Source organism: Sneathiella sp. (assembly GCF_041689005.1).
In the GTDB taxonomy this organism is placed as follows: Bacteria; Pseudomonadota; Alphaproteobacteria; order Sneathiellales; family Sneathiellaceae; genus Sneathiella.
In genome coordinates this window covers 1-57,003 of sequence record NZ_JBDNHC010000002.1, presented here as the reverse complement: position 1 = coordinate 57,003, position 57,003 = coordinate 1, and the positions used below count along the sequence as shown (strand labels likewise).

58 protein-coding genes, 2 tRNA genes and 1 pseudogene (1 of these 61 only partly in view) are annotated in these 57,003 nt (G+C 53.0%); 45 read left to right on the top strand and 16 right to left on the bottom strand.

The features are described from left to right. The 4 genes and pseudogenes from ACESNI_RS00420 to ACESNI_RS00405 form a co-directional block, all read left to right on the top strand. A pseudogene (locus ACESNI_RS00420) lies at positions 1-412 on the top strand (NAD(P)H-dependent flavin oxidoreductase); it begins 676 nt to the left of the window's first position. Positions 413-676: 264 nt separating this feature from the next. Next, a complete protein-coding gene (locus ACESNI_RS00415; protein WP_373083841.1) occupies positions 677-2,017 on the top strand; it encodes a DEAD/DEAH box helicase in 1,341 nt (446 codons plus the stop codon). A gap of 227 nt (positions 2,018-2,244) precedes the next feature. Continuing rightward, positions 2,245-2,604, top strand: coding sequence for an antitoxin Xre/MbcA/ParS toxin-binding domain-containing protein (locus ACESNI_RS00410; RefSeq protein ID WP_373083839.1), 360 nt, complete (start codon positions 2,245-2,247; stop codon positions 2,602-2,604). After that, on the top strand, positions 2,591-3,340 hold the full coding sequence (locus ACESNI_RS00405; protein WP_373083836.1) for an RES family NAD+ phosphorylase: 750 nt from the start codon (positions 2,591-2,593) through the stop codon (positions 3,338-3,340). Before ACESNI_RS00410 ends, ACESNI_RS00405 begins: the two co-directional genes overlap by 14 nt. A gap of 219 nt (positions 3,341-3,559) precedes the next feature. Here ACESNI_RS00405 and ACESNI_RS00400 read toward each other — a convergent pair whose 3' ends face one another. From ACESNI_RS00400 to ACESNI_RS00390, 3 genes are all read right to left on the bottom strand, one after another. After that, positions 3,560-3,928, bottom strand: coding sequence for a hypothetical protein (locus ACESNI_RS00400; RefSeq protein WP_373083833.1), 369 nt, complete (start codon positions 3,926-3,928; stop codon positions 3,560-3,562). 656 nt (positions 3,929-4,584) lie between these two features. After that, positions 4,585-4,660: transfer RNA gene (locus ACESNI_RS00395), tRNA-Ala, on the bottom strand. A gap of 86 nt (positions 4,661-4,746) precedes the next feature. Next, a complete protein-coding gene (locus tag ACESNI_RS00390) occupies positions 4,747-5,091 on the bottom strand; it encodes a TIGR02300 family protein (protein ID WP_373083831.1) in 345 nt (114 codons plus the stop codon). Positions 5,092-5,312: 221 nt separating this feature from the next. Between ACESNI_RS00390 and aroA the strand changes: the two genes are divergently transcribed. The 13 genes from aroA (at position 5,313) to ACESNI_RS00325 (ending at position 17,670) form a co-directional block, all read left to right on the top strand. Continuing rightward, positions 5,313-6,665, top strand: coding sequence for a 3-phosphoshikimate 1-carboxyvinyltransferase (gene aroA, locus ACESNI_RS00385; protein ID WP_373083829.1), 1,353 nt, complete (start codon positions 5,313-5,315; stop codon positions 6,663-6,665). Beyond that, the gene (gene cmk / locus ACESNI_RS00380) at positions 6,662-7,282 is read left to right on the top strand and encodes a (d)CMP kinase (RefSeq protein ID WP_373083827.1); all 621 of its coding nucleotides are present in this window, start codon (positions 6,662-6,664) and stop codon (positions 7,280-7,282) included. Before aroA ends, cmk begins: the two co-directional genes overlap by 4 nt. A 142-nt stretch (positions 7,283-7,424) precedes the next feature. Beyond that, complete coding sequence (gene rpsA / locus ACESNI_RS00375) at positions 7,425-9,164, top strand: 30S ribosomal protein S1 (protein ID WP_373083825.1); 1,740 nt, start codon at positions 7,425-7,427, stop codon at positions 9,162-9,164. A 53-nt stretch (positions 9,165-9,217) separates the two neighbouring features. Then, positions 9,218-10,123 (top strand): signal peptide peptidase SppA, encoded by a 906-nt coding sequence (gene sppA / locus ACESNI_RS00370; RefSeq protein ID WP_373083823.1) that lies wholly within the window; start codon positions 9,218-9,220, stop codon positions 10,121-10,123. Positions 10,124-10,180: 57 nt separating this feature from the next. Beyond that, complete coding sequence (gene ihfB, locus ACESNI_RS00365) at positions 10,181-10,468, top strand: integration host factor subunit beta (RefSeq protein WP_373083821.1); 288 nt, start codon at positions 10,181-10,183, stop codon at positions 10,466-10,468. Between the two features lie 39 nt (positions 10,469-10,507). Further along, the gene (locus ACESNI_RS00360) at positions 10,508-10,870 is read left to right on the top strand and encodes a lipopolysaccharide assembly protein LapA domain-containing protein (RefSeq protein WP_373083819.1); all 363 of its coding nucleotides are present in this window, start codon (positions 10,508-10,510) and stop codon (positions 10,868-10,870) included. Positions 10,871-10,877: 7 nt separating this feature from the next. Beyond that, complete coding sequence (locus tag ACESNI_RS00355) at positions 10,878-11,816, top strand: ornithine cyclodeaminase family protein (protein WP_373083885.1); 939 nt, start codon at positions 10,878-10,880, stop codon at positions 11,814-11,816. 142 nt (positions 11,817-11,958) lie between these two features. Next, positions 11,959-12,669, top strand: coding sequence for an orotidine-5'-phosphate decarboxylase (pyrF, locus tag ACESNI_RS00350; RefSeq protein ID WP_373083817.1), 711 nt, complete (start codon positions 11,959-11,961; stop codon positions 12,667-12,669). A 1-nt stretch (position 12,670) separates the two neighbouring features. Beyond that, entirely contained in the window at positions 12,671-13,324 is a 654-nt protein-coding gene (locus ACESNI_RS00345) for a phosphoribosylanthranilate isomerase (protein WP_373083815.1), read from the top strand. A gap of 25 nt (positions 13,325-13,349) precedes the next feature. Next, positions 13,350-14,561 (top strand): tryptophan synthase subunit beta, encoded by a 1,212-nt coding sequence (trpB, locus tag ACESNI_RS00340; RefSeq protein WP_373083813.1) that lies wholly within the window; start codon positions 13,350-13,352, stop codon positions 14,559-14,561. Continuing rightward, positions 14,561-15,373, top strand: coding sequence for a tryptophan synthase subunit alpha (gene trpA, locus ACESNI_RS00335; RefSeq protein ID WP_373083883.1), 813 nt, complete (start codon positions 14,561-14,563; stop codon positions 15,371-15,373). Before trpB ends, trpA begins: the two co-directional genes overlap by 1 nt. A gap of 16 nt (positions 15,374-15,389) precedes the next feature. Further along, complete coding sequence (gene accD, locus ACESNI_RS00330) at positions 15,390-16,355, top strand: acetyl-CoA carboxylase, carboxyltransferase subunit beta (protein ID WP_373083811.1); 966 nt, start codon at positions 15,390-15,392, stop codon at positions 16,353-16,355. Further along, complete coding sequence (locus tag ACESNI_RS00325; RefSeq protein WP_373083809.1) at positions 16,327-17,670, top strand: folylpolyglutamate synthase/dihydrofolate synthase family protein; 1,344 nt, start codon at positions 16,327-16,329, stop codon at positions 17,668-17,670. The genes accD and ACESNI_RS00325 overlap by 29 nt, the downstream gene beginning before the upstream one ends. A gap of 9 nt (positions 17,671-17,679) precedes the next feature. On the opposite strand, the gene ACESNI_RS00320 is transcribed toward ACESNI_RS00325, so the two are convergent. Further along, positions 17,680-18,369: a response regulator transcription factor gene (locus tag ACESNI_RS00320; protein ID WP_373083807.1), complete on the bottom strand. Its 690-nt coding sequence runs from the start codon at positions 18,367-18,369 to the stop codon at positions 17,680-17,682. A gap of 281 nt (positions 18,370-18,650) precedes the next feature. On the opposite strand from ACESNI_RS00320, the gene ACESNI_RS00315 reads away from it, so the two are divergent. Beyond that, the gene (locus tag ACESNI_RS00315; RefSeq protein WP_373083804.1) at positions 18,651-19,868 is read left to right on the top strand and encodes an FAD-dependent monooxygenase; all 1,218 of its coding nucleotides are present in this window, start codon (positions 18,651-18,653) and stop codon (positions 19,866-19,868) included. A 6-nt stretch (positions 19,869-19,874) separates the two neighbouring features. On the opposite strand, the gene ACESNI_RS00310 is transcribed toward ACESNI_RS00315, so the two are convergent. From ACESNI_RS00310 to ACESNI_RS00290, 5 genes are all read right to left on the bottom strand, one after another. Continuing rightward, positions 19,875-20,258 carry a gamma-butyrobetaine hydroxylase-like domain-containing protein gene (locus ACESNI_RS00310; protein ID WP_373083802.1) on the bottom strand — a complete coding sequence of 128 codons (384 nt, stop codon included), beginning with the start codon at positions 20,256-20,258 and terminating at the stop codon, positions 19,875-19,877. Continuing rightward, on the bottom strand, positions 20,255-20,458 hold the full coding sequence (locus ACESNI_RS00305; RefSeq protein WP_373083800.1) for a Trm112 family protein: 204 nt from the start codon (positions 20,456-20,458) through the stop codon (positions 20,255-20,257). Before ACESNI_RS00305 ends, ACESNI_RS00310 begins: the two co-directional genes overlap by 4 nt. 28 nt (positions 20,459-20,486) lie before the next feature. Continuing rightward, positions 20,487-21,146, bottom strand: coding sequence for an LON peptidase substrate-binding domain-containing protein (locus ACESNI_RS00300; protein WP_373083798.1), 660 nt, complete (start codon positions 21,144-21,146; stop codon positions 20,487-20,489). After that, complete coding sequence (trxA, locus tag ACESNI_RS00295; RefSeq protein WP_373083796.1) at positions 21,143-22,048, bottom strand: thioredoxin; 906 nt, start codon at positions 22,046-22,048, stop codon at positions 21,143-21,145. Before trxA ends, ACESNI_RS00300 begins: the two co-directional genes overlap by 4 nt. 155 nt (positions 22,049-22,203) lie before the next feature. Continuing rightward, complete coding sequence (locus ACESNI_RS00290) at positions 22,204-22,704, bottom strand: prolyl-tRNA synthetase associated domain-containing protein (RefSeq protein WP_373083794.1); 501 nt, start codon at positions 22,702-22,704, stop codon at positions 22,204-22,206. 156 nt (positions 22,705-22,860) lie between these two features. Between ACESNI_RS00290 and ACESNI_RS00285 the strand changes: the two genes are divergently transcribed. From ACESNI_RS00285 to arfB, 3 genes are all read left to right on the top strand, one after another. After that, positions 22,861-22,935, top strand: a tRNA-Gly gene (locus ACESNI_RS00285). 533 nt (positions 22,936-23,468) lie between these two features. Beyond that, a complete protein-coding gene (locus tag ACESNI_RS00280; RefSeq protein WP_373083792.1) occupies positions 23,469-24,368 on the top strand; it encodes a TauD/TfdA dioxygenase family protein in 900 nt (299 codons plus the stop codon). Positions 24,369-24,730: 362 nt separating this feature from the next. Continuing rightward, complete coding sequence (gene arfB, locus ACESNI_RS00275) at positions 24,731-25,150, top strand: alternative ribosome rescue aminoacyl-tRNA hydrolase ArfB (RefSeq protein WP_373083790.1); 420 nt, start codon at positions 24,731-24,733, stop codon at positions 25,148-25,150. Here the strand turns inward: arfB and ACESNI_RS00270 are convergent. Then, the gene (locus tag ACESNI_RS00270; protein ID WP_373083788.1) at positions 25,147-25,596 is read right to left on the bottom strand and encodes a hypothetical protein; all 450 of its coding nucleotides are present in this window, start codon (positions 25,594-25,596) and stop codon (positions 25,147-25,149) included. The two genes, arfB and ACESNI_RS00270, sit on opposite strands and share 4 nt — an antisense overlap. A 467-nt stretch (positions 25,597-26,063) precedes the next feature. Here ACESNI_RS00270 and ACESNI_RS00265 point away from each other — a divergent pair, with 467 nt between their 5' ends. Next, positions 26,064-26,273: a cold-shock protein gene (locus ACESNI_RS00265; protein WP_373083786.1), complete on the top strand. Its 210-nt coding sequence runs from the start codon at positions 26,064-26,066 to the stop codon at positions 26,271-26,273. A gap of 50 nt (positions 26,274-26,323) precedes the next feature. Here the strand turns inward: ACESNI_RS00265 and ACESNI_RS00260 are convergent, their stop codons facing one another. After that, entirely contained in the window at positions 26,324-27,634 is a 1,311-nt protein-coding gene (locus tag ACESNI_RS00260) for an alpha/beta hydrolase family protein (protein WP_373083784.1), read from the bottom strand. A 369-nt stretch (positions 27,635-28,003) separates the two neighbouring features. On the opposite strand from ACESNI_RS00260, the gene urtA reads away from it, so the two are divergent. The 17 genes from urtA to ACESNI_RS00175 all read left to right on the top strand — a co-directional run bounded on the left by urtA (position 28,004) and on the right by ACESNI_RS00175 (position 43,025). Next, positions 28,004-29,290, top strand: coding sequence for an urea ABC transporter substrate-binding protein (gene urtA, locus ACESNI_RS00255; protein ID WP_373083782.1), 1,287 nt, complete (start codon positions 28,004-28,006; stop codon positions 29,288-29,290). Between the two features lie 78 nt (positions 29,291-29,368). After that, complete coding sequence (gene urtB / locus ACESNI_RS00250) at positions 29,369-31,006, top strand: urea ABC transporter permease subunit UrtB (RefSeq protein ID WP_373083779.1); 1,638 nt, start codon at positions 29,369-29,371, stop codon at positions 31,004-31,006. A gap of 46 nt (positions 31,007-31,052) precedes the next feature. Next, positions 31,053-32,186 carry an urea ABC transporter permease subunit UrtC gene (gene urtC / locus ACESNI_RS00245; RefSeq protein ID WP_373083881.1) on the top strand — a complete coding sequence of 378 codons (1,134 nt, stop codon included), beginning with the start codon at positions 31,053-31,055 and terminating at the stop codon, positions 32,184-32,186. After that, complete coding sequence (gene urtD, locus ACESNI_RS00240) at positions 32,186-32,959, top strand: urea ABC transporter ATP-binding protein UrtD (protein ID WP_373083777.1); 774 nt, start codon at positions 32,186-32,188, stop codon at positions 32,957-32,959. The genes urtC and urtD overlap by 1 nt, the downstream gene beginning before the upstream one ends. Before the next feature lie 2 nt (positions 32,960-32,961). After that, the gene (gene urtE, locus ACESNI_RS00235) at positions 32,962-33,657 is read left to right on the top strand and encodes an urea ABC transporter ATP-binding subunit UrtE (protein WP_373083775.1); all 696 of its coding nucleotides are present in this window, start codon (positions 32,962-32,964) and stop codon (positions 33,655-33,657) included. Beyond that, complete coding sequence (locus ACESNI_RS00230) at positions 33,629-34,528, top strand: urease accessory protein UreD (protein ID WP_373083773.1); 900 nt, start codon at positions 33,629-33,631, stop codon at positions 34,526-34,528. The genes urtE and ACESNI_RS00230 overlap by 29 nt, the downstream gene beginning before the upstream one ends. Before the next feature lie 14 nt (positions 34,529-34,542). Continuing rightward, on the top strand, positions 34,543-34,845 hold the full coding sequence (locus ACESNI_RS00225; protein WP_373083771.1) for an urease subunit gamma: 303 nt from the start codon (positions 34,543-34,545) through the stop codon (positions 34,843-34,845). Between the two features lie 10 nt (positions 34,846-34,855). Then, the gene (locus ACESNI_RS00220) at positions 34,856-35,173 is read left to right on the top strand and encodes an urease subunit beta (protein ID WP_373083769.1); all 318 of its coding nucleotides are present in this window, start codon (positions 34,856-34,858) and stop codon (positions 35,171-35,173) included. Positions 35,174-35,175: 2 nt separating this feature from the next. Next, positions 35,176-36,888, top strand: a complete 1,713-nt coding sequence (gene ureC, locus ACESNI_RS00215) for an urease subunit alpha (protein WP_373083879.1) — start codon at positions 35,176-35,178, stop codon at positions 36,886-36,888. A 3-nt stretch (positions 36,889-36,891) separates the two neighbouring features. Next, positions 36,892-37,383, top strand: a complete 492-nt coding sequence (gene ureE / locus ACESNI_RS00210; protein WP_373083767.1) for an urease accessory protein UreE — start codon at positions 36,892-36,894, stop codon at positions 37,381-37,383. After that, positions 37,322-38,056 (top strand): urease accessory protein UreF, encoded by a 735-nt coding sequence (locus tag ACESNI_RS00205; RefSeq protein WP_373083765.1) that lies wholly within the window; start codon positions 37,322-37,324, stop codon positions 38,054-38,056. Before ureE ends, ACESNI_RS00205 begins: the two co-directional genes overlap by 62 nt. Beyond that, the gene (ureG, locus tag ACESNI_RS00200) at positions 38,053-38,670 is read left to right on the top strand and encodes an urease accessory protein UreG (protein WP_373083763.1); all 618 of its coding nucleotides are present in this window, start codon (positions 38,053-38,055) and stop codon (positions 38,668-38,670) included. The genes ACESNI_RS00205 and ureG overlap by 4 nt, the downstream gene beginning before the upstream one ends. Positions 38,671-38,850: 180 nt before the next feature. Beyond that, the gene (locus ACESNI_RS00195; protein WP_373083761.1) at positions 38,851-39,246 is read left to right on the top strand and encodes a type II toxin-antitoxin system MqsA family antitoxin; all 396 of its coding nucleotides are present in this window, start codon (positions 38,851-38,853) and stop codon (positions 39,244-39,246) included. Between the two features lie 138 nt (positions 39,247-39,384). Continuing rightward, positions 39,385-40,347, top strand: coding sequence for a mechanosensitive ion channel family protein (locus ACESNI_RS00190; protein ID WP_373083759.1), 963 nt, complete (start codon positions 39,385-39,387; stop codon positions 40,345-40,347). Further along, complete coding sequence (locus ACESNI_RS00185; protein WP_373083757.1) at positions 40,344-41,315, top strand: zinc transporter ZntB; 972 nt, start codon at positions 40,344-40,346, stop codon at positions 41,313-41,315. The genes ACESNI_RS00190 and ACESNI_RS00185 overlap by 4 nt, the downstream gene beginning before the upstream one ends. Positions 41,316-41,403: 88 nt before the next feature. Beyond that, positions 41,404-42,552, top strand: a complete 1,149-nt coding sequence (locus tag ACESNI_RS00180) for a M14-type cytosolic carboxypeptidase (protein WP_373083755.1) — start codon at positions 41,404-41,406, stop codon at positions 42,550-42,552. Positions 42,553-42,662: 110 nt separating this feature from the next. Further along, positions 42,663-43,025, top strand: a complete 363-nt coding sequence (locus ACESNI_RS00175) for a hypothetical protein (protein WP_373083754.1) — start codon at positions 42,663-42,665, stop codon at positions 43,023-43,025. Between the two features lie 3 nt (positions 43,026-43,028). Here ACESNI_RS00175 and ACESNI_RS00170 read toward each other — a convergent pair whose 3' ends face one another. After that, positions 43,029-43,562 carry a glycine cleavage system protein R gene (locus ACESNI_RS00170; protein ID WP_373083752.1) on the bottom strand — a complete coding sequence of 178 codons (534 nt, stop codon included), beginning with the start codon at positions 43,560-43,562 and terminating at the stop codon, positions 43,029-43,031. A gap of 281 nt (positions 43,563-43,843) precedes the next feature. Here ACESNI_RS00170 and ACESNI_RS00165 point away from each other — a divergent pair, with 281 nt between their 5' ends. Further along, complete coding sequence (locus tag ACESNI_RS00165; RefSeq protein ID WP_373083750.1) at positions 43,844-45,346, top strand: hypothetical protein; 1,503 nt, start codon at positions 43,844-43,846, stop codon at positions 45,344-45,346. Between the two features lie 6 nt (positions 45,347-45,352). Here the strand turns inward: ACESNI_RS00165 and ACESNI_RS00160 are convergent, their stop codons facing one another. Further along, positions 45,353-46,081 (bottom strand): UTRA domain-containing protein, encoded by a 729-nt coding sequence (locus ACESNI_RS00160; RefSeq protein WP_373083748.1) that lies wholly within the window; start codon positions 46,079-46,081, stop codon positions 45,353-45,355. Between the two features lie 326 nt (positions 46,082-46,407). Between ACESNI_RS00160 and htpG the strand changes: the two genes are divergently transcribed. Both htpG and ACESNI_RS00150 read left to right on the top strand, forming a co-directional pair. Further along, positions 46,408-48,285: a molecular chaperone HtpG gene (gene htpG / locus ACESNI_RS00155; protein ID WP_373083746.1), complete on the top strand. Its 1,878-nt coding sequence runs from the start codon at positions 46,408-46,410 to the stop codon at positions 48,283-48,285. A 223-nt stretch (positions 48,286-48,508) separates the two neighbouring features. Beyond that, positions 48,509-49,549: a hypothetical protein gene (locus ACESNI_RS00150; RefSeq protein ID WP_373083744.1), complete on the top strand. Its 1,041-nt coding sequence runs from the start codon at positions 48,509-48,511 to the stop codon at positions 49,547-49,549. A gap of 111 nt (positions 49,550-49,660) precedes the next feature. Here ACESNI_RS00150 and ACESNI_RS00145 read toward each other — a convergent pair whose 3' ends face one another. The 3 genes from ACESNI_RS00145 to acnA form a co-directional block, all read right to left on the bottom strand. Further along, entirely contained in the window at positions 49,661-50,473 is an 813-nt protein-coding gene (locus ACESNI_RS00145) for an NUDIX hydrolase (RefSeq protein ID WP_373083742.1), read from the bottom strand. A gap of 73 nt (positions 50,474-50,546) precedes the next feature. Next, the gene (locus ACESNI_RS00140) at positions 50,547-51,278 is read right to left on the bottom strand and encodes a DUF1223 domain-containing protein (protein ID WP_373083739.1); all 732 of its coding nucleotides are present in this window, start codon (positions 51,276-51,278) and stop codon (positions 50,547-50,549) included. Positions 51,279-51,403: 125 nt separating this feature from the next. Continuing rightward, positions 51,404-54,097, bottom strand: coding sequence for an aconitate hydratase AcnA (gene acnA, locus ACESNI_RS00135; RefSeq protein WP_373083736.1), 2,694 nt, complete (start codon positions 54,095-54,097; stop codon positions 51,404-51,406). 298 nt (positions 54,098-54,395) lie between these two features. On the opposite strand from acnA, the gene ACESNI_RS00130 reads away from it, so the two are divergent. The 3 genes from ACESNI_RS00130 to ccmB form a co-directional block, all read left to right on the top strand. Next, the gene (locus tag ACESNI_RS00130) at positions 54,396-55,646 is read left to right on the top strand and encodes a phenylacetate--CoA ligase family protein (RefSeq protein ID WP_373083734.1); all 1,251 of its coding nucleotides are present in this window, start codon (positions 54,396-54,398) and stop codon (positions 55,644-55,646) included. Positions 55,647-55,731: 85 nt separating this feature from the next. Next, on the top strand, positions 55,732-56,355 hold the full coding sequence (gene ccmA / locus ACESNI_RS00125; protein WP_373083732.1) for a heme ABC exporter ATP-binding protein CcmA: 624 nt from the start codon (positions 55,732-55,734) through the stop codon (positions 56,353-56,355). Next, a partial coding sequence (ccmB, locus tag ACESNI_RS00120) for a heme exporter protein CcmB (RefSeq protein ID WP_373083730.1) occupies positions 56,352-57,003 on the top strand: 652 nt, incomplete at its 3' end. The genes ccmA and ccmB, both read left to right, overlap by 4 nt.

The following is a 57,003-nucleotide window of genomic DNA, read 5'->3' as shown; positions in this document are numbered from 1 at the left end:
GCGTGGCATCGCGGCCGCTTTTGCGCTCGGCGCGGCGGGCGTACAGATCGGAACTGCGTATCTTTTTACTCCGCAATCGCTCATTACTGATTTGCATCGGCAGGCGTTGAAGACTGCCCGTGACGACCAGAGCGTGATCACGAACCTGTTCTCGGGCAGGCCTGCGCGCGGTCTGATTAACCGGGTGATCCGCGATATCGGCCCGATATCGGCGGACACACCTCCCTTTCCGGCCGCGGGAGCGGCGCTTGCGCCCTTAAAGGCGAAGGCGGAGAAAGACGGCTCCGGTGATTTCACTTCGCTATGGTCGGGGCAAGCGGCGGCTTTGGCGCATGAGATCGATGCGTCCGCGCTTACCCGCAGCCTTGCCCAGGACGCTCTGCAACGGCTGAAACTGCTCGCGGGAAATTAGCATCAACGGGCTTCCGTTGATCACTAGAGTTGACATTCGCTGCAAATAGCGTACAAGTCTGCCCTGCCGAAGCGATGCCAGAAGAGCGTCGCGTTGCTATCACGCCCTAGCATCTTATTTTAACGCGAAACAAAGGCGTTTAAAAACCTGCCCCAATTGTACAAAAACTGTTGATCAGGAAACTGATCGGTCGTTTGTTCATGCGGTGTAGTGAGATGCTGTTGCGAGCAACAGGCCTCTTATTAACTGGAAAGATATTATTTAATGACAAAATTTACGGACCTCGGTCTGAACGCTTCCGTCCTACGCGCTGTCCAGGAGGGCGGCTATGAGGATTTGACTCCCATACAGGAACAGGCAATCCCTTTGGTGCTGGCAGACAAGGATCTGATTGGCGTTGCCCAGACGGGCACCGGCAAGACGGCGGCCTTTTCGCTTCCCCTCATTCAGAAACTGCTCACGGGCGAAGGTAAGCGCAATGCCAAATGTACCCGCGCCCTGATCCTGGCGCCAACGCGCGAACTGGCCGTGCAGATTGCAGAAAATATCCAGGCCTATGCCAAATACCTGCATTTGCGCGTCGCGCTCGTGTATGGTGGGGCCTCCGCCAAGCCACAAATCAAGGCGCTGGCGCCGGGTGTCGATATTCTGATTGCCACTCCTGGCCGCCTGCTGGACCTGAACAACCAGCGTTGTATCGACCTTGGAAAGGTTGAGTATCTTATCCTGGACGAAGCGGATCGGATGCTCGATATGGGCTTCATTCGCGATATCCAGAAGATCGTCGCTCAACTGCCGAAGGAACGCCAGACATTACTGTTCTCGGCGACCATGCCCGGCACTGTTGAAAAACTGGCCAACAGCCTACTGCGCAATCCCCAGCGGATCGAGGTGGCCCCGGCCGCGACGACAGCTGAGAAGGTTGATCAGCATGTCCTTCTCGTGCCCAAGGCGCGCAAACGCGAATTACTCGCCCATGTGCTGAAAGACGATAGTCTCAGCCGGGTGCTGATTTTCACGCGGACCAAACACGGTGCCAACCGGGTTGCCCGCCAGTTAGATCAGCTTGGCATCAGTTCCGGCGCCATTCATGGCAATAAATCACAGAACGCGCGGCAAAAGGCGTTGAATGCCTTTCGCAGCGGTGAGACCCGTGCTTTGGTGGCTACCGACGTGGCAGCGCGCGGAATTGACGTTGATGGCGTGACCCATGTCATTAACTTTGAGATCCCGAACGAGCCAGAAAGCTATGTGCATCGTATTGGCCGGACCGCCCGTGCCGGTGCCGTTGGTGCCTCACTTTCGTTCTGTGATCACGACGAGCGGGGATATTTGCGCGATATTGAAAAGATCATCCGTCAGCAGGTGCCGGTCCTCGAGGACCATCCGTTCCATCTGGAAGGGATCGCAAGAGCACCTGAAGGTTCCGTTGAGGAGTCCGGCAATGGCGGCGGACGTCGTGGCGCCTCCAATGGCCGCAACAATGCCGGCGGACAACGGCAGGGACGCCCCGGCGGACAGGCAAAATCGCAGCGGTCCGGACCGTCGGGCAACGGCCCGCGCCGAAATCGCTCCTCTAATCGGCGCCAAGGCGCTGCCGCCTGACACCTCTCAAGTTTTGACGCATAACATGACCCGGGTCTTGATGGCCCGGGTTTTTTGTTTTTTTGGCGTAATTCTGTGAACAGAGTGTAGGAAAACCATCATTCGACATCACTAAAATATTGACGTGGAGCTAATTGTGGCTTATCTCATATGATGATAATACATCATATAGTAGCGTATATGGCGATATTTCATCAAAATTTGCCAGAGTTAAAGGATGGGCTAATATGCCGGTCACGAGTAACATACAGCAATTGAACGAGAGCGCAGTTCTCGGAAAGGCGGCGAAGAATGCGGCGACTCAGTTGGGCCTCACACTGACGGAGCTGGGTGACGTGATCGGGCGCGACCGGACCTCTATCAACAAGGGAATAAGGCCGGCTTCAAAGTCCGGCCAGCTTGCCTTGCTCTTCGTCCGTTGCTACCGCGGCCTGCATGCTATTCTCGGCGGAAACAAGGAGAATATGGCACATTGGTTTGCGACGGAAAACAAGCATCTCCACGACAAGCCGAAGAATCTGGTAAAGACTGTGGAAGGCCTCGTCTCCGTTTTGAGATATCTGGACGGCATGCGTGGAAAAATCTGATTGGTCGACGATTATCGGCCATGCGCCGCGGCAATCTCTCCAGGGTATTTTATGGCGAGTAGTCGAAAGCCAGGAGGATATCGCGACACTTGATTTAGTCGATACTCTGGCTGAGCAATCCCTGCTTGAAGAGTTGCTGGATGACAGCAAGCCCACCATGCCGGAGTCTGCCCGCGAGCTTCATTACCTTCTTTCAACACCCTTTCGCTACCCGCCTTTGCAATGGGGGTCCCGCTTTGGTACGGCGACGGAAGCATCGCTTTTTTATGGAGCATTGAAACCGGAGACCGCTTTCGCGGAATTGGCTTTTTATCGGTTTGTCTTCCGGGCGGGAATGGAAACAGACTTTCCTCAGAAAACAATTGTAACGAACCATACTCTTTTTTCTGCGAAATATATATTAAATCCGGGCCTTGACCTGAGAGTGGCTCCTTTCGAAAACTATTCGGATATTCTCCGGCATAAATCAAACTATGGCTCAGCCCAGAAGCTAGGCACCGCAATGCGAACTGCCGGTTTTAATGGATTTCATTTCACCTCGGGACGGTGTCCCAACAAAGGAACGAACGTCGCCCTTTTCACGCCCGACGGGATATCCTCTAAAAGACCGGTCGAGCAGAACCAATGCTATTGCGAGACAGGCGCTGAATATGTTTCTGTCAAAGTTGCTTTTGACATTTACAACTTTCCCCTGGATATCTTTCTGGTCGGCGGTGCGTTACCCACCCCGGCGTGAGTATGAGAAATGGTCAAGGGCAGGCTTCTAAATGGCCATAAAAACGCATGTTGGCAAAGGCTTAAACCATTTCAAAAGGTAATTTAACAGGTTCCTTTAAAGAATAAGGGGCTAGCCGTTTCCAGCTAAGCCCTTAAAATAATTGATGGAGCCAGACAGGATCGAACCGTCGACCTCTTGAATGCTATCCAAGTTGTTTCTCTATGAGAGGTTTATCATTTATACGTATTTGCCGATCCGCTCGACGCAAGGTTCGACTTGTGGCACGATATGCATACTAGTTGCATCAGCTGTTTTCCGATTTGGAAATTCGTTGGATTGCCCGCCGTTATCGAATATTGCTAGGGAAAATTGCCTTCGCACATTGGCGTTAAGTATGGCGATACAATTCGCGTCTTCCTTAGAAAAGCCCGCCTTGATAACAGCATAACGTATTTCATTTTTCATATTACGCTCCCATTCTATATATTTGGAGCACCACTCCGCGCTCATATATCCTTCCAGGCTATCCGAACCCATACCATCAATGCATTCCATTGCTCGTTGATAAAGATTATACGATACCTTGCCGATTTCCTCATTAGGCATCGTGGGCAACTCCTTCGATTTAGGGTAATATCCATCGGCATACTGCGCCTGAGCGACTGTGCAAAATAATATTGAACTGGCGACGAGAACAGAGGATCCCATAATCCCCCCGAAGCGAAGAAAAGCCGATATTAGGAGAGTTTTCACTTTGTGATAATCCTTTTTTTGTGACATATTTTTATTGATCTGCTGCCAACATCTCAGGATGTCAAAGAACTGTCAACGGGCATTGAATCAGGGGCGAAATCGGTTTGAAGCGTTGCTTCCGCGATGTGAAAGGAATCCATACAGGCACCAACTTGGCAGGCTCCACCGTGCGCGCCGTTACATTTTTTGGCCTAAAGTGGCAGACCATATAGGCAGCAATATCTTCAACCGGCATGGCGCAAATATCGTTTTCCGGTTTCCTCAATCGCCGCTCTAGCACTTTAAAAATATTCACATGTGCCGGGGTAGCCCGCCGGGTGCAATCGTCGCACCGGATAGCAAGCCCATCTCCCTTGATAACTGCTTCTCGAATTGGTGTCATAGGCTGACTTCTTAACACAGAGGCGAACGCGCGAGTGAAGAGGTTCTAAATCGCGCGCAGCGGTCACTTATAGATCACTTGGAAAGACAAAGGGCCTAGCTGTTTCCAGCTAAGCCCTTAATAATTTTGGTGGAGCCAAACGGGATCGAACCGTCGACCTCTTGAATGCCATTCAAGCGCTCTCCCAACTGAGCTATGGCCCCATTGTGGCGGGATTTCCCCGCTCAAGGGTTCGGAAACTATGCCGAAGCCTTTTTATATTCAAGTCAAAAATGCAGTCGTTCTGAAATCAGCTTTCGCTATCGCTCTTCGGTTTAATGACCACGCCGGACAGATCATCATCGTCGTCGTCGTCGTCTCCAAGATCAACTGTATCGGGATCGACCAGATCATCATCAAGATCTTCGTCCTCTTCCTCCGCCGCTTTCTTTTTTGCGGCCAGGGCAAGGGCAGCGGCTTTTTTCTCCGCTGCAGCAACTGCCGCCGATCCGGCATGACGGCGTGGCTTAAGCAGTCTTTCCGCGACATTCTCCGCCCCGCAGGCAGGACAGATGATCGGCTTCTTTTTCATGTCATAGAAAGGCTTGCCACAGGAACTGCAACGGTGCTTTTCGCCCCATTCCGGTTTTGCCATTGTCACCTCATTTTTGTTGTTGGGTACCGGGCTGCCCCATGGCGCCCAATTTTCAATATGAAGGGGTGAATTGCCAGAATAACGGACCGCTGTCAAAAGTTTCTTTCATTATGGGCGTAGCTTTATGTGACATCGCTGTGAAAGCTTGCTAAAACCGGGAGAATTTTTAACCGTGTTTGGGCGTTTTCGAGCCCTCCTTCATATTTTCTGGCAAGACATAAATGACCTCTGCTCCAGCCTCCTCTGGTTCTGTAACCGCCCAACGTACCGGGCCGCTAAAGGGCGTGATTTCGGTGCCGGGGGACAAGTCAATTTCTCATCGCGCTCTGATTTTCGGGGCATTGGCGACGGGTAACACTCGCATCACCGGCCTGTTGGAGGGCGAGGACGTTCTTCGCACCGCCGACGCTATGCGCAATCTCGGTGCCCGGGTAACGCGGGATACGGATGGCTGCTGGCAAGTAACCGGAAATGGAGTTGGCGCGCTGGCTGAACCTGATCGGGTACTCGACATGGGAAATTCGGGGACGGCCGCCCGGCTGCTGATGGGGTTGGTGGCCTCCTGCCCTTTCACTACTTTTTTCAGTGGCGATGCGTCCCTGCATCGGCGCCCAATGGCGCGGGTGAGCCTGCCGCTTGAGGAAATGGGCGCTCGCATTACAAGCCGGTCGAACGGACGGTTCCCCCTCGCGATCACCGGTCGGCAGTTGATGCCGATTGACTATGAACTGCCGGTTGCCTCGGCCCAGGTAAAGTCCGCCTTGTTATTGGCGGCGCTTGATACGGCGGGATTAACCAGAATCACTGAGCCGCGCCCGACGCGCGATCATACAGAGAATATGCTTCGGCATTTCGGTGCTAAGGTGACCGTGACTGAACAGCGGGATGGCAGCCGGGTAATTGAACTTGCCGGTCAGCAGGAACTAAGGGCCGCGGACATTATCGTGCCTGGCGACCCCTCGTCGGCGGCGTTCGTGGTCGTTGCGGCAACAATCCTGCCGGGTTCCGACGTAACGCTTACCAATGTTGGTCTGAATCCGTTGCGCGACGGGCTGTTCGAAACGCTGATCGAAATGGGGGCAGACATTGAAGTTACAAATATCCGCGAGCAGGCAGGCGAAAAGGTCGGTGATCTTCGGGTGAAGAGCAGCGTCCTCAGCGGAATAGAGGTGCCGCCGGAACGGGCACCCTCAATGATAGATGAATATCCGGTGTTGTTTGTGGCCGCCGCTTTCGCCAAGGGCAAGACGGTGTTACGAGGTCTGCGGGAACTTCGGGTCAAGGAATCGGACCGGCTTGCGACAATGGCGACGGGCCTGCGCGCCTGCGGGGTTACCCTTGAAGAGCTGGAGGATGGCCTGATTATCGAAAGCGACGGGGCGGCGCCTGCCGGCGGTGCCTATGTCGAAACATTGCTTGATCACCGTATCGCCATGTCCTTTCTGGTGATGGGCCTCGCGGCGGAAAGTTCTGTAACAGTTGATGACGGTCGGGTGATGGAGACTAGCTTTCCCGGTTTTGTCTCCCTGCTGAGGGGACTCGGCGGCAAATTTTCAAACGGTTCTCCCGCATGATCATCGCCGTGGACGGGCCGGTTGCGGCAGGTAAAGGGACGTTGGCGCGGCGAATCGCGGCTCACTACGGGCTGCAGTATCTTGATACCGGCCTGCTGTATCGGGCCGTCGGCCTGAAATTACTGCAATCAGGCAAGGACCCGTCCTCGGCGACCGCCGCCGTGGAGGCCGCCGCCGGTATAAGCGATATTTCCCTCGACGATCCGGCGCTGCGAAATGAGGAAACCGGAAATGCAGCGTCGATTGTGGCGGCAAATCAGGAAGTCCGTAATGCATTGCTTCGGTTTCAGCGTGACGTTGCCAAACGCCCGCCCGGCGCTGTGTTGGATGGCCGGGACATCGGCACGGTGGTCTGTCCGGATGCTGATGTGAAACTGTTCGTCACCGCCGCCGCGGATATCCGCGCGCAACGGCGCTATGAGGAATTGGTGGCCAAGGGGGAGACTGTTGATTACGCGGCGGTTCTTGCCGATCTGCATCGCCGCGATGATCGCGACAGCAACCGCGGCGTTGCGCCTCTAAAAAAAGCAGACGATGCCTACTTGCTAGATACGTCAAAATTGGATATAGAAGCGGCACTCGACGCGGCTTGCCGGATTATTGACGGCCGCCGATAGAAACTGAAACCGTTCCGACCGCGCCGGAACACCGATTATAAAGCGTCTCCCGCGTGCGTACCTTTAACTGGGGAGGCAAGTGGCCAAAAATCCGCCGGAAGACCGGTTTGGCCTGATATCTGGGTTGTTAAGGAAATCAAATATGACAGAGACAGCTTTTGCCGATGAAGGTATGCCCGCAATGGAAGATTTTGCGGCACTTCTGGAAGAATCCTATGGCGCCAGTGATAGCCTTGAAGGCACTGTTATCAAAGGCACCGTTATCAATATTGAGAATGATCTTGCCATCATCGACGTTGGCCTGAAATCGGAAGGGCGCATTCCGCTCAAGGAATTTGCAGCCCCGGGTCAAGAATCCGATCTTAAAATTGGCGATACGGTGGAAGTGTTCCTCGAACGCATTGAAAATTCTGCCGGGGAAGCTGTTCTCTCCCGGGACAAGGCACGCCGTGAGGAAGCCTGGGAGAAACTCGAAGTCGCCTTTGCCGCCAATGAGCGCGTCGATGGCGTCATCTTTGGGCGCGTAAAGGGCGGGTTTACCGTTGATCTTTCCGGTGCCGTGGCCTTCCTGCCAGGCAGTCAGGTCGATGTGCGCCCGGTTCGCGATATCGCGCCGCTTCGCGGCATTCCGCAGCCATTCCAGATCCTGAAAATGGATCGTCGTCGGGGTAATATTGTTGTTTCCCGCCGCGCCGTTCTCGAAGAGAGCCGTGCCGAAGCGCGTTCTGAACTGATCAGTACCCTCGAAGAAGGCCAGACCCTTGAAGGTGTGGTCAAGAATATCACCGATTACGGTGCGTTCGTTGACCTTGGCGGCGTCGATGGTCTGCTTCACGTCACCGATATCGCCTGGCGCCGGGTCAATCACCCGTCAGAAGCCCTCACGATTGGTGAAACGGTGAAAGTTCAGGTTATTCGCCTGAACAAGGAAACCCAGCGTATTAGCCTTGGTATGAAACAGCTGGAAGAGGATCCTTGGGATTCTCTTGAAGCGAAATATCCGCTTAGCAGCAAATTCACAGGACGAGTCACCAATATTACTGATTATGGTGCCTTTGTTGAGCTTGAAGCCGGTGTCGAGGGTCTCGTCCATGTCTCTGAAATGAGCTGGACCAAGAAGAACGTGCACCCGGGCAAAATCGTTTCCACATCACAGGAAGTCGAAGTGATGGTGCTGGAAGTTGATCAGGCCCGCCGCCGGATCAGCCTCGGCCTGAAACAGTGTCTCGACAATCCCTGGGATACATTTGCCCAGACAACCCCGGTCGGTTCCACGATCGAGGGCGTGGTCAAGAACATCACCGAGTTTGGATTGTTCGTCGGCCTTGAAAATGATGTCGACGGTATGGTTCATATGTCCGATATCGACTGGAGCCAGCCCGGTGAACAGGCCATTCAGGCTTACACCAAGGGTGATGAGGTCAAGGCCAAGGTTCTCGACATTGATGTTGAAAAAGAACGGGTCAGCCTCGGTATCAAGCAGTTGGGTGAAGATCCCTTTGCCGGTGCCGCCGAAATGAAAAAAGGCGCGGTCGTTACCTGCACGGTGTCTGCCATTCAGGATGCCGGACTTGATGTCGAAATCAGCGAAGGTGTCGTTGGCTTCATCCGTAAGGGTGAGCTTAGCCGGGACCGTGCTGAACAGCGTCCAGACCGGTTTGCTGTTGGCGACAAGATCGACGCCAAAATTACGGCAATTGACAGCAAAACCCGGAAAATCACCCTCTCCATCAAGGCTAAGGAAGTGGCGGAAGAAAAACAGGCCGTTGCTCAATACGGGTCTTCCGATGCCGGTGCCTCACTCGGGGATATCCTCGGGGCGGCAATGCGTAAAGCCAACGAAGGTGAAGAGGATACCTCCGGCGACAAGGCGGATGACTGACCCTTACTTGAAAACGGGTGTCGGCCGGTCCTGGACCGATTTGGACAGGCAAGATGTCGGTCGATAACGGAAACACACATGACAGGCGCCGTCTGAAGCGGCGCCTGTTTTGGTGGCGCCTTCTGGCCATCGTGTTAATCGTGGTCGGCGGCGTCTGGATTTTTTTTGGTAGCGACGAGGCCGAGGATGTCGACCACGTCGCCCGGGTTGATATCAATGAAATAATTGTCGAAAATGATCGTCGCCAAGAGGTGATTGATCATCTCATTGATGACCCGTCTGTGAAGGCGGTTGTCGTCTATATCAACAGTCCCGGCGGCTCAACCTACGGCAGTGAGCGGCTGTTCAAGGTGCTGCGCCGCGTCGCCGAAAAGAAGCCCGTGGTTTCGGTTATTGGCACGCTCGGCGCCTCGGGCGGTTATATGACAGCACTTGCCGGGGATCGGATTTTTGCGGGTGAATCCTCCATTGTCGGATCGATCGGCGTTATCGTACAACTCACCGAATTTTCTGAACTGATGAAGAAAGTTGGTGTTACTGCAACGGCAATAACCTCGGGCACCCTCAAAGGTGAGCCGTCGCCGTTCAAGCCGATTTCAGAAGCGGGCCGCGAAAACCTTCAGGGAATGGTGAGTGAAACCTATGAATGGTTTGTTGGGCTTGTGGTCGCCCGCCGCCCGCTGGATGAGACCGCTGTCCGCAGCCTCGCGGATGGCCGGGTGATGATTGGCCTCACGGGCGTCCAGAACGGACTGATAGACGAGATCGGCGGCATAGAAGATGCTCGGGTCTGGCTGGAATCAGCGCGTCAGATTCCCGCCTCGTTGCCGCTCATGACGGTCGATTATAGCGAACCAAAACCATTGATTGCCCGTCTTTTAGCCGGAATGATAGGGAAAAGCGTTATATCAGAACGACTTACACTTGACGGACTGCTTTCCCTTTGGCACCCTGAGTAACGGAGCCGGAATACCGGTCGCCAAATACAAATTAAGAAATGTCTCGGGGAGCCTGGAATGATAAAATCTGAACTGATTACGCTTATTGCTGACAATAATCCCCATCTCTATCAGCGCGATGTCGAACGGATTGTCACCACGATTTTTGATGAGATTTCCGACGCCCTCGCCCGCGGCGACCGGGTTGAACTGCGCGGGTTTGGCGCTTTTTCGACTAAGGAACGCGCGGCGCGAGTGGGGCGTAACCCCCGAACCGGAGAAGCGGTTCAGGTCGATAAAAAATTTGTACCCTATTTCAAGTGTGGAAAGGAACTTCGTGACCGTCTGAATGCGGACGACGCATAAGAATCACGCGCTTCCGGACCCCTCTATTAAAGGCCGATCATGCTGAAACTCATTTCCTGGATAATTTTCCTGGTTGTCGTCCTGATCATCAGTGCACTCAGCATTGCTAATCGGCATGACGTTGTTTTCTCGCTCGATCCATTACCCTTCATTTTTGATCTGCCCCTTTATATCCTGTTGCTGGCAGCCGGATTTATCGGCCTGTTGCTGGGGTCGATCTCGACCTGGCTGCGGGGTGGGGCAACCCGTCGGGAAAACCGGCGGCAACGCCGTGAAATTGCTGAATTGAAGGGGCAGAATCTGACCCTTTCCCGGGATCTGGATGCATCTAAAGTCAAGGGTCCAATAAGTGGGGAGTCCAAGGACAGCCCCCGGCAACTTGAACATCATACAGCCTTATAAGGATATTATGCAGCTTCTCTCCCCTCAGGATGTCGCTGATGCGCTCCGGTATCCGGATTTGATCAACGCGCTTCGAAATATGTTTGTCGCCGGCTGCACCCAACCCCTCCGTCATCACCATAATCTTGATGAAAAGGATGCACAAAAGGGCACGTTGCTGCTGATGCCGGCCTGGCAGCAGGGCGGCTATCTCGGACTTAAAACTGTCACCGTGATGCCGGAGAACGGCGCCCGCGGCCTGCCGTCCGTTCAGGGGAACTATCTTCTGTTTGACGCGACGGATGGACGTGCGCTTGCCTTGATGGACGCAGGCGAGCTGACCACCCGTCGCACGGCCTCGGCCTCTGCCCTTGCTGCCTCCTATCTGGCACGTAAAGACGCAGCATCCATGTTAATGGTCGGCGCGGGGGCAATGGCACCCTGTCTTATCCGCGCCCATCTGGCGGTCCGCCCCCTTGAAGAAATAAAAATCTGGAACCATAAGAGGAAGAAAGCGCAAGCGCTGGCCGACACATTGGCAAGCGCAGGGCTGAAGGTGACAGTCGCCCCGGATCTGGAAGCGGCGGCACGAACCGCAGATATCATCAGCTGCGCCACCCTTTCGACCAAGCCACTGATCCGCGGCGCCTGGCTTAAGCCGGGCGCGCATCTCGATCTGGTCGGGGCTTTTACCCCAAAAATGCGTGAATCTGATGATACTGCCGTTAAAATAGCCAGCCTGTTCGTTGATACCTTCGAAGGCGGCCTGAACGAGGCAGGGGATATCGTTCTGCCGCTGAAAGCCGGCACCATTCAGGAAAAGGATATCCGCGCGGATCTGTATGATCTTTGTACGGGCCGGCACGCCGGCCGCCAGAATGACGACGAGATTACCTTGTTCAAATCAACAGGGGCCGCACTTGAAGATCTTGCCGCGGCAATTCTCGCTTTTGAGGCCAACCGGTAACGGTAATGGCTATATCTGGTCGCGTGCCAGATTATTGGCGGAAAATCTGCTGTAAGGGTGGTATATCGCTTTTCATTTTGATAAAAACTTCTATTATCGCGGCAGTTTTCAGCAATATGTGCCGAGGAGGAGACCTATTTGGATGAGACATCAGCCTAGAAATGCCGTGTTCACCGCGATTGACATGACGGATCTTACCAAGGCAATGGTCCTTGGCGCGGCCCTCGCCCCGATTTCCGGTGGGATAAAGCTTGGTAAGGAATTTTTTACTGCCCATGGCCCTACTGGCGTAATGAGTGTTGCTGGTGAGAAAACGCCACTTTTTCTCGACCTCAAGTTCCACGACATTCCCAATACAGTCGCCGGGGGGGTCCGGGCGGCGGCAAAAATTATGAGCCCGAATATGCTGACTATCCACGCAAGCGGCGGTCCGGCCATGATCCGGGCGGCGGCGGATGCCTCGGCTGAATTTGGCGACGCCCGGCCGCTTATTCTCGCCGTTACGGTCCTCACCAGTCTGGATGATGATGATCTGCGCGCTGTTGGGGTGAACAGCACGACGGAGGATCAGGTTTTGCGCCTTGCCGCCCTAGCGCAGGAAAATGGCGCTGATGGGGTGATTTGCAGTCCGCGGGAGATCAAGGCAATCCGGAAAATCGTTGGGCCGGATTTTAAATTGGTAGTACCGGGCATTCGCCCTGCCGGCAGCGATCATGGCGATCAGAAGCGTGTAAAAACACCTCTGGAGGCGATGACGGAGGGGGCAAGCTATCTCGTTATTGGACGCCCGATCACGAGCGCGGCGAACCCGGCGGCGGCGGCAGCAATGATCGTCGGGGAACTGGCCGCCTGATATGACAATCCGGGGAAAAATTTGCGGACTGACTGATGCGGCTGCCGTTACGGCGGCGGTCCGCCATGGCGCGAGCTTTGTCGGTCTGGTTTTCTATCCGCCAAGTCCCCGAAATATATCGCCCGAGGCGGCAGCGGCTCTCGTTACCGAGGTTCCGAAAGAAATTGAGAAGGTTGGCCTGTTTGTCGACCCCGATGATGCCTTGCTCGCGGAGGTGCTGGCCGTCGTGCCTCTCGATTGGATACAGTTGCATGGATCAGAATCCCCCGAACGGGTAGCCCGGATTAAGAGAAAATTCGGTATTCCGGTCCTCAAGGCAATCAAAATTGCAGAAAAAAGCGATATGGTGATGGCAAAGGCCTATGAAAATATCGCTGATATGTTGCTTTTCGATGCGAAAGCGCCTAAAACCATGGCGAATGCTCTTCCCGGCGGTAATGGCCTCGTGTTCGATTGGCGGATGATGCAGGGGCTGGAATTTACCATTCCGTGGATGCTGGCGGGCGGACTGAATGCCGAAAATGTAACGGCGGCGGTTACAATCAGCGGCGCGAGGATTGTTGATACTTCCTCCGGGGTCGAAATTGAACCGGGGCGCAAAGATCCGGTGGCAATTGCGGCCTTTCTGGCGGCGCTTAAGGCCATCGAAGCTTAATTGAGACGTTGAGGCGAAATTCACTATGACGAAACTGAATACCTACCGGTCCGGCCCTGATGAGACCGGTCATTTCGGAATATTTGGCGGCCGCTTTGTCGCAGAAACGCTGATGCCGCTCATCCTTGAACTTGATGCTGCCTATCAGGCGTCGAAACACGATCCTGAGTTTGCGTCTGAGCTTGCCGGATTACTCAAGCATTATGTCGGGCGGGAATCCCCCCTTTATTTTGCCGAACGGCTGACTGAGCATTATGGCGGCGCAAAGATTTACCTTAAACGGGAAGATCTCAATCACACCGGTGCCCATAAGATCAATAACTGCATGGGACAGATCCTGCTCGCGCGGCGCATGGGGAAGAAACGGATTATTGCCGAGACCGGGGCTGGACAGCATGGCGTGGCGACCGCCACCGTTGCCGCCCGGTTTGGCCTTGATTGCGTAATTTACATGGGTGAGACGGATATTGAGCGGCAAAAGCCCAATGTTTTTCGGATGAAGCTTCTGGGTGCTGAGGTCATTCCGGTCAAGTCCGGTGCGCGCACCTTAAAGGACGCCATGAATGAGGCGCTGCGCGACTGGGTGACCAATGTCGAAGATACTTTCTATATTATTGGAACGGTCGCAGGCCCGCATCCCTACCCCCAGCTCGTGCGTGATTTTCAGAAGATTATTGGCGAGGAAACCCGCCGTCAGATGCTGGCAGCGGAAGGACGGCTTCCCGATACCCTGCTCGCCTGCATCGGCGGAGGCTCCAACGCCCTGGGTCTGTTCCATCCCTTCCTGGATGATGAGACTGTTGACATTATCGGGGTCGAGGCGGCGGGCCACGGAATTGATACGAACAAGCATGCAGCGTCACTAAATGGCGGACGACCGGGCATCCTTCACGGCAATCGCACCTATTTACTCCAGAATGACGATGGCCAGATTACCGAAGCGCATTCCATTTCCGCCGGACTGGACTATCCGGGGATCGGGCCGGAACATGCCTGGCTCAATGATGTTGGCCGGGTCAAATATGTGAACGCAACCGATGACGAGGCCTTGGCGGCGTTCCAGCTCTGCTGCAAGTTGGAGGGAATTATTCCTGCGCTCGAATCTGCTCATGCACTCGCTTATCTGGAAAAGCTTGCGCCGGGCTTGCCGAAAGATCATCTGATCGTCGTCAATCTGTCCGGGCGCGGCGACAAGGACATTTTTACCGTTGCACAGGCCCTGGGAGTTGAGTTGTGATCGAAACCCGTATCGACCGGCGTTTTGCCGCGCTGAAGGCGGAGGGACGTGCTGCCTTTGTCACTTATGTCATGGCGGGGGATCCTGGGTACAAGGCTTCGCTCGATATCCTCAAGGGCCTGCCCGCCGCAGGGGCAGATATTATCGAGGTCGGACTGCCATTTACAGACCCGATGGCGGACGGTCCTGCAATCCAGCAGGCGGGCCTCAGGGCGCTTGCCGCCGGCGCTACGCTTAAATCTACATTAAGGCTGATCTCGGAATTTCGCGAGGGCGATGCAGAAACACCGGTTGTGCTGATGGGCTATTATAACCCCATCTATTCCTATGGCGTGGATCGTTTTCTGGTGGATGCGAATGCGGCCGGGGTAGATGGGTTGATCGTTGTTGATTTGCCATCCGAAGAGGATAGTGAGCTATGCCTGCCGGCGCTTGCCGCCGGGATTAACTTTATTCGTCTGGCAACTCCCACAACCGACGCAGCTCGCCTGCCCAAGGTTCTCGCCAATTCATCGGGTTTCCTCTATTATGTTTCGATTGCCGGAACAACGGGCGCCGCGGCGCCAAAACCGGAAGATGTGGCAAAGGCATTGATCCGCATTCGCAAAACTACTGATTTGCCGATTGCCGTCGGATTCGGACTGCGAAATGGGTCGCAAGCTGCTGAAATTGCCAAGATTGCCGAGGGGGCGGTCGTCGGTACCGCGCTCGTCGAGCAGGTGGCGCTTGGATGCGATGACAATGATGCGGTAAAACGAGTACTTACCCTCGTTGCGGAGATTTCGGATGGTATCCGGAGCGTGCGTAAGTAGTAACAGGACGTAGATTATGAACTGGTTAACAAACAAGGTGTTGCCGAAATTCCGGCAACTGACAGCAAAACAGGAACTGCCTGACAATCTTTGGGTTAAATGCCCAAGCTGCGGACAGATGCTGTTTCATAATGATCTGCAAGCCAACCAGAATGTCTGTACGCAGTGTGATCATCATTTACGCATCAGTCCGGCGGAACGGTTCGAGGCGCTGTTTGACGATGCCAAATATGACCTGATTGAACTCCCCGAAGTGCCCGTCGATCCACTTAAGTTCCGGGATTCAAAGCGCTATACGGAGCGGTTGAAGGAAGCGCGGCAGAAGACTGGCGATAAGGATGCGATGAAAGTCGCCCATGGCAAGCTTGGAGGAATTCCCGCCGTCATTGCTGTGCAGAATTTTGAATTTATGGGCGGGTCTCTCGGTCTTGCGGTGGGGGAGGCAATCATTGCCGCCTCTAAACTGGCCATCTTGCAAAAGGCACCATTAATTCTTTTTACCGCGGCAGGGGGCGCACGCATGCAGGAGGGGATATTGTCCCTGATGCAAATGCCGCGCACCACGGTCGCCATCCAGCGTTTGAAAGAAAACCGCTTGCCGTTTATTGTGGTTCTGACGGACCCGACCACCGGTGGCGTTACGGCGTCCTATGCGATGCTGGGCGATGTCCAGATTTCAGAGCCTGGAGCGCTGATCTGCTTCGCCGGACCCCGGGTGATTGAGGAAACCATCCGCGAAACCCTGCCTGAAGGGTTTCAGCGCGCCGAGTTCCTGCTGGAGCACGGCATGCTTGATATGGTGGTGCATCGTCGGGATATGCGCGATCAACTGTCCCGGCTTGTCAACCTGCTCAGTCAAAAGGTTAAACTCCCGGCATCCGCCGTCAAGAAAGTGACTGAGAAAAAGCCCGCGGTAAAAGCTCCCGAAACAAAGGCTGACAGCAAAGCCGACGGTGACGGCAAATCCCCGTCTGCTGAATAGCCGGTCCGGAAACATGACCGCCGATACCAGCGATCAGGTGCTCACGCGACTGATGACGCTGCATCCCAAAATCATCGATTTATCGCTCGCTCGCATGGAGCAGGTGCTAGCCAAGCTTGATCATCCCGAGAAGCGGCTGCCGCCGGTTCTACATGTTGCAGGAACGAATGGAAAGGGCTCCCTGATCGCGCATTTGCGGGCGATGCTGGAGGCGGCGGGATACCGGGTCCATGTCTATACCTCCCCACATCTGGTAAGGTTTGCCGAGCGAATTCGCGTTGCCGGGACAATCATTGACGAAAAGGATCTGGCGGAGTTGCTGGCCTTCTGTGAACAGGCCAACGGCCCGACCCCGATCACCTATTTCGAGATCACCACCGCAGCTGCCTTTAAGGCCTTTGCTGAGACGCCGGCGGATATCCTGCTGCTGGAAACAGGGCTTGGCGGGCGCCTTGACGCCACGAATATGGTCGAACGACCGATATTAACGGCAATCACCCCGATTTCCATGGACCATGCGGAATATCTCGGGAACGAACTTGCCGGAATTGCCGGTGAGAAAGCGGGAATAATGAAAGCGGGCGTGCCGGTGGTCATCGGTCGGCAAACAAGCGAGGCATTGGCGGTTCTGCGAGCGACTGCCGCGCGGCTGAAGGCAGCCACTTATATCTTTGATGAGGATTGGTCGTGCAGGGGGACGGGGGATGGCTGGCGTTTTCGCGGGCGAACGGGCGAGCAGGCCTTTCCAATGTCGTCGCTCGCGGGAATGCACCAAATAGACAACGCGGCCACCGCCGTCGCCTGCCTCGAACAGCTGCGCGCCTTTAATGTTACGCCGGATCATATAGCGGAGGGGTTGCGACGGGTTGAATGGCCCGCGCGCCTGCAGCGGCTGACAACAGGTAAGCTGGCCTCGCTATTGCCCGCCAATGTCGAAATCTGGCTGGATGGTGGCCATAACCCCGCTGCGGCCGAACAGATAGCGAAGAGTTTTAGGGATTGGAACCGGAGGGACCCGAAGCCGACCTACTTGATCACCGGGATGCTCAACACCAAGGACCGGGGCGCATTTTTTAGAGAGCTCGCAGAGACGATTACCAAGGGCTGCTGCATTGCTATCGCGGGGGAGGCGGCCACAACCCCGGCCGATGAACTTGCGAAATTTGCGATCGATGCCGGGCTTGACGTGTCAGGCCAGACGTCACTTGGGGCCGCGGTGATGGCCCTGATGCCGGATCTTGAACAGGGCGGGTGCCGATTGCTGATTGCGGGGAGCCTCTATCTTGCGGGACAGGTGCTGCGTGAAAATGGCTAGGACAAGCAGTCAGGGGGCCAGCCGGTAACCGCCGGTTTCCGTGACCAGAATGGTTGCTTCGGAAGGCTCTTTCTCAATTTTCTGGCGCAGCCGGTAAATATGGGTTTCAAGGGTATGGGTGGTGACTCCGGCGTTGTAACCCCATACCTCATTCAACAGGATGTCGCGGGAGACCACCTTCTTGCCCGCCCGGTACAGATATTTCAGGATAGACGTTTCCTTTTCGGTCAGCCTTACCTTCTGGCTGGTTTCCTTATGCACCATCAATTTGCCGGCCGGGCGAAAACTATAGGGGCCGATGTTCAATACGGCATCCTCGCTTTGCTCGTGCTGGCGAAGCTGGGCGCGGATACGGGCGAGCAGAACGCCAATGCGAAATGGTTTGGCAACATAATCATTAGCCCCGGATTCGAGGCCGAGGATCTGGTCGCTATCACTATCCTGTGCTGTCAGCATGATGATCGGTGCTTTGACTCCGGCCTTGCGAATAAGTTTGCATGTCTCGCGGCCATCCATATCCGGGAGTCCGACATCCAGAAGGATCAGGTCAAAATGGCAGGCCTTGATTTTCTGAAGTCCCTCTGATGCGGTCTGTGCCTGATGCGTCACAAATTCTTCATGCAGGTCAAGCTGCTCCGCCAGTGTTTCGCGAAGGCTGCTGTCATCGTCGATCAGAAGGATTTTTTTCCCGCCCATCATAATTCCCGTCCTCTATATTATTCTGTTATAAGAGACTTTTTAAATCCCTATAGCTTAAAAATTGGTCGCATAATGCCGTATTCAAGGGCTGGCGCCCGCATCCCTATCTAATTTTCACAGAGAAGTGAAGCCGTGTTTCTCTCTGATCACGAAGCTGTTATCGTGATTTTGACGCAATATGTTGAAATAATGAGGCGTTTAGGCGCTATAGCCATTGTCTTGCGGCTTTTACCCTGTAATCATGGCTGACTGCAAAACGGCAGGGACAGGTTCTGACGGAAATGACAAAAAATAACACCAATATCGATATTCTGGTCATTGGCGGCGGGCTTAACGGCTTGCCATTTGCCATTGCGGCAGCCTCGGCGGGACTTGAGGTTGTGGTGCTGGAGCGTGCGGCACCAGAGGATTTTCTTAGCGCCGATTTCGACGGTCGGGTTTCCGCCATTGCCCATGCTTCGCGCAATTTGCTTCGCAGCACTGGTATTTGGGACCATGTCGAGGCGACACAGCCCATGCTTGATATTCGGATCACCGACGGACCGTCAAAATGCTTTCTGCATTATGACCATCGGCAGCTTGGCGACGAGCCGTTCGGACATATGGTTGAGAATCGGCATTTGCGACAGGCCATGGCGAAAAGGGCCACGGAGATTCCAACGCTGCAAATGCGGGCGCCTGTGGAATATTCCACGATTGAGCGCACTCCGGACGGGGTTACTGCGACCTTGTCGACGGGCGACGAAATATCGGCGCGGCTGCTGGTGGCGGCGGATGGTCGAAATTCGCCCTTGCGAAAACAGGCCGGGATTAAAATTGTGGGCTGGTCCTATGATCAGGCCGGTATTGTGTGCACGGTGGCGCATGAAATTCCCCATCACGGGGTGGCGCAGGAACGATTTTTGAAACCTGGTCCTTTTGCCATTCTGCCGATGACGGGGAACCGCTCCTCCCTCGTCTGGACGGAGCAAACCGAAAGGGCAAAGGTTATTATGGCCCTGCCAGAGGCAGAATTCGCTGAGGAAATGGCAAAGCGTTTTGGGGATTACCTTGGTAAGCTCACTGTTGTCGGGCCGCGCTGGAGCTATCCGCTGTCCCTGCATCAATCAGAGCGATATGTGGACCAGCGTCTGGCCCTCATTGGGGACGCCGCCCATGGGATGCACCCGATTGCTGGACAGGGCCTCAATCTCGGTCTGCGCGATGTCGCGGCCCTTGCGGAGGTGGTGATCGATGCGGCCCGTCTCGGTCAGGACATTGGCGGCGATATGGTGTTGGAGGATTATCAGCGCTGGCGGCGCTTTGACAGTATTACTCTGTTGGTAATCACCGACGGCCTCAACCGCCTTTTCACCAACGAGATTCCGCCCGTTCGGTTGGCCCGGGATATCGGACTCGCGGCGGTTAATAAAATGCCGAAACTTAAAGGGTTTTTTATGGAACATGCGCGCGGTACCGTTGGCAAGCTGCCGCGGCTTCTGCAAGGCAAGGCGCTTTAGTGGAATTTAGGGGTCGCGGCTCAGGCCCTGCGTTGCCAGATTTTCAATATAGCTGGTCCAGATAGTCTCCTGTTTCAGGCCAAGCTCATAAAGATAGGCCCAGGAAAACAGTCCGGTATCATGCAAATCGTCGAAACTGATGCGGATGGCGTAGTTGCCCACGGGTTCGAGCTCCATAATCCCGACATGACGGCGCCCGGCAACAAGCTGCTTCTGGCTTGCGCCATGGCCCTGCACCTCGGCGGAAGGGCTTTCGACCCTGAGAAGCTCGGCCGGGAACTGGAATTCATGGCCGTCGTCATAGGAGACCAGCAGCTTCTTATCGTCCTTTTTCAGGCGAATTTCAACCGGTTTCGGCCGTCCTGCCTGATCATAGATCTCACCTGTCATCCGTTTTTGGCCTCGTCGAGCTCACGGGCTTCATCGACCAACATGATGGGGATTCCGTTGCGAATTGGATAGGCGAGGCCAGCTGCCTTGCTTACCAGCTCGTTTCTATCGCGATCATAGCTCAATGTCTCCTTGGTAAGTGGGCAGACAAGAATTTCCAGGAGTTTTGGGTCAACAGCAGGGAACTTGTTATCGGTCATGGCGGGTATCTTCCGGATGTAACAAAATTTATTGCACTGTTCGGTGGGTTTGTATCTGTTGTAGCATCATTTGAAGCAAACTGATCAGTAAACTCGATCTTGCAAATACATCTGGTGCCTCCAGCAGCGCCTGTTTCTCGGCCGGTGAAAATGGGCACAGCATGGCGAGGGAATTGACCAGGCTATCGTCTTCAAGCCGGTTGAGGGCTTGCCAGTCACTCGCGCCGTCTTCAAATTCAAGGAAGTGGTACAGCGCCTCATGCAGGGCATCCCGATCGATTCGTCGGTCTTGCACGGGTGTCAAGTCATGGCGGAAGATGGCATAATCAGCCTTAACCTGACGATACTGGGTGGCGACGTCAAGCTCTTCATGTATTTCAAAGCGGCAGACCCCTTCCAACGTGATTCTCAGCATGCCGTTCGGCAGGTCCCCGAGCTCACATATTTTACCTGCGCACCCAATGCGGTATATCTCCGGTTCAAGCGAATTGGACTGTGGATCTCTCGGTTGTACCATCCCGATCAAACGGTGTGTCGCCATAGCATCATGGACCATGGCAAGATAGCGCGGCTCGAAAATATTGAGCGGTAATTGCCCGGTCGCTAGCAACAAGGCGCCGGTCAGAGGAAAAATCGGCAAAACGGCGGGAAGTTCTTCTAGGCCCGTCATGGCGCCTGTATCGGTCATGCGAATAAAATCGAGGAGAGTTGTCGCCGGAAGCTTTTAGTCAATGGATCAGCAGGACCCATGACCTCAAAGAGTTTGAGAAGTTCGTGACGCCCGGCAGCTTCGTTCCAGTCGCGATCTCGGCGAATAATTTCGAGTAACTCGGCGCCCCCGGCTTCGTTATTTCCACGTCCAACCAAGGCCTGGGCCAGTTCCAGACGTGCGCCAAGGTCGTCCGGGTTTTCATCCACCTTCTGCTGCAGAGGCTCAATGTCACCGGCATTGGCCGCATTTTCAGCAAGGGATATGGCCGCCAGCGCCGCGGAAACGGCAGTCGACTTCACCGGGTTTTCGGGCATTGAACTCATCAGGCTTTTGGCGGCGTCGAGCTCGCCCAGCTTGACATAGACCCGCGCCAGTTGAGCCGTCGCATCGACGTGACCGGGTTCAAGCTCCAGAAGCTCGGCAAAGGCGGTGAGGGCCGCCTCAGTATCACCCTTATCCAGCGCCTCACTCCCGGTGGCATAGGCGGCTTCGATGGGAGAGGGGCCGATAGGTCCGGCGTGCTTTTCAACGAATTCCTTGATTTTGCTTTCTGGCAGCGCACCCATGAAGCCGTCGACCGGCCGACCATCCTTGAAGGCGAACACCGCGGGAATTGACTGAACCTGAAGGCTCTGCGCAATTTGAGGATTTTTATCAATGTCAATCTTGACCAGTTCAACCGCCCCCTTGGCATCGTTGACAACTTTTTCGATCATCGGCGTCAATTGTTTGCACGGACCGCACCACGGTGCCCAAAGGTCAACGAGAATGAGCTTTTCCTGACTTGCGTCGATCACGTCCTGCATGAAAGTTTCGCTGGTGCCGTCCTTGACCCAGTTTTTCTGTTTCGCTGCGCCGTCAGTGATTAATGTTTCCATAAGACTAATGTACCAAATTCTGTAATATATTCAAAGACGGCCCGATGCCATAAGTTTGGCCAAGGGCATAGCATCTAAAACCGAGTTTGTTAAGGGCCTTATGGATGATCTAGGCCTGTGCGGCGGACAGTCAAGCCCCCTGGAAGCGGGCGCTTCTATTCTGTCGTGTCCAGGTCGATTATCTTTGGTACATGACCGCAGTCCGCGATGAATTTTTCAAGGTCCGCTGAGGAAATTTGTGTCGTCATTCGGTTCGTGAGCGGATGGAAGTTAAGCAGTGCTTCGCTCATCATTCGCTTCTCCAGAATGACGCAAACCCTATGCTCCGTATCATTGATGAGAGAAAACGGGGTAACGGAACCGGGTTCGACGCCAAGAATCTCAATCAATAGCTCGGCCTTGCCGAAACTGAGGTTTTTTGCGCCAATCATCTTACGAAAGGCCTTCAAATCAACTTTGGTATCTTCGAGGCAGACAATAAGATAAAGCTCTCCCGTTTTGTCTTTCAGAAAGAGGTTCTTGCTATGACCTCCCTCAAGGTTTCGGGACAGGCTCTGCGCTTCTTCAACCGTGAAAACAGGGTCATGATGGTGGGTTTCATGGCTGATTCCCAAGGTATTCAGCCGGGCAAATAAATCTTCAGCAGTCTTTGGCATTCCGGTTCCCTATCTTATCTGATGGCACTCGAAAATAACCACCGGGCCGCTTGCGGCAAATAAAGAATTGGAAAATGCCTGTTTTTTTTAAAACACGCTTGCATTCAGGCCCTATTTACTTATTATCCCGCCTCGCAACGGAAGTTGCACGCTCGAGCGGGCGTAGCTCAGGGGTAGAGCATAACCTTGCCAAGGTTAGGGTCGTGAGTTCGAATCTCATCGCCCGCTCCATTTTCAAAAAAGACCCTGCCGGAAACGGCGGGGCTTTTTTGTGACTTCCTGCTTTTTTCTTAGAGAATCCAAGTAGTTTCTGTACACATTTTAAGGCTTCGTACACACTCTCTTGGCAAAGTGGACATAGCAAGTTGCCACAGAAAGTAGCTCTACCCCTGAGCTACGCCCTTCAGACATCGCCTTTGGCCTGATAAAACCCGGGTATAGTTATCCTAACTTTTTCTGTCTTCATTTATAGATGTGAATATGCTGATTACCCTGTGTTTCCCGTAAATATCTATGGGCCTAGATAACAGGTGTGCAAAGGAGAGGATTTTCGATTCATCGTCGCCGCTAAGGAGCGAAAATGAGACAAATACTTGAGACTCGACAGTCAGTGTTAAAATGCTTTGGTCGAATTTTGGAAAGGATATAACACCTCAAAATAATATAGCCAATTTAGTTCGTTCGATGTTAAATTGAATGCACAGGCGCCGTTGACGAGGGGCGGGAATAATCAAAAATAAAATTAAGCTTGGAAGGAAATAACAATGAGCGACCTTACTTTACGCAAGATTTCACCGGTGATTGGTTGTGAAGTAACAGGGATTGATCTTAGCGGTTCATTGAGCGAACAACAGGCATCAACCCTACGTCAGGCATTGGAAGAACACTGTGTTCTATTCTTTCCAGGGCAAGCGCTAGAACCAGATAAACAAGTCGAATTTGCGAAATTGTTTGGTTATGTTCCCGAAGTTCCAGAAGCAATGCTCAAAGTGCATAAGGCTCATGCATGTGTTTCGGTTCTTGAAAATGATGCAGATCATCCGCCGACCGTCAATAATTGGCATTCAGATCGTTCGTTTGCGGCTGAACCGGATTTCGCGTCTATGATACAAGCAGTTTCGACCCCGGAGATTGGCGGCGATACAATATGGTGTAATATGTACGCCTTGTATGAAGGTCTTTCCGATCGTATGCAAAACCATTTGGAGGGTTTGACGGCTGTACATGATTTTATGAAATTATATGAGCGGCCTGCTAAAAAAGCTCTCTGGGAAGGTAATAAAAGGGATGCAATGATTGCACAGCAACAACATTTCCCTCCTGTCTCCCATCCAATGGTATGGACCAACCCGAAAACCGGTCGTAAGGCGCTGTTTGTCAATGAATCGTTTACGCGTCACATAGACGGAATGTCGGAAAGTGAAAGTAGAAACATTCTGGGACATTTGTTTGAACAAGCCAAAACGCCAGAATATCAAATTCGATACAAGTTAAAAAATGGTGATGCGGCCATGTGGGACAATCGAAGTACCGTGCATTATGCGGTTGCTGACTACTATCCGAACCATCGTCTTATGCAGCGCGTAACTATGCAAATCAAACGTCAAGCCTTATTCGAAACAAACCTCGAACCTGAATCTGCTGCGGCTGGGAATAGAGAATGAAATCATCTTGAGGGTCGATGAAACGTCAATATCGCTTTGGCAGTGAGATGCGGCAGTGATACTTTCCAGATGGTTGTTTTCTGATTGAAGGCACGATTTCCTCAATGTTTAAAAGAGGAGAAAGAAATTTAAAGTCATCTTTCTAAGGACTGCTTGCCAAGGTTAGAGCCGTGAATTTGAATCTTATCGCCCGCTATATTTCTAAAAGCACCCTGCTGAAAACGGCGGGGCTTTTTTTTATTTTGTGTCATCAATTCGGACAGACATCACTTGATCCTTTGCTAAGAATATGGGGGTAAAATAGAAGATGTAGAGCCTGATTGCTTGCTAAAAGCCTGAATTTTATGTTTAACGGGAAGATCATGATCAGGATCACCGCAAATATTAGTCTGGATCGCGATGAAATAGAGGAGAGCTTTATTCGCGCGTCGGGGCCAGGCGGCCAGAATGTTAATAAGGTGGAAACAGCGGTTCAAATTCGCTTCGATGCCAGAAGTAGTCCCAATCTGCCGACCGCCGTCTTTGCACGGCTCGAGAAAATTGCCGGACAGAGAATGACAAAAGAGGGGGTGATTGTGCTCACCGCGAGCGAGCATCGGAGCCAGGACCGAAATCGCAAGGCGGCGGTTGAACGGCTCGCCGCCTTGATACGGGAGGCGGCAACGGTGCCTAAATACCGACGGCCAACAAAGCCCAGCTATTCATCAAAACTCCGTCGACTTGAAAAAAAGCAGCAACGCGGCAATATCAAAAAAACACGGGGGAAAGTTCAGCCTGACTAATATTCATTGCTATTGGCGAGCAGCGTATTTGTAAGCTTCGACATAACAAATTCTTCCGCCGTTCCGGCATTATCCGTCGAGATCAGGTCACATTTGAGATTATTCATTGCGGCGCTGCGTTGCGCAAGTTTGACAATGAAGGCGAAGGATTCGTCATAGGTGATCGTGGCGCCCGTAAACACCCTTATTCCTCCATCAAGCAATAATTTATCCAGATAGTCGAGATCGGAATAGGTCACTGTATTTTCGAAGTTATGGCTATTATCAAGAATGCAGAAATAGGAACTGGAGGGATTTAGGTCTAATGTGGTCTTATATACATCAATGCGTTCCTCAAGTCCGACCTTGCCAAGAATTCTCAGGCGGTGCAGAACCTCCGTACCGTACCTGAAGGTTTCAAATTCGAAATTTGAAACAGTGCCGGATTTTATTTTCTTGCCTTTCATTATCGCTCCATTTGGCACGTGACCTATCGTGCCTTACGATTCGATTAGATAACATTAGGGATCGAATCATTCTCGAATCTAGGGTTTTTTGACTCCACTGCAATACCGGCGGAGGAAAAAAATGACTAATTTCCACTTTCGCTCTGCCATACAAGGAGGGGGTTTGCAAGCATTCTGGGCAAGGAACAATGAGCCCGCGAACCGTTATAATCCGACATTTATTGTTGTTCTTCGCGATTAAAAGACCGTTCCGGGCGGTATCCTCGTTTTCAAACAACTTCCAATGGACCGTTGACTTCTTTGAAATACTGTCTAGATAGTGCCCTACGTGTTACATTCGTTTTGACTTGCCTAAATAGTCGCCTCGCCGATTAGCTTAGTTATCCCGGACAATGTGATCGTTAACTTGACCGTATTTTCACATGGTGTGGAGAACGGACTCACGTTGCTATAAGAGGAATAAAACTATGGCTACTGGTACTGTAAAATGGTTCAACCCTACAAAGGGTTTTGGATTTATTGAACCCGACGACGGGTCAAACGATGCTTTCGTTCATATTTCAGCTGTCGAACGCGCTGGCTTGAATACTTTGAACGAAGGCCAGAAGGTCTCCTTCGAGCTTGAAGCTGGCAAAAACGGCAAGTCTTCTGCGGAAAATCTTTCCGTAATCAAGTAATTGAATTGTAACGCCGCCTTTTGCATTCGTAAAAGGCGGCGTTCTTCTATCTAATTCGCGTTTGTCCGGTGTTCCAGCTTGAGTCCCTTCGCGGTCCGGTTCGCAAACCCCTTCCAATATGTGTTTTCCGGTTTGGCGGTTCCGTCCTTGTTAACCGCGTAAACCCCGTCATTGGAATTTTCTACCAGGTCAAGATAGCTTTGCATCGTGCCATCTGACTTTAAATATTTCCCGAAATAGGCCGTTATAAAATGCTGTGTAATGTTATTCATGCGCAGCGTATCCCAGACCGCATCCGCATAATGCTCGAACGGAATGAAATCCAGGTTGCTTACGGGCTTCCATGATTCATCCGGTGCCGGGATTGGGGCTGCGGCATTATGATTGGCATTCATGAAGGTAAGCAAATAGCGATCGGTATTGACCGCATTTTCAAAAATGGCGCGCGTGCCTTTTTCATATCCGGCGACATCATCGACACTTCCCGCCATAAACAACATCGGCACATGAACCCCGGCGAGGCCTTTAGCGTCCCAAAAGCCAGTATTCATACCCCAGGGGGCGATGGCGACAATGGCTCGAAAACGGTTGTCCATCAGCTCTTTGAGCTCCTCACTGCCGGCCATCATGCGCCTGAGCGTCCCTTCTGGCGCTCCCCAGCTAAATTTGGTGCTGGCTTCCGTCACTCCGCCACCGGCAGTAATGACTGAGCCATAAGCACCCATGGAATAGCCAATCAGGCCGGTGTTTGAGGCGTCAACGAGCCTGTTAAGGAAACTGTCCGGATCCTTGCTGAGCCGGTCCATTTCATTGAGGACGAAATTCTGATCCAGCGGCCGGTTGACGAGCGTGCTGCCGAAGGCAGCCTTGTCATGATACATGCTGTCGGTATGGTCAATGGCTACGGTGACATAGCCTTTGGTGGCGAGGTTTTCTCCAAGATGGCTAAGCAGGAAGCGGTTTCCCGGATATCCATGTGAAATAATCACCAGCGGATAGGGTTTGGCCACTGTTGCCGGTTTTGCATCGCGTACTGCCTGCCCATACAGTGTTACTTTTGTTTTGCCATCACGAAGGTAGACATTTTCATAGGAGCCACCCCGTTTTGCTCCATCGGACGGATACCAGATTTCTACAGTCAGCGGTCTGTCATATTTGGGCAGAGGCTTTCCCGCCTCAACATTTAAGATATCGACCTGATCTTTATTGATAAGGTTGAGCGTGCGCACGCCGATAGCATTATCGCCGGGCGCTGCGAGTTCCGGTGCATCGGGCCGCTGACCATCAACTCGATTTCCTGACGCAAAGGCATTTGAAATTGTCAACACTCCCACAACTATGATTGAAAATAACGTCTTCATATTTCCTCCCTTTCGGAACGATTTAGCGTTCCCTTCGCTGTTTAGGTGATCTTCCCACGCTATCGCGAGTATTTCCAGTATTTAAATCCACCCGAAACAGCGCTTCGAAAAGAGTTTTTGCACAAAAAATATACAATAAATGCCAAAATAGGATGAGGGGTGAGGCGAACGCTTAAAAAATAAGCAATTGCTCTAATTGTGGCGCGTATGCGGCATAACCGTTGTGAAAAGAAAACCGACCTTCAGATTAAATATAACAACAATACCAGTTAGTTATCCGATTTTAACTGCGGCTTCGGGAGTCTGGCACGGCCTTTGCTATCATTGCTGCATTGCAACAACAACAAAATGCTTATGGAGGCAACGGCAATGTTAGGACTACGCAGAGTAGCAGGAATTTTTACAGGCGCGGCCATGTTGGCGACAAGTGCCTTCGGTCTGGGAACGGCCCAGGCAGCGGATGATGTGATCAAGGTGGGTGTATTACATTCCCTGTCGGGCACGATGGCAATCTCTGAAACCACATTGAAGGACGCAGTCTTGATGATGGTGGACGATCTCAATAAAAGTGGCGGTTTGTTAGGCAAGAAGGTGGAGGCTGTCGTGGTCGATCCGGCCTCCAACTGGCCGTTGTTCGCCGAAAAAGCCCGTGAGTTGATAGAAGTTGATAAAGTGGATGTTGTTTTTGGGTGCTGGACGTCGGTTTCACGAAAGTCCGTTCTGCCGGTATTCGAAGAGCTGAATAGCATGCTTTTCTATCCGGTCCAGTATGAAGGTGAGGAAAGCTCTCGCAACGTCTTTTATACCGGTGCGGCGCCGAACCAGCAGGCAATCCCAGCCGTCGAATATCTGATGAGTGAAGAAGGCGGCAACGTCAAACGTTGGGTTCTTGCTGGTACGGACTATGTCTATCCGCGGACGACGAATAAAATTCTCGAGGCGTTCCTGAAATCAAAAGGCGTCGCAGAAGAAGACATCATGATCAATTATACGCCGTTTGGTCATTCCGATTGGCAAACGATTGTTTCGGATATCAAGAAATTTGGCTCTGAAGGCAAGAAGACCGCGGTTGTTTCCACTATCAATGGCGATGCCAATGTTCCGTTCTACAAGGAACTTGCCAATCAGGGTATTCAGGCATCCGACATCCCGGTTGTTGCCTTTTCTGTCGGTGAAGAAGAACTCACCGGTCTGGATACGGCTCCGCTGGTCGGCCATCTTGCCGCCTGGAACTATTTCATGAGCGTCGATACCGAAGAGAATGCGGCCTTCATTAAAAAATGGCATGCCTTTATCGGCGACGACAAGCGCGTGACCAACGATCCGATGGAAGCGACCTATATCGGCTTCAAAATGTGGACCCATGCGGTTGAGCAGGCCGGTACCACGGATGTCGATGCGGTGCGTCAGGCGATGTACGGCCAGAAAGTCAAGAACCTGACCGGCGGGGTGGCGGTTATGAACACCAATCACCATCTGTCAAAACCGGTTCTCATCGGTGAAATTCAGGACGATGGCCAGCTTGAAACCGTCTGGAAAACTGACGGTGTTGTCAAGGGCGATGCCTGGAGCGATTTCATTCCCGAGAGTGCCAAGCTTACCGCCGACTGGACATATCCTTATGTCTGTGGCGGCTGTGAAAAGCCGATGTACTAAATCCGGTTAAATAGCGGGGTCGGCCGGATTGCCGACCCCAGTTCCGTTTTCTTTTCACTGAATGTCCGGTAAACCCCCATGCGGATAACGATAAAAGCCATACTGGCAGCCCTGCTTTTCCTTGTTACGCTCTCGCCGGTTGCTCAGGCGGATATGGCGGATGAGGCCAAGGGATTGCTTGCTAAAAGCTACGGCGACAAAATCGCGGCTGTCGAGGCGCTTGCGGCTACGGGCGATGATCACGCCGCCACCCTGTTGCAGGCCCTGCTCGCTGGTGATCTCTATGTTCAGAAAAGCAGTGATACGCTGGTCGTCACTCAAAAAGCCGCCGGTGGATACCGGATTACGAACGTCCTGACAGACGAGGATCTCGGTGAGGTCGAAACAGATACACTGTCAAAAATCCGTATTAACAACAATATGCGGGGGCTGATCAAAGGCTTGCTTGGCAGTCTGACCTTGAAGAGTAAGGTCCCGGCACATCGGCTGAAAGCGGCCAACGCAATCTTCACGAGCCGGCCGGAGGGAATGGAGACAGCGGTCGCAACCGCCCTTTCCGATGAGGCCGACCCCGAAGTGAAAACCGCCTTGGCGCGCGCCCTTGCCGCCCTCAACCTGACCCATGGCGAGACCCCGGAGGTTCGCGCGGACGCGCTTCTGGTTTTACAGGAACTCCACGATCCGGAAGTAAAGGGACTGCTCAGTCGGGAAGCGCGAAAACTGGTGGCGCTTGAAAATCCGTCAGCGGAAAATCTGCAACTGGCCGCGGATATTCAAACCGCCCTCGCCAGGATCGATGAAAAACTCGCCTTTCTGGCGGTTATCGAGAATATTTTTCAGGGAATTTCCCTGGGCTCCGTGTTGCTGCTCGCGGCGATCGGCCTTGCTATCACTTTCGGTGTTATGGGCGTCATCAATATGGCGCACGGTGAAATGGTGATGATCGGCGCCTACACAACCTACGTCGTTCAGATGCTGTTTAAATCCATGGCGCCCGCCTATCTGGATTATTCAATTATTGCCGCCGTTCCCTCCGCCTTTGTCATTGCCGGGCTCTGCGGTATCGGGATCGAAAAGACAATAATCCGATTTCTCTATGGTCGCCCGCTTGAAACATTGCTTGCGACCTGGGGACTCAGCCTGGTTCTGCAGCAATTGGTACGGACGATTTTCGGTCCCACCAATAAAGAAGTCATTTCGCCCGGCTGGCTCAGCGGCGCATGGGAAGTCACAGGCGGACTGTCTTTGACCTATAACCGGATCGCCATCATCCTGTTTGCGATTGCCATTTTGATCATGTTGATGCTGGTGCTGCGCAAAACGGCCTTTGGGTTGGAAATGCGTGCCGTGACCCAGAACCGGCGGATGGCGGCATCCATGGGCATTCGCACCGGCTGGGTGGATGCCATGACATTCGGTCTCGGTTCCGGCGTTGCCGGAATGGCCGGAGTCGCCCTCAGCCAGATTGATAATGTCAGCCCCAATCTTGGCCAGGCCTATATTATCGACAGCTTCATGGTCGTCGTCTTTGGCGGTGTCGGCAATCTGTGGGGCACATTGGTCGGGGCGCTCAGCCTCGGCATTACCAACAAATTCCTGGAACCCTATACCGGCGCAGTGCTCGCGAAGATATTGGTTCTGATCGTTATCATCCTGTTTATTCAAAAGCGCCCTAGAGGCCTGTTCGCGCTCAAGGGCCGGGCGGTGGAGAATTAAAATGGAGATGATGAATTACAAGCGTAAAGGTCCGTTCGTTTCCCTCATGACGGGCCTTCCGGGCGGTGGCAAGACGTTTTTGGGGATTCTTCTTGTCGCCGCCCTTTTTGTTCCCTTGAGTAACCAGTTGTTGCCGGCGGACTCCTTCTTTTATGTTCCAACCTACATGGTCAGTTTGCTTGGAAAGTATCTTTGTTTTGCGCTTCTGGCACTCAGCGTCGATCTCATCTGGGGTTATTGCGGGATATTAAGCCTTGGTCACGGGGCCTTTTTTGCGCTCGGTGGCTATGCAATGGGCATGTACCTGATGCGTCAGATTGGTGATCGTAGCGTTTATGGCAATGCACAATTGCCGGATTTTATGGTTTTCCTCAACTGGACGGAACTCCCCTGGTATTGGTATGGCTTCGACATATTCGCCTTCGCCATGGTGATGGTGATGGTGGTGCCGGGACTGCTGGCCTTTGTCTTTGGCTGGTTCGCCTTCCGTTCCCGCGTGACCGGCGTCTATCTTTCAATCATTACCCAGGCCATGACATATGCGTTGTTACTGGCGTTTTTCCGCAACGACATGGGGTTTGGCGGAAATAACGGCCTGACTGATTTCAAGGATATTCTCGGGTTTGATTTACAGGCAGACGGCACGCGACTGGGATTATACGTAGCGTCCATTATTGCGCTTGCCCTTGGCTATCTGTTGTGCAGTTTCATTACCCGTTCGAAACTCGGCCGCGTCCTGATCGCCATTCGGGATGCAGAGAGCCGGACACGCTTCTCCGGATACCGGGTGGAATATTACAAGCTGTTCGTTTTCGTCTTCTCTGCCGTTCTTGCCGGGATCGCGGGCGCTCTTTACGTACCTCAGGTAGGGATTATAAATCCGTCGGAATTCTCCCCGGCCAATTCCATTGAAATTGTTATCTGGGTGGCCGTCGGCGGGCGGGGAACATTGTGGGGCGCGGTCTTGGGCGCGATGCTTGTCAACTGGGGGAAAAGCTATTTTACCGGGGCCTTTCCAGAAGGCTGGCTTTTCTTACTCGGCGGCCTGTTCATTGGAACCACGTTATTCCTACCAAAAGGAATTGTTGGCACATCCGGCATCTGGATTGAAAAATTTAACCGCTGGCGTCAAAATTCCGTATCGCTCCCCGTTATCCCGGCCCAAGTGAAGGAAGAATAATGGCCACAGAGAAAATTAAAACACTTGAAGATGACTTTTCAACCATTCTCTATCTGGATGGGGTGAGCGTCAGTTTCGATGGCTTCAAGGCGCTTAACAATCTCAGCTTTTTCATTGAGCCGGGCGAAATGCGGGCGATTATTGGCCCGAACGGCGCCGGTAAAACAACGATGATGGATGTGATCACGGGCAAGACACGCCCCGATGAAGGCGAGATATTCTTCAAGAGTGAGATTGACCTGACCAAGCATGACGAGGCGTATATCGCCAATCTCGGTATTGGCCGGAAGTTCCAGAAACCGACAGTTTTCGAAAGCCAGTCTGTCTTTCACAATCTGGAGCTGTCGCTTAAAGGCGACAAGCGCGCATTTGCGACATTGTTTTCGGCGCTTAACGACGAGCAAGTCGCGCGCATTATGGCGGTACTAAAGATCATCCGACTGACGGAAAAGGCGACATTGCTTGCCGGCGACCTGTCGCATGGACAAAAACAGTGGCTGGAAATCGGTATGCTGCTGATGCAGGATCCCGATTTGCTGCTAGTGGACGAACCGGTGGCAGGCATGACGGATGCGGAGACCATACAAACAGCCGATTTGCTCCGCGAAATTGCGCAAACCCGCTCCGTCGTCGTGGTCGAGCATGACATGGAATTTATCCGGGCTCTCAATACCAAAGTCACCGTCCTTCATGAAGGCTCGGTTCTGGCCGAGGGCACCCTTGATACTGTGCAGAATAATCAACGCGTCATCGACGTCTATTTAGGGCGATAATCATGCTATCGGTGGAAAATATCGATCTTTTCTATGGCGCCAGCCAGGCATTGCGCCGCGTCTCCCTTGAGGTTCGCAAGGGTGAAATCACCTCACTTCTGGGGCGCAACGGTGTTGGCAAGACCAGCACCCTGCGGGCCGTTGTCGGACAGCATCCAATCGCGAGCGGAAAAATAACCTGGAACGGCAAGGACATCACAAACCTTTCCTCTGCACAGAGGGCCCGGGACGGCATTGCAGTGATACCGCAGGGGCGTGAGATTTTCCCGCTGCTCACCGTGCATGAGAATCTTAAGACCGGTTTCGCGGCGCTGCCCCGGAAGGACAGGTATATTCCGTTGGAAATCTTTGATCTGTTCCCGGTGCTTAAAGATATGCTACGAAGGCGGGGTGGCGATTTATCCGGAGGTCAGCAGCAACAGTTGGCCATCGGCCGAGCGCTGGTGATGCGGCCACGGTTGCTGGTACTGGATGAACCCACGGAAGGCATACAGCCGTCGATCATTAAGGACATCGGTAACGTCATCGCGCTCCTTCGGGACCGCGGTGAAATGGCGATATTGCTGGTAGAGCAGTATTTTGAATTTGCCCGCGACCTCGCGGATCAGTTCGCGGTGATGGACCGGGGTGAGATTGTCTTGGCCGGGGCGAAAAAGGATATGCTGGAAAGTGACGTTCGAAAATTTCTCACCGTCTGATCCGGACTTGACTATCTTGCCCCCAGTTGCAGGTTCTGCTGCGGTGGCGCCCGCTCGCTCTGACGGACAGGTGGAGATCGGATACCGATTGCGGGATATGGTTTCACAGCTTACCCATTTGTACCAGCGCGGCTGTGGCCGTGCGCGGTTTCCATCGGTTGAGCGCGCCGATTTCCCTGAGGCAGTCCTGATCAATACGGCAGGCGGACTTACCGGCGGCGACAGGCTATCTTTTAATGTCAAGCTGGAAGCTGGAGCCCGCCTTACGGTATCCGGGCAGGCGGCAGAGAAAATCTATCGCTCCGTGGGGACAATGGCGACGATTGATACCGCGCTGGAGGTCAAGGAAGGGGCCAGTCTCGAATGGTTGCCCCAGGAAACAATCCTGTTCGAGAAAAGCCGGCTTAAGCGGATGAATACGGTCCATCTGGAGACGGGAAGCCGTCTGATCGCCGTTGAAGCAACCGTTTTTGGGCGTGCCGCTCACGGTGAAACGCTTCATGCAGCAACGATACAGGACGGCTGGAAGATTTGGCGCCAGGGCGTCTTGATATGGTATGATAAATTTGTGCTGGATGGGGATTTGGATGTGATGACGGCCCGCCCGGCGCTGTTAGCGGGCGCAGGGGCTATGGCGACGGTGTTGATTGCTGACGACGCGGCGTCGGATTATCTGGAATTTGCGAGATCAGTTGCCGCCGATGTCGATGCCCGTGCCGCCGTTACTTGCCGCGACGGGCTGCTGATCATGCGGGTTTTGGGACAAGACGGCTATATTTTGCGAAAGGCGCTTGCGCGCATTTTGACCGACATGCGATCTAGGCTGGCGGGGCATCCTGTGCCGCTGCCGAAAGTTTGGGAAAATCATTAGAAAAAAGGTGGAGAATGCAGTTTACGCCCAGGGAGAAGGACAAGATGCTGGTCTCGCTCGCCGCCATAGTGGCGCGCGGGAGACTTGAACGGGGAATCAAGCTCAATTATCCGGAATCCATAGCGTTGATCACGGACTATGTGGTGGAAGGCGCGCGGGAAGGGAAATCCGTCGCAGCCCTGATGAGCGAGGGCGGCACCATCGTTCGCCGTGACCAGGTGATGGACGGTATTGCCGAGATGATTCACGATGTTCAGGTTGAGGCGACCTTTCCCGACGGGACCAAACTGGTCACCGTTCATAACCCCATTCGATAAGGACCGTGACATGATACCAGGAGAGATCATCCCTGCCGCGGGAGATATCGAGCTCAACAGTGGCCGCCAATCCATGACGTTGAAGGTCTCGAATACCGGAGACCGGCCGGTACAGGTGGGCAGTCATTATCATTTCGCCGAGGTCAACGGCGCGCTTGAATTTGACAGGGACGCTGCAAGGGGATTTCGTCTTGATATCGCTTCCGGGACGGCGATCCGCTTCGAGCCTGGACAAACACGCGATGTGAAACTGGTCGCACTCTCTGGAAAGCGGAAGATTTTTGGATTTAACCAGGCCGTCATGGATGCCTTGGACAAGGGAGAATAATGATGGCGGTGACTTTTTCACGGCGTGCCTACGCCGGCATGTTTGGACCGACCACGGGCGACAAGGTCCGTCTTGCGGATACGGAGCTTTTTATCGAGGTCGAGAAGGATTTCACGACATATGGTGAAGAAGTCAAGTTTGGCGGTGGTAAGGTTATCCGCGACGGCATGGGGCAGTCGCAGGTCACACGGGCGGGCGGGGCCGTTGATACGGTTATCACCAACGTGCTGATTGTTGATCATTGGGGGATCGTGAAGGCGGATGTTGGCCTTCGCGACGGAAAAATAGCGGCTGTCGGCAAGGCTGGCAATCCAGATATTCAATCCGATGTGACTATCATCATTGGTCCGTCGACGGAAGTGATTGCCGGTGAGGGAAAGATCCTGACTGCAGGCGGGCTAGACGTGCATATCCATTTCATCTGCCCGCAGCAGATAGAGGAAGCCCTGTTCAGCGGCATAACGACGATGATGGGGGGCGGCACCGGCCCGGCGACTGGCACCAATGCCACCACCTGCACTCCCGGCGCCTTTCATCTTGCGCGGATGCTACAGGCAGCGGAGGCCTTTCCAATGAACCTCGGTTTCTTTGGCAAGGGCAATGCCAGCCTGCCGGATGCGTTATACGAACAGGTTCGGGCCGGGGCCTGTGGCCTGAAGCTGCACGAGGACTGGGGCACAACGCCTGCCGCCATAGATTGCTGCCTTGGCGTCGCCGACGAGATGGACGTGCAGGTTTTGATCCACACTGATACGCTCAATGAATCCGGCTTTGTCGAGAATACGGTTGCCGCGTTCAAGAAACGGACAATTCATGCGTTTCATACCGAAGGCGCAGGCGGCGGCCATGCCCCTGATATCATCAAGGTTGTCGGTGAGGAAAATGTCATCCCGTCGTCAACCAATCCGACACGGCCGTTCACGATCAATACGATTGATGAACATCTTGATATGCTGATGGTCTGTCATCATCTCGATTCCAATATCCCCGAAGATGTGGCATTTGCCGAGAGCCGGATCCGTAAGGAAACCATCGCGGCAGAAGACATCCTGCATGACATGGGGGCGTTTTCGATCATTGCCTCCGACAGTCAGGCCATGGGCCGGGTCGGGGAAGTGGCGATACGTACCTGGCAGACGGCAGACAAAATGAAGAAACAACGGGGACGGCTGGTCGAGGAAACCGGGGAAAATGATAATTTCCGCGTCAAACGCTATATCGCCAAATACACGATTAATCCGGCGATTGCGCAAGGGATAGATAGCTATGTCGGTTCCATCGAGATTGGCAAACTCGCGGATCTAGTTCTGTGGTCACCGGCTTTCTTCGGCGTCAAGCCGGAGCTGGTGCTGAAATCAGGGACGATTGTCGCGGCGCCGATGGGAGACCCCAATGCCTCCATCCCCACACCGCAACCGGTTCATTACCGGCCAATGTTCGGAGCCTTTGGCAAGAGCCTGACGGCGAGTTCGGTCAGTTTCGTCAGTGAAGCCGCTCTCGCGCACGATATAAAAGGCGAGCTTGGGCTGGAACGGCAGTTGCTGCCGGTTCGCAATACGCGGGGCGGAATTGGCAAATCATCGATGATCCACAATAGCGCGACACCGAAGATCGATGTCGATCCGGAAACCTACTTGGTCCATGCGGACGGCGAGCTGCTCACCTGCGAGCCCGCTACCGAACTACCCATGGCCCAGCGCTATTTCATGTATTAACCTATGGATCGCGCAATTGATATCATCGCTGCAGGCGCCGCGTTCGAGGGCAGGATCCGGGACGTGGTGACGCTTGATTTCGATAGCCGCCGCCGCCGCCGGATAAAACTGACGGCGGATCAGGGGATGGAATTCCTCCTTGATATGCGGGAGCTGCGAACCTTGCGGGACGGGGATATTGTGCTGTTGCAAGACGGCTCTGGCATTCAGGTCCGGGCAAAGGATGAACCGGTACTTGACGTAACTTGCCAGGATACGCGGCAACTGGTCCGCATTGCCTGGCATCTGGGCAACCGCCACTTGCCGACTGAACTTCGCGACGGCGTCTTGCGGATAAGGCAGGATCATGTGATCGAGGAAATGGTTGAACAGCTTGGCGCCACGACGTCGCGCCTGGATGCCCCCTTCAATCCCGAAGGCGGAGCTTATGGCCATGGCGAGACGCAAGGCCATGATCATGGCGATGGTAGCGCCCACGGTCATAGCCATGGATAACCGGGCGCTGTTTCACCTGATGTCTTGGATGTCGCCGTCGTACCCGGTTGGGGCTTACACTTACAGTCATGGCCTGGAATATGCGGTAGAGGTGGGTCTGATCACCGGGCTTGGTGATCTTGTTCCGTGGATAGCTGATATTCTGGAACATGGGGATGGCAAATCGGATAGTATCCTGCTTGCTGCCGCACATCGGGCCGCGAGGAACGAAGACCTTTCTGCATTACGGGAGGTCGCCGAACTAGGCTATGCCTTTTGTTCGACCGCCGAGCTTGCCCTTGAAACTACCGCGCAAGGCCGCGCATTCACGCGCGTGATCTCCGATGTCGCCACGGCGCCATCGCTTGAAGCCCTGCAGGGTCTCTGGAATGGTCCGCTAGTCCACCCCTTGGTGCTGGCGATCGTTGCGGCCGATCACGATATCGGGCTTCCCGAGACGCTGACCGCCTATCTTCACGGGTTTGTTTCCAATCTTGTCTCGGCTGCGGTGCGTATAATTCCGCTCGGACAAACGGACGGCCAGCGGGCGATTGCCGGACTGGCTGGCGACCTTGCCAGAACAGTACGAAAGGCCGAAAGTTCGACCTTGGAAAATTTGGGCACGGCGACGTTAATGGTCGATTGGTGCTCCTCTTTACATGAAACGCAATATACGAGGTTATTCAGATCATGAGCGCAGCGTTCAACGGACCCTTACGGGTCGGGATTGGCGGGCCAGTCGGCTCGGGGAAAACGGCATTAACTGACGGACTGTGCAAATATATGCGGGACGACTATAACATTGCCGTAATCACTAATGACATCTACACCCGCGAGGACGCCGAATTCCTCACACGCTCCGGCGCCCTTTCCGCAGATCGCATAGTCGGCGTCGAGACGGGGGGCTGTCCGCATACCGCAATCCGCGAGGACGCCTCGATTAATCTTGCGGCAATCGCCGATATTACTGAGAAATTCAGTGGGCTCGAATTGATCCTGATCGAATCCGGCGGGGACAACCTTGCGGCAACTTTCAGCCCGGAACTCGCAGATATCACGATCTATGTCATTGACGTATCGGCGGGGGATAAAATTCCGCGAAAAGGGGGGCCCGGCATCACTCGTTCGGATCTTCTGGTGATCAACAAAATTGATCTCGCGCCCTATGTCGGCGCGGACCTTTCTGTTATGGACAGGGATTCCAAAAAGATGCGGGGCGAGCGGCCGTTTGTCTTTACCAATATTAAAGTTGGAGACGGCGTCGCTGACGTCGCCCGCTTTATTATCGAGACCGGAGGGCTTTCCTGACAGGGCAAATTGCAGCATGCGCGATGTGATGCTGAAATTCTATTTTTTTGGCGCTGTGACGCCACAATGGTGCCATAGTCTGTTTGTATTCAGGTTCTTCCAATAACGATATGTGATGCAGGCCCCTGCGTTACTGTTTCTGGAAGCGTAATTTCAACAGTTGTTATCCGGAGAAGAAAAATGGCATGTCCACTTTGTGGTGGTGAGGTCGAGCGACAAACGCGCACTTATGCAATCACCTATAAGCATTTACAGGCTAACAGAGACCTTCCCGGGGTCTATTGTGGTAACCCGGATTGCGGAGAAGGAATGGTCGAAGAAAGCGCCTGGGATGAAGTGGCGCGGGTCAAGGCAGAGTTAAAGGCTGAGTTTCTGGGCGTCATGACGCCTGATCACATCCGTCAAATGCGAGTTCACCTCAATTTATCACAGCGGAAGGCAGGACAGATCTTTGGCGGCGGTCCCAACGCTTTTCAGAAATATGAAACCGGTAAGGTAACCATTTCCCAGCCGATGAACAACCTATTGAGGCTGGTGGCTAAATATCCTGAGTTGATGATGGAATTGCAGCGCTAAGTCGGCATATCAAGGTGCCCGGGATATGTCGATGTTGATGAGTTTTTGCTTCGCTGTTCGAGGGTCGTATAAAAATAATAGCCAAATAGATCACGTACAGTATTATTCTCCCAATTGATTGGGAGAGCTTTGGCAGGTATGAGCAGTTTCTGGACCTCGTTATTTAAACCTCGCGCCTGGATTGCCAAATTGCTGCTTGTGGTTTTGGTGATTGCTTTTTTCACCCTCGGTTATTTGGATTATCTCACGCCGATAAAGACATTTCTGGATTCAGATGAACTTGCGTTTCGCGTCGGGGATATGCGCTTTTCCGCCTATCTGCTGGGGAAGGCGGCTCTCATCATCTTTGTTCTGTTCTGGATGGTCGGCATCCTGTCGGAGATCGGCGAGAACAGGATCAGGGGAATCCACGGGATCAGGGCGAGCAACAAGTCCCTCATCATCAAGGCCATTCAGGTCATCATCTATTTTCTCGCTTTTCTGGTTGCGCTGGATGTGCTTGGAATTGACCTGACGGCACTGACGGTTTTCAGTGGGGCCGTTGGCATTGGCATTGGCTTTGGCCTTCAGAAGACAGCCTCAAATTTCTTCAGTGGCATTATCCTGTTGTTTGAAAAATCCATCGAGGAAGGGGATCTGGTTGAACTCAATGACGGCGTGACCGGATTTGTCCGGCATACCGGGGCGCGCTATACCCTGATTGAAACCTTTGAGGGTCGTGAAATCATGATACCCAATGAGGATTTTATTACCAACCGAGTCACGAACTGGACCTTCAGTGATAGTCGTGGACGCGTCGATATTCAAATTGGGGTTTCCTACGGAAGTGATCTTAACAAAGTCTTTGACCTTCTTCTGGAAGCAGCCAATGAGCACCCGCGCTGTAGTCAAGCGGTCAAGGCGAATTGCTTTTTGGATGACTTCGGCGAAAGCTCGGTCAATTTCACCCTGTATTTCTGGGTCGATGATGTTACAGAGGGAAGAAAACAGCCGCGAAGCGACGTTCTGTTCTCAATCTGGAAAAAATTCAAGGACAATAATATCGAAATCCCCTTTCCCCAGCGTGATTTATATATCAAGAACCCGGAGGCCTTTAAATGAGTGGGCCTATTCTTATTGCCTATGAGTTTGATGGACTGGGCGGCTGCCGTGCGGTTGAGGATAAGGGGATCAGTCAGGAGCTGAAAGATGATAAACTTGCCTGGGTCCATCTGGATTTGAACCATCCTGACACTAAACCCTGGCTGGACAGGGAGCTATCCTATCTTGATCCATTTGTGGTGGACGCCCTGGCAGCAGAGGATACCCGGCCCCGCGCCACTGAAATCGGGGAGGGCGTATTACTAATGCTTCGGGGAGTGAATCTCAATGAAAACGCGGACCCCGAAGACATGGTGTCGATCCGGCTCTGGGTTGATAGCCACCGGATTATCAGTGTTCAGAAACGGCAATTGAAAGCTGTCCTTGATATCGAAGAGAAAATCAAGGCAGGCAGGGGCCCGAAGGACGCCGGTCAGTTTGTCAATATGCTCATTTCCAGGATCTTTGACCGAATGGCCCCGGTGCTGTCCGAACTTGATGACCTGACTGATGAGGTCGAGGAGAATATCCTTGAAAAGCCCGACAACGCGTTTCGGGAAAGAATAATTGATATCCGCAAGAAGGCCATTATGATTCGGCGCTATATGGCACCGCAAAAGGACGCCATCGGGCAACTGCGGCTGTCGGAACTGCCATGGCTTGATGTAACGCACAAACGTCACCTTCAGGAAAATTACGATCACGTGTTACGCTATATCGAGGATCTGGACGCTATTCGTGAGCGGGCGCAAATCGTCAAGGATGAACTGGCGAACATCATCGCCGACAAATTGAATAAAAACATGTATGTCCTCTCGGTCATCGCGGCCGTTTTCCTACCGCTCGGGTTCCTGACCGGATTGCTCGGGATCAATGTTGGCGGTATTCCGGGCGCAGACAACACCCATGCCTTTATTATTTTTTGCCTGATGTTGATCGCCCTTGTTGTTTCGCAGGTTATTCTGTTCAGGAAACTCAAGTGGTTTTGATCCGTGTTGGCACCTCGGCGGCTATAAGACGATACCGATAATAACTTGCAGAAATTTGCTTTAAAAAATAGTCAGGAACTTTATTACCATGTTACGGATTAGCAGTAATTTTGATGGCGGCAATATCGTTTGCGAGGCATGCGAGACGGCAACGGATATTCGCCTGAAAATCAAACCTGACGGCAATGCGGATTTTTTCCAGTGGTTCTACTACCGCCTGACCGGGGCACAGGACACAGACTGCCGGATGGTTCTCACCAATGCTGGGGCGGCATCCTATGTGAAGGGATGGGAGGATTACCGGGCAGTCGCCTCCTACGATCGGGAAACATGGTTCCGGATAGATACCGACTATCAGGATGGTGAGTTGATCCTTCGGCACAGGCCGGGATTCAATTCTGCATATTATGCCTATTTTGCGCCTTATTCAATGGGACGGCATGCGGACCTGATCGCGGATGCCGGCCAATCCCCGCTGGTCACGCAAACCGTACTTGGCCAGACGCGGGACGGCCAGGATATGGATTTACTAACCATCGGGAGTGGGGACGGCGGGGATAAAAAAGCCTATTGGCTGGTGGCGCGTCAACATCCGGGAGAGACCATGGCAGAATGGTGGATGGAGGGGTTCCTCGGCCGCCTTCTCGACGAGGATGACGCCGTGTCGAAGGCGCTGATCGAAACAGCCGACTTTCACGTCGTCCCGAACATGAATCCCGACGGCAGTCGCCGCGGACATCTTCGGACAAATGCCGCCGGTGCCAATCTTAACCGGGAATGGCAGGAACCTGACATGGACCGTAGTCCCGAGGTTTATGTGGTGCGTGAAAAAATGCGGGAGACGGGCGTGGATTTTTGTCTCGATGTTCACGGAGACGAGGGACTGCCGCATAATTTTATCGCGGGAACTCAAGGGATTCCGAGCTGGACCGCAAAGAAAGATATGTTGCTGACGGATTTCAAGCGCTACTGGCAGCAGGTCAATCCGGATTTTCAAACTACCCACGGATATCCCGTCGCAGAAAAAGGTAAGGGTAACCTGACGATGTGCGCAAGCCATGTCGGCGAGACGTTTGGTTGTCTGTCCATGACGCTGGAGATGCCATTCAAGGATACGGCGGATCGTCCCGATATAGAACAGGGGTGGTCGCCGGAACGGGCACGCAAGCTTGGCGCCTCCCTCATCGATGTGCTGTATCACATTGGTCCGCGTATCGTGCGCGATCGGGGGGCATGATACCCGCACTGCCGTCTGGACAGGATTTTTTCGCGTCCCGCTGATTTCGATTGCAAATGGAAGAAGTTTATATTCACTATTCTGCTTCAAGAATCATGGGGGGGTGTCCAATGCTTGCTGAAAAATTCATTAAATCATCGGTTATTTATGCTGTTCTCGGAATGGCGCTTGGTATTTATATGGCGATATCGGAAGACCATATCCAGATGCCAGCCCATGCACATCTTAACCTTTTGGGCTGGGTATCCATGGCGCTGATGGGGCTCATTTACAAGCAATGGCCCGTTGTGGCGGCCGCGAAGTTAGCGCCGGTTACCTTCTGGCTTGCGCATATCGCGGTTATCGGGCTGACTATTGGTGTCGGGCTGATCTACGCCGGGCATGTGGAGTTTGCGCCGGTTGCCGCTATTGCGGCGGTTGTTGCGATCGCCAATATGATACTATTTGCGACCTTATTTTACCGGCGGGCGTGACGCCTAGATTTTGCGTAATTCATAACTTAGGGACTGGCCAAGGGCGCTGGCGGTATTATCGAGAGCGGCGAGGCACGAATTTGCGCGTTGCGGCGGGATATTGACGGAAAACAGTGTCACGTATTTCATGCCGCCCGGAGTGTTGACCTGGTCCGATTTTAGTCGGACGATATTTGCTTCAAAATCAATAAAAACCTCGGAGAGTCGCGCCAGCAATCCCGGCTGATCACTGCCTTCACATTTGATGTCATGGGTGATTTCTGTGGGCGGTGTCGTGACGTCGGCGAGACGGAAACGCCGGACGTCTATGTCGGCCTCGGACAGGCCGTCAAGGGAGCGCAACTCGGCCATTAATATACTTTCCGTCAGGTCGTCAGGTATCTCAATGATGCTGGTAAACTCGCCCCCCTTGCCAAGAACCGCAAAGGACGTGTCCCCAAGATTGATCCCTTTATCGAACAAATGGCCGGTAACCAGGGAAATCAGGCCGACGCGGTCGTTTGAAAAGACGGACAATAGGGCTTTGTACTGTGTCATGGCAGACCTCTTTTGCTTTTCCGTAACCTGTGAGCTGCAAGGTGATATTACGTACCCGCAGTTTCACCATGCCGTCATCGCTGGATTTGAGCAATAAAATCCGAGAAATCCAGAGTAAAATATGAGAATAGAAAAATATATATCTAATTTTTATGATTTATGCCGGCAGGATAACGTTGCGTTAACTAAAAGCGGGTAAAGCTAGATCGGTTGAATAGCAAATTATTTATCGAATCTTCCATCGCGGCATGAACTGGCGGGAACGAAAATGGAGAATGTGAATGCTTATCGGTGATATCTTGTTGGCACATAATCTTGTGACGCCGGAGGATATAAACATTGCGATCCATCGCCAAAAGGAAAATGGTGGACGCCTTGGTGACAATCTTGTAGCGCTCGGTGCTTTGACCCGGGAACAACTTGATAAAGCCATCTATGAAGCCCCGCCGGCCCCAAAATCCGTGGAAGATACGGGTATTCCGCTGGCCAACCTAATGCGGATATTTTTCAAACTTATTTATGTAAACAGTCTGGAAACGGCCTCGGAAATATCCGGCGCGATTAAGCTCCCGATCGGTGTCGTCAACCGCATTATTCAAGAAGCCGGCAACCGTAAATTTCTGGAATCTCTTGGTAATACAGACCAGTCAACATTCTCTGAAACCCGCTATGTGATGACCGAAAGCGGAAAACGCTATGCCATCGAATCGCTGGAGCAAAACCAGTATATCGGGCCCGCGCCAGTTTCGCTCACGGCCTATCAGGTTCGCATAAGACAGCAAAAAATTACCAATGAACGCGTAGAAAAGGCGAAAATTGAGGAAAGTTTTGAAAATCTGATCATCGCCGATGACTTTGTGCGTCGTCTCGGTCCGGGGGTCAACGCAGGCAAGAGTATTCTGTTATATGGTCCTCCGGGTAACGGAAAGACGACCGTTGCCGAAAAGGTCGCCGCGATTTTTGCCAATGTTATCTACGTTCCTTATTGCTTTGAGGTCGACGGCCAGATCATCAAGGTTTTTGATCCAAGTATTCATACTCCCGTCCTTGAGAAAGAACCCAAAAAGAAATCCGGAGCCGGTCTTCGCCGTGAAGAATTCGACGGACGCTGGATTCCTTGTGAACGACCAGTTGTGATCACCGGGGGTGAGTTGACACTGGAAATGCTCGACCTCAGCTTTAATGCTCATGCCAAATATTACGAAGCCCCACTTCACGTGAAGGCGTCAAACGGTACATTTATTATCGATGATTTTGGGCGCCAGCTTGTCAGCCCGGAGGATTTGCTCAACCGTTGGATTGTGCCGCTGGAAAGCCGTGTTGATTTTCTGAAACTACATACGGGGAAGAGTTTTTCACTGCCGTTTGACGAGTTGGTAATCTTCTCCACAAACCTGTCCCCGGATGACTTGATGGATCCTGCTTTCCTCCGCCGGATTCCCTACAAACTGGAAACCGTTGGCCCGTCTAAAGAGCAGTATTTTGAAATCTTCAGGATGGTCGGTGCTGCGAAAGGCCTCGATATTTCTGATGAATTGTTTGAAATGGTCATTGACGAACTGCAGGTGAAAAACAAGTTTGATCTTGCCTGCTATCAGCCAAAATTTATCATCGATCAGATTATTGCCGCCTGTAAATATCAAGGTACAGAGCCCTATATCGATCAGGAGCTGGTCATCGATGCGCTCAAAAACCTTTATACGAGCACCGCGAAGGGTGCCAGCAAGACGGCTGCAAAGTCGGGCAATAAGGATTCTCAGAAGTCGATAGTCGCTGCAATCTAGTGGAGGTTAGACCAACTGGTACCGATTTCCGGGGAAAATCATTTTTGCCGTCGAGATAACAGCTTCCCCCATCCAGGTCTTCCTGTTGATCACGAGACAGGCGGTTGCTGTCGTCAGTTCAAGGAAATGATTGATCTCGGCGTTGGAGACTGCTGCCTGAATGACGTGAGTGTGTGACAACAGGGCAAAACTGTTACTGATAAGGGTATCGACAGTAATTTTCGTAAAATCCTTGTCCAGAAAATCCGGGATAAAGTCTGCATTTACATAACGGTCTTCCAGCATGACCGGGAGGTCATTTTCGCGATGAACGAAATAGGAACGAAAGACAGTTTCGCCGGGTTTCAGGCCCATCGAGACCGCCGCCGCCTTATCAATTGGTTCCGCCTGTAGAAAATGAACATCGCAGTCATGTCTACCGCCGCGGCCACGAATGACATCGTCGATTTCACGGATATCCAATGTTTTCGGGTGCTTTTTCGGTGCCGCCACGAATGTTCCAACCCCCTGAATACGCTCTAGATATCCGGCTTGCGTCAGTTCACGCAGGGCCCGATGGATGGTCATCCGGGATATTCCCATTTCCTTTACCAGAGCATGTTCCGATGGGATTTGGAAAAAAGCTGGCCAATCTCCCGACTCCATATTTTTTAGCACGTAAGATTTCACCTGTTCATACAATGGTTTGGGCGGTAAATAAGGAGCATCTCTGTTTTGTGTTTTAAAATAGGACATGAGCGAAATTCACCTTCTCTGTTAGAATATAAAGAAGGACGCCGAACGCAATCTGGATGTGAATTGGGGCAGTGCTAAAAACGTAGAGATATTTAAAATTTAGCTTGAACGATCATTCCAATTAGATATATGATATGCGTGCTGATCACCTCCATCTACGCATAATGTTGATGATCTGTGAATAGCCCACCCCGATTTTCTGCGCCCCTCGGGGTGGGCTTATTTCCATTCTTCCCTTTTAATAATGCTGTTTTTGGTCTTGAATGAATTTGCCTCACTGGTCATATAGGGGGCAGGCCAAATTTATACTGAAATGCAGGATGGAAATGACAGAGAAAACACATGAATTTCAGGCGGAAGTTGCCAGGCTACTGGATATTGTCGCCCACTCTCTTTACAGCGAAAAAGAAATTTTCCTGAGGGAGCTGGTTTCGAATTCATCGGATGCCTGTGACCGGTTACGCTATGCCGCCCTAACGGCACCTGAACTGGTGAAGGATGATCCGGAATTCAGGGTTCTTGTTTCCATAGACAGTAAAGCCAAAACATTGACCATTGAGGATAATGGTATTGGCATGACGGAACAGGAAATGATTGATAATCTTGGAACGATCGCTCGCTCCGGCACTTCCCGCTTTTCCGAAGAACTGACCGGTGATGCATCCAAGGACGTTAGCCTGATTGGACAGTTCGGCGTCGGGTTTTACTCGGCCTTCATGGTTGCTGATAAGGTGTCGGTGACCAGCCGGAAGGCTGGCGAGGAGAAGGCGACGACCTGGACATCGGACGGTCGCGGAACCTTTCAGGTAGAGGAAGCCACCCGTGCTTCCCGCGGAACGACGATCACCCTGCATATGCGCAAAGACGCGAAAGAGTTCCTCGATGCGGCGCGCTTGCGTCAGATAATCAAGACCTATGCCGATCATATAGCGCTGCCGGTTGTTCTGAAGGCTGAAAAGGAGGGCGATGAAGACGAAACGCTCAACTCTGCCAGTGCCCTTTGGACCCGGCCAAAATCCGAGATCACGTCTGAGCAATATACCGAGTTCTATCATCATGTCGGGCAGGCCTTCGACAGTCCTTGGCTGACCCTTCACAGCAAGGTCGAGGGACGGATAGAATATACGCTATTATTGTTTATACCCGAACAGCCACCGTTCGACCTGTTCAACCCGGAACGCAAATCGCGGCTGAAGCTGTATGTAAAACGCGTCTTCATTACGGATGAATGCGAGGAACTGGTCCCGGCCTATCTGCGGTTCTTGCGCGGGGTTGTCGATTCTGAGGATCTCCCCCTTAACGTGAGCCGCGAGATGCTTCAGCATAACCCGATACTCCAGAAAATCCGGAGTGGCCTGATTAAAAAAGTGATCGGTGAGCTTGAAAAGAAGGCAACGAAGGATGCCGAGAGTTTCGGCAAGTTCTGGGATAATTTCGGCGCGGTGCTCAAGGAAGGTATTTACGAGGATGCCGATAACGGAGAACGCATTCTCAAAATGGCATTGTTCAATAGCACCGGCACCGAGACCCGCACGAACCTTGCGGACTACATCGGACAAATGAAAGACGGCCAGAATACCATCTATTACATCACTGGTGATGATCTGGACGCCCTTAAGGCGAGCCCACAGCTCGAGGGGTTCGCGGCCAAGGGCATCGAGGTCCTGCTGCTTGCAGATGCGGTCGATAGTTTCTGGCTCAGCCGGATCACCGAATTCGACGGGAAGCCTTTCAAGTCGGTGACACGCGGTGGCGCCGAACTGGACGATATTCCGGATGCGGAGGCGAACAGTGAAACGCCGTCCAAAGCCGAGGGTGATGAAATGGACAGTTTGATTGCCCTTTTCAAGACGGCGCTAGAGGGAAAGGTGAAGGACGTCAAGCAATCGTCCCGCTTGACGGGGAGCCCGGTATGTCTTGTCGCCGATGACGGGGACATGGATATTCATCTGGAGAAGTTGCTAAAAGCACACAAGCAATTTGGCGCTGGCAGCAGCCTGCGAATTCTGGAATTGAATCCAAAACATATGTTGATCCGGAAACTTGCCAAAAGCGCCAAAGCCAATGGGAGTACCGCGGCACTTCAGGATGCGGCGCTTCTTCTCCTCGATCAGGCACATATTGTTGAAGGCGATCCCGTTGCCGATCCCGTTGCCTTTTCAAAAAGAATGGCGGAGTTCATGGCCAGCGGGATTTCTGCTTAACACCACCTCCTTCGAAAATATACGGCGATCTCAATGAGTGAGGTCGCCGTTTTGATTCACAGAAAGGTTTCTTTGCACAGGGTCCGGGCGTTCATGCGCCGGATGTTCATTCTTTTTGATATAAATACAACTATTAGTATTAATATACTTTACATTATACAATTCAATTCCCAGTTAATCTAAAGCCCTCGCTTTCGATTGAACGGAATTTATGCACTCGATCATGAAACCCACCGCTGCATTTCTTTTTCAGCTCAGTCTTGCTGGATGCAGTTATTTGGACAATGATTTGCTGGACAAGGATCTACAGGATTTTTCCAGCAGCGTTACAACCTTGACGGCGGTTATTGAAAAGGACTTTGCGCTTACCGAGGAAGTCAACACGATCGCATTCACGGACAATCTGGAATTTCAGTTTGAAACGGGCGCTAACCCCCCGACAACAGTCAAACCTCTATTTAGTGGTAAGGCTATTGCCGCCCGACAGAGCGTACTCGCCGCGATGACCGGCTATGTCGGAACCCTGAATACTATCGCCTCGGGCCAATCCATCCAGACGAGCCTGCCCAAACTGAAAAAGATTGCGAATGACCTCACATTTCTTGATCCGGCTGTATTCGAGATCACTCATTCGTTAAGCGCCGTAGAATCCACCAATCTAGTCCAGGGCATGACATTTTTTCAGGAGTTTTTTATTCTGCCCGCGCGAGACAGGCGACTTGTTCCCATAATGAAAAAGGGAGAAGCTACGCTGAAAAAAGCAGCTACGCTGCTTTACCTCGATATTGGCACAATTCAGGATCAATCTGGAAAATGCAGCTATACTGTCCCCGATAATAATACCGACGCCCCGCTATCAAGTTTGCGCATGTGTCGAGGCGGCCTCCGACTGTATTCCCGCAGCGCCATAAATTCCGACATCGCGACTTGGAAAGGCTGGCTGGCATATGAGAGACGACACGGCCAGAAATCATTGGCAGCACGCACGGACATGGTTCGAAATCTTGTCAACTCCCAACGCATGGGTGAAAAGCTTGACCAATTGTTCAGTAATACACAAGCGGCTCTCGTCGCGATGATGGCGGCGCATGAGGAAATAATGGCGACACTTGACGCAACAGTCCATGCCAAAAAGCCGTCTTCGCTGTTCCAGTCGAAAAATACGCTGTTCCTTCAGCAGGTTAAAGCTCTGTCGATAATGTCCGCGTCCGTCGAGGCCGCTGTCAAGAGCATGCCGCCGGGTATCGTTTCCAGCAAAAACTGATCTTGGGCCGCGGGAGGGTATGACGGCCGGTAACCGGCCAGAGTAAAGCGTAAAAGAGCGAAAAGATCGAAATTACCTAGTAGTACCGCCATTGTCTTTTCGTCGTAATTATTATCCTTTATCCATTATGGCATCAATCGCACGGCGCGTGACGCTATATCCCGCTTCCTCCGGGATTAGAAGGAATTTACCCTCCTCCGTGATTTCCATTTCGGGAAGGACCGTGAAGGTACCTGTGGCGTTCGCAGTTTCGACGGCGGTCTTTGCCGAAGTGAATTTCCCCAAAGCCTCGATATTCATGCGGGTTGGAAAGATGACGGTATAATTTCCCTTATCTGCTTCGGTAAGAATTTCATTTGGTCCGACCCAGACCGAGTCTACGGATTCCTCTCCATCATGTGCCCCGAGTTGATGTGGGGGTGCCTCAGCGATGAAAAAATGGGTGTCGAAGCGTTTGGGCATATGCGTGGGGGTAATCCAATGGGCGAAATGCCCGAGAAGGTCAGTTGCTAGCTCCAGGTTTTCGGTCTGCAGCATTTTAAGAATGGGAACTTCGCCGTTTTGCAGGGGCATGCGGTATTTTTTCGCCAACGCTTCAAGGCGGTCATGTGTCACGAGTGCGCCGGTGTCCCGGTTTCGGGCAAGAAGAAGATTGGCTTCTTCAAAGCTCTCACGGATGGAGGCAATTTTAAAGGCGCGTAATGGATCATCACCCCGCTCGCTTTCCGGTAGAAATTCAACGAGCTCGGATATCATGTCGTTATTGTCCACCTTTCCGCCAGGAAATACGAGCGCGCCGGAGGCAAAATCGATTTGGTGATGGCGAACAACCATGAAAACTTCAATCGTATCGTGGCTCTTGACGCAGTCGCGGACAAGCAGCACAGTCGCAGCCGGTTTGAGGAGAGGGGTTTCTTTAGTCATTTTCAAGGGGGCCATTGTTATTCTTGATTGTGCCCATATTGCCCCAGAGGGACAGCCAGATCAACGACGGATTTCAAAGCGATATATTTAATGCCGCAAATATGGGCCCGTACCCGGCCTGTTGAACGATTATCGCGCAGCCATCGCGACCGGACTGACGTATTTCGGCCAGATTAAGTTCAAATGTGCGCGCCGTCCCATCCCATTCACCGAGCGAGCGGACGTTCCGGACGATATTATGATAGGTTACTGTCTTGCCGGTATTTTCCCCGCGCCCTATATCGACGTTGGTCATTCGATCCAGATCGACAAGCCAGATCGTCGCCTGCTTGTCAGAGGACGGCAGGTGTATTTCGAGCTTGTTACCGTTGAAAGACCAGGTCAAGGGAAGGTTATTGGCGGTTCCCGAATATTTCTCGATCAGTGATTTAACGCCACTGGCATCAGATCCAACCACATGCTCTCTGCCATCTATTACCATCTGCGGCGTATATACATAGCGGGAATTCAGAGCTTTTTGGTATTGAGACTGCCGCGCGTCATTTTCCTTAGTCCCGAACGTATCTTTCCAGCCGATATAATCCCAGTAGGTGACAGCGAAAGACAGGCCGAGAATGTCCTCGTCGGTGACGAGCATTCCGAGCAACTCATCGGCGGGCGGGCAGGAACTGCAGCCCTGGGATGTATAGAGCTCGACCACCGTCGAGGGTTGGTGCGCCGTCTGGGCGTGGGCGGCACCTGACGCTGATATTGCAAGGATAAATAGCGATGCCATAAGCGCCGGTGAAAAGCGAAGTTTCTTCATGATTGTCTAATTACCCTATTCAGCGATCACGTACAAATCACCTGTCAGTGAAAATCAGATAAAAAAACGGCGACCTGGTAAGGCCGCCGTTTGTCTCGAATGTGAGGGCATAACCAATCCCGTGTTTAGCTTGCCGAGAGGTTTCTTAGCACATACTGCAAAATGCCGTCATGGCGGTAATATTCAACTTCATCCAGCGTATCGATACGGCAGAGAAGATCGACAACTTCCGAAGAGCCGTCACTTCGGGTAATCTTGCAGGCAACGGTCATTCGCGGTGTTACGCCCTGCTCGATGCCGGTAAGGTCAATGACTTCGCTGCCATCCAGTTTCAGGGTCTTGCGGGTGACACCTTCGGGGAACTGCAAGGGTAGAATACCCATGCCGATAAGGTTTGACCGATGAATACGTTCGAAGCTTTCTGCCACCACTGATCGGATGCCGAGCAGTAACGTTCCTTTTGCTGCCCAGTCACGGCTGGACCCGGTGCCATATTCCTTGCCGGCAAATACGACCAGCGGTGTTTCCGAGGCCCTGTATTTTTCTGCGGCCTCATATATCGACATTTGCTCTCCGTCGGGCATATGGCGGGTCACACCGCCTTCCGTGCCCGGTGCAACTTCATTGCGGAGGCGGATATTGGCGAAAGTGCCGCGGGTCATCACCTGATCATTGCCCCGGCGAGAGCCATAGGAGTTGAAGTTTTTCGGGCTGACCTGATGGGCGATCAGATAGTCGCCTGCCGGACTGTCCGCTTTGATCGCACCTGCGGGGGAGATATGGTCGGTTGTGACCGAATCGCCGAGCAGCGCGAGAATATGGGCCCCGGTGATATCCTTGACCGGGCTGGGATCCTTGTGCATTCCTTCAAAATAGGGGGGATGCTGCACATAGGTAGAGCCGCTGTCCCAAGTATAAGTCTGCCCGTCAGCGGTCTTGATCGATTTCCAGATGTCATCGCCTGAAAAGACATCAGCGTACTGGGTCACAAACATGTCCCGGCTCACCGCATCCCGAACAGTTTGCTGCACTTCAGCATTGCTTGGCCAGACGTCTTTCAAATACACCGGATTTCCGTCCTGATCATTCCCGAGCGAATCGGTTGTAATATCAACATGGAGGGAGCCGGCAATGGCATAGGCTACGACAAGCGGCGGGGAAGCCAGGTAATTGGCTTTGGCCTGAGGACTGACCCGGCCTTCGAAATTACGGTTCCCGGACAATACTGAGCAGGCAACAAGTTCGCCCTCTGTGATGGCATCGGCAATCGGCGCCGCGATTGGTCCCGAATTCCCGATGCAGGTTGTACAGCCATATCCCACTAGGTTAAAGCCAAGGGCGTCCAGATCATCCTGCAATCCGGCCTTGGCAAGATAGTCAGTGACCACTTTTGATCCGGGTGCGAGAGATGTCTTGACCCATGGTTTGACGGTCAGGCCTTTTTTAAGCGCATTGCGGGCAACCAACCCGGCGGCGAGCATGACGCTTGGGTTCGAGGTATTGGTGCAGGAGGTAATGGCCGCGATGATAACATTGCCGTGGCCGATCTTGTAATCCGTACCGGCGACATCGATTTTTACATCTAAATCTGCATCTGGTCCGGCCAATTCAGGTAAGGCCTCTTTGAACGCGGTCGCCGCACCGGAGAGTAAAACACGGTCCTGTGGTCGTTTGGGTCCGGCAAGGCTGGGCTCAACGGTTGAAATATCAAGCTCCAAAGTTACCGTGAATTCCGGATCCTGCATAGTGCCGTCATGCCACATCCCCTGTGCCTTGGCATATGCCTCGACCAGTTTCACGCGCTCCGGATCCCGGGCAGTGAAATTCAGATAGTTGATCGTCTCCGCGTCAATCGGGAAAAATCCGCATGTCGCGCCATATTCAGGCGCCATGTTCGAAATCGTTGCGCGGTCCGCTAGTCCGAGTTCAGCAATGCCGGGGCCGTAAAACTCGACAAACTTGCCAACAACGCCCTGGGACCTCAGCATTTGCGTCACGGTCAGCACGAGATCGGTGGCCGTCGTTCCTTCTTTCAGCTTGCCGGTGAGCTTAAACCCGACGACTTCAGGGATCAGCATCGAGATTGGCTGCCCCAGCATAACGGCTTCGGCTTCAATGCCGCCGACGCCCCAGCCCAGAACCGCGAGGCCATTGACCATTGTGGTATGACTGTCGGTTCCCACCAAAGTGTCAGGATAGGCAATTTCCGTTCCGTTTTCGTCGTCGGTTGTCCAGACGGTCTGTGCCAGATATTCAAGATTGACCTGATGACAAATCCCGGTTCCGGGAGGGACAACGCGAAAATTGTTGAACGCCTTCTGGCCCCAGCGGAGAAAAGCATAGCGCTCGCCGTTACGCTCCATTTCCATTTCCACATTCTGGCCGAATGCCGCGGCAGTGCCGAATTTATCGACCATCACTGAGTGATCAATGACGAGATCGCATTGGGCCAGGGGATTGATTTTTTCAGGATCGCCACCTAACGCCACCATGGCATCGCGCATCGCCGCAAGATCAACGACGGCGGGGACGCCGGTGAAGTCCTGCATCAAGACCCGGGCCGGGCGATAGGCAATTTCCCGATCTGCTTTGCGTTCCTTCAGCCAGCCGGCGATGGCTGCGACATCTGCCGATGTGACTGTTCTGCCATCTTCATGACGGAGCAGGTTCTCCAGCAGCACCTTGAGAGAATACGGCAGGCGGGATAAATCGCCAAGTCCAGCCTTTTCTGCGGCGGGGATGCTGTAGTAGTCATATTTCTTGCCGTCGACGTCGAGGGTGCGGCGGGTTTTCAGGCTATCGTGACCAGTTGTTGTCAACGCTTCGCTCCTTGGTGAAAGGGGAACGGGAAGGTGCCGGATTTGCGGCACCGGTTAATTGATGGGCTGTATGTGCCCTAAATTTCAAAAATTCTCAAGACTAAAGGTGCCGCGTGTGCGGAACCTTTGTTAGTTATGCGATATAAGCGATGATTTTTGCAAAAGAAAGCAGTGGCGCATATTTTCGAGAATAGCTTCAGGACGGTGGACGGGCGCACGCAGGGACTGTAAAATAATCAAATTGGCGCGGGTTGGCGCAATTGATCTGGTGAGAAATTTAACAAGAAACGGGGATCGCATGACCGCTTCCAAAAATAATTATGACAGCCTTGAAACCCGGGATCCGGAGGTCCGTGAACGGGCCCAGTTTGATGCACTGGCCCGGCAGATCACCCATGCGAAGAAAAATTCGCCGTATTTTGCTAAATCCCTCGAGAAAATTGACGCGGCGGACATCAGGGACTATGCGGCGCTTGCCGATCTTCCTGTGACGCGAAAATCCGACCTGATGGCGAAGCAAAAGTCAGCCCCGCCCTTCGGCGGGCTGAATGCAATATCTCTTGATAAGCTGGCCCATGTCTTCATGTCGCCCGGCCCGATTTACGAGCCAGGGCAGAATGACCGGGATTTCTTTCGCATGGGCCGCGCCATGTGGGCCGCCGGTTTCCGTCCCGGCGATCTGGTCTATAACACTTTCTCATATCATATGACGCCCGCGGGCATGATGATGGAAAACGGGGCCCACGCGGTCGGTTGTCCAGTTTTTCCAGCGGGCGTTGGCAATACGGAAATGCAGCTTCAGGCCATCAGTGAGTTACGGCCAAAGGCTTATGTCGGAACACCGTCCTTTCTCAAGATCCTTCTTGAGAAAGGGACGGAGGCCGGTCTCGATATGTTCTCCATCAGTCATGCGAGCGTCGGCGGCGAGGCCTTGCCACCGTCGTTACGCGCGGCCTTGAAAGAACTTGGCGTCGCTTCGGTCGTACAATCATACGGCACGGCGGACCTTGGTCTGATCGCCTATGAAAGTGACGCCATGGAAGGCATGATCATTGATGAAGGCGTGATCGTTGAAATCGTCCGGCCCGGCACCGGCGATCCGGTAGCCGACGGTGAGGTCGGCGAGGTGATCGTCACAACCTTCAACAAAGCCTATCCGTTGATTCGGTTTGCCACCGGCGATATGTCGGCGATTATGGCGGGGCAAAGCCCGTGTGGCCGGACCAACAGGCGGATCAAGGGCTGGATGGGGCGGGCCGATCAGCGGGCCAAAGTCAAGGGCATGTTCGTTGACCCGTCGCAAGTCGCGGATGTTCACAAACGACATCCTGAAATCAACAAGGTCAGGCTGGTCATCACCAGCGAGAACAATCTGGATGCCATGACGCTGCAATGCGAGATAGCGATGGGGGGGAATGACGCCTTGAAGGCGGCGGTTGAAACAACCCTGCAAAGTCTCTGCAAGGTTCGGGGCGTCGTCACTTTCGTCAAAGAGGGCAGTCTCGCCAACGATGGTAAGGTCATAGACGACGCCCGCAGCTATGAATAGGCCATATCAATCTTGCGGCAAAAATTTGCAGAAATAACGGTATTCCTGTAGTCAGTGGGGATTATCCTCAGGCATCTGGAGTAAAATGCCCGCTATGACCCTGTTTGCCGACCAAGTGGCCTGTGTGCGCAGCGATCATCTCGTTTTCGAGGACATTTCCTTTGACCTTTCCCCCGGCGCGGCGCTTTGGGTTCGCGGTCGGAATGGGGCCGGCAAATCATCCCTTTTGCGGATCTGCGCCCGGCTCCTCCGCCCGGCGGCGGGGCGGCTCCTGTGGTCGGGACAGGAAATCGGGGGGAATGAGGATACCTATCAGGGCCAGTATCATTATCTCGGCCATCAGGACCCGCTGAAATCAGTCCTGACAGTAAAGGAGAACCTTAATTTCTGGGCGAACTTCCATGGCACCGCCGACGTCGCACGGGCAATCGCGGATTTCGAACTGGAACCGCTTCAGGAGACCCCTATGGGTTTACTCTCCGCGGGGCAGAAAAAGCGAGTTAATCTCGCGCGCCTAACCGCCTCGCCGCTGCCGCTCTGGATTCTGGATGAACCGTTAAGCGCGCTTGACCAGCATTATATCCAGCTATTTAAATCAAAGCTGGAACAGCATCTTCTGGGCGGGGGTATGGCACTTTTTGCGACCCATCAGGATCTGGAACTTGCGGGTGCGACCGTTCTAGATCTTGATAAAGAGACGGCGGCATGAACGCCTTTTTAGACCTGATCCGTCGCGATCTTGTTCTCGCTGTGCGGCAGGGCAGTGCCGTCGTGCTCAGTCTTTGCTTTTTCACCATCGTCATTGTCCTGTTCCCTTTGGGGGTCGGTCCTGAACTGGCTATTCTCGGCCGGATTGCGCCGGGCGTCCTCTGGGTCGCCGCTCTGCTTGCCTGTCTGTTGACGCTGGACCGGATGTTTCAGGCCGATTTCGAAGATGGCTCCCTTGATTTGCTGGCAATCGGACCGTTGCCGCTGGAAATGCTCGTGCTTGGAAAAGTGATCGCCCATTGGCTGACGTCGATCCTTCCCTTGATCATTATTACACCGATACTGGCATTGTCCCTGAATATGACGGGGAGCGGTGTCGTGACGATGTGTCTCGCGTTATTGATCGGGACACCGGTTCTGAGTCTCATTGGCGCTATTGGGGCGGCCTTGACCATTGGCATGCGCCGCGGCGGAGTTTTATTGTCCCTTTTGGTTCTGCCCCTATATATACCGGTATTGATTTTTGGCGTGGCCGCTGTGGAAGCAGCGGTGGCGCAGTTGCCCGTGGCACCCCATTTGCTGTTACTGGCGGGGATGTCCCTGGGGGCATTGGTGATAGGACCTCTGGCGGCCGCAGCGGCACTTCGGC

Coding starts and splice junctions, on each gene's coding strand:
- ACESNI_RS00145 (WP_373083742.1), bottom strand. CDS start 50,473: ATGACTAAAGAAACCCCTCTCCTCAAACCGGCTGCGACTGTGCTGCTT.
- ACESNI_RS00310 (WP_373083802.1), bottom strand. CDS start 20,258: ATGACAGGTGAGATCTATGATCAGGCAGGACGGCCGAAACCGGTTGAA.
- trpB (WP_373083813.1), top strand. CDS start 13,350: ATGACGAAACTGAATACCTACCGGTCCGGCCCTGATGAGACCGGTCAT.
- ACESNI_RS00150 (WP_373083744.1), top strand. CDS start 48,509: ATGAAACCCACCGCTGCATTTCTTTTTCAGCTCAGTCTTGCTGGATGC.
- ACESNI_RS00390 (WP_373083831.1), bottom strand. CDS start 5,091: ATGGCAAAACCGGAATGGGGCGAAAAGCACCGTTGCAGTTCCTGTGGC.
- ACESNI_RS00205 (WP_373083765.1), top strand. CDS start 37,322: ATGGCGAGACGCAAGGCCATGATCATGGCGATGGTAGCGCCCACGGTC.
- trxA (WP_373083796.1), bottom strand. CDS start 22,048: ATGGAAACATTAATCACTGACGGCGCAGCGAAACAGAAAAACTGGGTC.
- ACESNI_RS00300 (WP_373083798.1), bottom strand. CDS start 21,146: ATGACCGATACAGGCGCCATGACGGGCCTAGAAGAACTTCCCGCCGTT.
- urtC (WP_373083881.1), top strand. CDS start 31,053: ATGACGGGCCTTCCGGGCGGTGGCAAGACGTTTTTGGGGATTCTTCTT.
- ACESNI_RS00345 (WP_373083815.1), top strand. CDS start 12,671: ATGACAATCCGGGGAAAAATTTGCGGACTGACTGATGCGGCTGCCGTT.
- ACESNI_RS00160 (WP_373083748.1), bottom strand. CDS start 46,081: ATGTCCTATTTTAAAACACAAAACAGAGATGCTCCTTATTTACCGCCC.
- ACESNI_RS00190 (WP_373083759.1), top strand. CDS start 39,385: ATGAGCAGTTTCTGGACCTCGTTATTTAAACCTCGCGCCTGGATTGCC.
- ACESNI_RS00360 (WP_373083819.1), top strand. CDS start 10,508: ATGCTGAAACTCATTTCCTGGATAATTTTCCTGGTTGTCGTCCTGATC.
- urtD (WP_373083777.1), top strand. CDS start 32,186: ATGGCCACAGAGAAAATTAAAACACTTGAAGATGACTTTTCAACCATT.
- urtA (WP_373083782.1), top strand. CDS start 28,004: ATGTTAGGACTACGCAGAGTAGCAGGAATTTTTACAGGCGCGGCCATG.
- cmk (WP_373083827.1), top strand. CDS start 6,662: ATGATCATCGCCGTGGACGGGCCGGTTGCGGCAGGTAAAGGGACGTTG.
- ccmA (WP_373083732.1), top strand. CDS start 55,732: ATGCCCGCTATGACCCTGTTTGCCGACCAAGTGGCCTGTGTGCGCAGC.
- ACESNI_RS00170 (WP_373083752.1), bottom strand. CDS start 43,562: ATGACACAGTACAAAGCCCTATTGTCCGTCTTTTCAAACGACCGCGTC.
- ACESNI_RS00415 (WP_373083841.1), top strand. CDS start 677: ATGACAAAATTTACGGACCTCGGTCTGAACGCTTCCGTCCTACGCGCT.
- rpsA (WP_373083825.1), top strand. CDS start 7,425: ATGACAGAGACAGCTTTTGCCGATGAAGGTATGCCCGCAATGGAAGAT.
- ACESNI_RS00270 (WP_373083788.1), bottom strand. CDS start 25,596: ATGAAAGGCAAGAAAATAAAATCCGGCACTGTTTCAAATTTCGAATTT.
- ACESNI_RS00315 (WP_373083804.1), top strand. CDS start 18,651: ATGACAAAAAATAACACCAATATCGATATTCTGGTCATTGGCGGCGGG.
- ACESNI_RS00185 (WP_373083757.1), top strand. CDS start 40,344: ATGAGTGGGCCTATTCTTATTGCCTATGAGTTTGATGGACTGGGCGGC.
- arfB (WP_373083790.1), top strand. CDS start 24,731: ATGATCAGGATCACCGCAAATATTAGTCTGGATCGCGATGAAATAGAG.
- htpG (WP_373083746.1), top strand. CDS start 46,408: ATGACAGAGAAAACACATGAATTTCAGGCGGAAGTTGCCAGGCTACTG.
- ureG (WP_373083763.1), top strand. CDS start 38,053: ATGAGCGCAGCGTTCAACGGACCCTTACGGGTCGGGATTGGCGGGCCA.
- urtE (WP_373083775.1), top strand. CDS start 32,962: ATGCTATCGGTGGAAAATATCGATCTTTTCTATGGCGCCAGCCAGGCA.
- ACESNI_RS00165 (WP_373083750.1), top strand. CDS start 43,844: ATGCTTATCGGTGATATCTTGTTGGCACATAATCTTGTGACGCCGGAG.
- ureE (WP_373083767.1), top strand. CDS start 36,892: ATGGATCGCGCAATTGATATCATCGCTGCAGGCGCCGCGTTCGAGGGC.
- ihfB (WP_373083821.1), top strand. CDS start 10,181: ATGATAAAATCTGAACTGATTACGCTTATTGCTGACAATAATCCCCAT.
- ACESNI_RS00320 (WP_373083807.1), bottom strand. CDS start 18,369: ATGATGGGCGGGAAAAAAATCCTTCTGATCGACGATGACAGCAGCCTT.
- sppA (WP_373083823.1), top strand. CDS start 9,218: ATGTCGGTCGATAACGGAAACACACATGACAGGCGCCGTCTGAAGCGG.
- ACESNI_RS00130 (WP_373083734.1), top strand. CDS start 54,396: ATGACCGCTTCCAAAAATAATTATGACAGCCTTGAAACCCGGGATCCG.
- ACESNI_RS00355 (WP_373083885.1), top strand. CDS start 10,878: ATGCAGCTTCTCTCCCCTCAGGATGTCGCTGATGCGCTCCGGTATCCG.
- ACESNI_RS00140 (WP_373083739.1), bottom strand. CDS start 51,278: ATGAAGAAACTTCGCTTTTCACCGGCGCTTATGGCATCGCTATTTATC.
- pyrF (WP_373083817.1), top strand. CDS start 11,959: ATGAGACATCAGCCTAGAAATGCCGTGTTCACCGCGATTGACATGACG.
- urtB (WP_373083779.1), top strand. CDS start 29,369: ATGCGGATAACGATAAAAGCCATACTGGCAGCCCTGCTTTTCCTTGTT.
- ACESNI_RS00305 (WP_373083800.1), bottom strand. CDS start 20,458: ATGACCGATAACAAGTTCCCTGCTGTTGACCCAAAACTCCTGGAAATT.
- ACESNI_RS00260 (WP_373083784.1), bottom strand. CDS start 27,634: ATGAAGACGTTATTTTCAATCATAGTTGTGGGAGTGTTGACAATTTCA.
- ACESNI_RS00280 (WP_373083792.1), top strand. CDS start 23,469: ATGAGCGACCTTACTTTACGCAAGATTTCACCGGTGATTGGTTGTGAA.
- ACESNI_RS00225 (WP_373083771.1), top strand. CDS start 34,543: ATGCAGTTTACGCCCAGGGAGAAGGACAAGATGCTGGTCTCGCTCGCC.
- ACESNI_RS00265 (WP_373083786.1), top strand. CDS start 26,064: ATGGCTACTGGTACTGTAAAATGGTTCAACCCTACAAAGGGTTTTGGA.
- ACESNI_RS00195 (WP_373083761.1), top strand. CDS start 38,851: ATGGCATGTCCACTTTGTGGTGGTGAGGTCGAGCGACAAACGCGCACT.
- ACESNI_RS00290 (WP_373083794.1), bottom strand. CDS start 22,704: ATGCCAAAGACTGCTGAAGATTTATTTGCCCGGCTGAATACCTTGGGA.
- ACESNI_RS00180 (WP_373083755.1), top strand. CDS start 41,404: ATGTTACGGATTAGCAGTAATTTTGATGGCGGCAATATCGTTTGCGAG.
- ACESNI_RS00175 (WP_373083754.1), top strand. CDS start 42,663: ATGCTTGCTGAAAAATTCATTAAATCATCGGTTATTTATGCTGTTCTC.
- ureC (WP_373083879.1), top strand. CDS start 35,176: ATGGCGGTGACTTTTTCACGGCGTGCCTACGCCGGCATGTTTGGACCG.
- ACESNI_RS00410 (WP_373083839.1), top strand. CDS start 2,245: ATGCCGGTCACGAGTAACATACAGCAATTGAACGAGAGCGCAGTTCTC.
- accD (WP_373083811.1), top strand. CDS start 15,390: ATGAACTGGTTAACAAACAAGGTGTTGCCGAAATTCCGGCAACTGACA.
- ACESNI_RS00220 (WP_373083769.1), top strand. CDS start 34,856: ATGATACCAGGAGAGATCATCCCTGCCGCGGGAGATATCGAGCTCAAC.
- aroA (WP_373083829.1), top strand. CDS start 5,313: ATGACCTCTGCTCCAGCCTCCTCTGGTTCTGTAACCGCCCAACGTACC.
- ACESNI_RS00400 (WP_373083833.1), bottom strand. CDS start 3,928: ATGCCTAATGAGGAAATCGGCAAGGTATCGTATAATCTTTATCAACGA.